Source organism: Stenotrophomonas geniculata ATCC 19374 = JCM 13324, from assembly GCF_001431625.1.
In the GTDB taxonomy this organism is placed as follows: Bacteria; Pseudomonadota; Gammaproteobacteria; order Xanthomonadales; family Xanthomonadaceae; genus Stenotrophomonas; species Stenotrophomonas geniculata.
This window is the reverse complement of the sequence record NZ_LLXT01000087.1, coordinates 1-48782: the sequence shown is the minus strand read 5'-3', so window position 1 is coordinate 48782 and position 48782 is coordinate 1. Positions and strand designations below refer to the sequence as shown.

Sequence of the window (48782 nt, the reverse complement as noted above, 5' to 3'; positions counted from 1 at the left end):
GGGCTGCAAGCCCTGCCGACCCCCACTACGGTAGGGTGGGCCGATGCCGCGCTGCAGCTTGGCGCCGCCGCAGATTTGATTACACTTGAAACTTGTTTGCCCACGACTCCGGACACCCACCCATGAAGCTTGGTTCTTTGAAGGAAGGCGGCCGCGACGGCACCCTGATCGTCGTCTCGCGCGACCTGCGCCACGGCGTGCGCGCCACCGGCATTGCCGCCACCCTGCAGCAGGCCCTGGAAGACTGGAGCCACATCGCGCCGCGCCTGAACGCCCTGTATGAATCGCTCAACGCCGGCGACGCCGATGGCGTGTTCGACCTTGACCCGCAGGCACTGGCCGCGCCGATGCCGCGCGCCTATGAGTTCGTCGATGGCAGCGCGTACCTGCCGCACGTCGAACGCGTGCGCCGTGCCCGTGGCGCCGAGGTGCCGGAGAGCTTCTACACCGATCCGCTGATGTACCAGGCCACCAGTGCCGGCTTCCACGGCCCGCGCGATGCGGTCAAGGTGGTCAGCGAGGACTACGGCATCGACCTGGAAGCGGAGATCGTGGTGATCACCGACGACGTGCCGATGGCCGCCACCCCGGAACAGGCGGCGGGCCATATCCAGCTGGTCGGCCTGGTCAACGATGTCTCGCTGCGCAACCTGATCCCGGGCGAGCTGGCCAAGGGCTTCGGCTTCCTGCAGTCCAAGCCGCGTTCGGCGCTGTCGCCGGTGTTCGTCACCCCGGATGAGCTGGGTGCGGCCTGGCAGGACAGCAAGGTGCACCTGCCGCTGCTGACCCACATCAACGGTAAGTGGTTCGGTGCGCCGGAAGCGGGCGTGGACATGCAGTTCAACTTCGCCGAACTGGTCGCGCATGCGGCCAAGACCCGTCCGCTGGGCGCCGGCACCATCGTCGGCTCGGGCACCATCGCCAACGAAGACACCAGCAAGGGTGCATCGTGCTTCGCCGAGCAGCGCGTGGTGGAGACCCTGCGCGACGGCAAGCCGAGCACACCGTTCATGTCCTTCGGCGACGTGGTCCGCATCGAGATGCTTGATGCCGCGGGCAACAGCATCTTCGGCGCGATCGAGCAGCGCATCGAACAGGCGGCCAAGCCCTGAGCATGGAGGCGGCGATGGACATCCTGGTTGACGACGGCCCGGTCGGCGACGGCATCGTGCTGTACACCTACTGGCGATCCAGCGCCGCCTACCGCGTGCGCATCGGCCTGGAGCTGAAGGGCCTGGCCTGGGAGGCGCGGCCGGTGCACCTGGTGCGCGAGGGTGGCGAGCAGCACCTGGACGCCTATCGCACGCTCAATCCGCAGCAGCTGGTGCCGACGCTGCTGCATGAGGGTCAAGTGCTGACCCAGTCACTGGCGATCGTGGAATATCTGGATGAGCGCTTCCCGCAGGTACCGCTGCTGCCGGCCGACGCCGCCGGCCGCGCGCGGGTGCGGGCGCTGGCCCAGCTGGTGGCCTGCGATATCCATCCGATCAACAACCTGCGGGTGATGCAGTACCTGGAGCGCGACCTGCAGCTGCCGGCCGACGCCCGCGCGCAGTGGACCCTGCACTGGATGGCCGAAGGCTTCCAGGCCATGGAAACGCTGCTGGCCAACAGCGGTGACACAGGCACGTTCTGCCACGGCGATCGTCCGGGCCTGGCCGACCTCTGCCTGCTGCCGCAACTCTACAACGCACACCGCTTCGGCCTGGACCTGACGCCGTACCCGACCCTGCGCCGCATCGAAGCGGCCTGCCAGGCGCTGGACGCGTTCGACCGCGCCCGCCCGGAAAACCAGCCCGACGCCGCCTGAACCCAAAAAAAGGGGACGGAGGGGATTACGTCGTAAATGCATATACGACTTAATCCCCTCCGTCCCCTTCTTGCAGCAGTTGCGCGAGATCATCGCGGAACAGCGCATAGGCCTGTTCGCGGCGGGCGCCATCGCCCTGCCGCAGCACCCACGCCGGATGCACGGTGGCGTAGCCGCGGGTGCCGTCCTCCAGCGTGTGCCAGCGTCCACGGTCGCGTGACAGATTGACATCACGGCCAAATACCGAGGCTGCCGCGGTTGCGCCGAGGCAGACGATGACCTGCGGCCGCACCCGCGCGATCTCGCCCATCAGCCATGGCCGGCAGGCCTGGATGTGGCGGCTTTCCGGACGCTTGTGCAGCCGGATCTTGCCGCGGCGCTCATGGTGGAAGTGCTTCACCGCATTGGTCAGGTACAGTGCCGCGCGATCGATTCCCAGTTCAGCCAGCGCACGGTCCAGCAACTGGCCGGCCGGGCCGGCGAATGGCTGGCCGCGCAGATCCTCGACGTCGCCCGGCTGCTCGCCGACCACCATGATCCGGGCATCGACCGGGCCTTCACCGAACACCCCCTGCGTGGCCGCTTCCCACAGCGGGCACTGGCGGCAGGCCAGCGCCTGTTGGCGCAGTGTCTGCAATCCCTTGGCGTCGGCGGCGGGCATTGGCGCCAGCGCCCGCGCAGGTATCTTCCGTTGCGGTGCCTGCGCGGGCCGGTCATGCATTTCCTGCACGCGATCGCCCGCATCGCGCACCAGGCGCGGCAGCAGCTGCGCCTCGGGCAGGTGGCGCCAGTACTTGGCAGGCATCTCCTGCATCATCATCCGGGTATTGAGCCGGGCCGGATTGAAGATGCTGGCGTAATAGGTCTGCCACAACGCCTCCCGTGCATCCTCTGCCGGGGCGTCCTCGCGCCGTGCGCCGGGGCCGAAGGCCAGCGCTTGTCCATCCCATGCCACGCTGCGTGACGGCGTCAGTATGGCCCAGTGCATGCCGGTGAAGCGGCGCGCGAAAAACGGCGCCACCCGATCGACGATGTGGTGCTCTGGCTCGAACCACGCGATGAACGCCTCGGGTTGGCCGCGCACCTCCCGGAAGCGCACGAACGCTTTCATCTTGTGGGTATCGCGGCGAACGGCCTGGGCGAGGGCGGTTGCGCGCAGCACGTCGGCATCGGCGGGATTGGTCAGCACCGAGCGCTCGCCATGGGTGATGCGCCACAGCAACCGGTACAGCAGGGCCATGCGTTGCACATCGCGATGGCACAGGCAGGTGGCCGCCAGTTCAAGGAAGTCGCGCGGTACGTTCGGCACGCCGGCATCGGCCAGGACGGGCGCGGAGCTGACCGCCGGCGCATCCAGCAGTGATGCCTCGCTGCCCTCCAGCCAGTCGAGCTGTTCCGGTGCGATGCCGCGCAACAGGGCATCGCGCGCACCGTTGCGCCAGGCCTCCAGCGACCACGGCGGGTCCACCCGCAGCGACCAGCGCTGTGCGTCAGGCTGACGGTGGGGCATCGAACAGCGATCCCTGACGGGGCGGTGGGGCCAATTGGGCGCGCAGCGCCGCCGGATCGTCCAGCGCCCTGCGCGGGTGGTGGTCGGCCAGCAGCACGAATGGCAGCAGTTTGCTCATCGGCGCCTTCAGGCGTGCCACATCGGCAACCCGCAGGCGACCGTGGCGGCGCGCCATCAGCACCCGCTTCACATTGCGCACGCCCAGCCCGGGTACGCGCAGCAGCATTTCCTTCGGCGCGCGGTTGAGATCCACGGGGAAGCGTTCGGGGTGGCGGATCGCCCAGGCCATCTTCGGGTCGATGTCCAGATCGAGCATGCCGGCCTGGGTGGTATCGGTGATTTCATCCACGCCATAGCCGTAGAAGCGCAGCAGCCAGTCGGCCTGGTAGAGGCGGTGCTCGCGCTGCAGGGGCGGCGGCTGCAGCGGCAGCTGGCGGCTGGCATCCGGAATCGGGCTGAAGGCGGAGTAGTACACCCGGCGCATGCGGTAGTTGCCGTACAACGCATCGGCGCTGGCGAGGATCTGCCGGTCGTTGGCGCCGTCGGCGCCGACGATCATCTGCGTGCTCTGCCCGGCCGGTGCGAAACGGGGAGGGCGCGGGCGTGCGCTGCGGGTGGACACCGGCCCGACCACCGCTGGCACCTTACGCGCTTCCTTCGCTTCCTCGATGCGCCAGCGCAGCTCGCCCATCGCACCGCGGATGGACTGTACGGTCTTCTCCGGTGCCAGCGCGCTCAGCCCGGCTTCGGTGGGCAGCTCCACGTTGATCGACAGCCGGTCGGCGTAACGCCCGGCGCTGGCCAGCAGTTCCGGCGACGCTTCGGGAATGGTCTTGAGGTGGATGTAACCGGCGTAGCGGTGTTCCTCGCGCAGTTGCCGTGCTACTTCCACCATCTGCTCCATGGTGTAGTCCGCATTGCGGATGATGCCGCTGGAAAGGAACAGGCCCTCGATGTAGTTGCGCTTGTAGAAGTCCAGCGTCAGCGCGACCACCTCGTCCACGCTGAAGCGCGCGCGGGGCACGTTGCTGGACACGCGGTTCACGCAGTACGCGCAGTCGTAGACGCAGAAGTTGGTCAGCAGGATCTTCAGCAACGAAACGCAACGGCCATCCGGCGTATAGCTGTGGCAGATGCCCATGCCTTCGGTGCTGCCGATGCCGCCGCTGGCGCGTGAGTCGCGCTTGCCCGAGCCGCTGGAGGCGCAGGAGGCATCGTATTTGGCGGCGTCAGCCAGGATGGCAAGCTTGCGGATGGTTTCCATTGCGGAAACCTACGGATCGGCGGTCTCATTGGATGAGACCGCCCCTGAACCCTTCAGGTCAGAACCCGTGGGTGATGCTCGGCGCGCCGGCCGAGAAATCCGCGTAAGGGTCGTGTTCGCCGCTGCTACCTTCGGACAGGCGGAACTTCAGCGCCAGGCCATCGCGCGAGTCGGCCGCGCGCAGGGCCTCCTCCTGCTCGATGGTGCCAGCCTTGGCCAACCGGAACAGGCACTGGTCGAAGCTCTCCATGCCTTCCTCCAGCGAGCCTTCCATCGCCGCCTTGATCTCGTGCACCTGGCCACGACGCAGCAGGTCGCGGATCATCGGCGTGTTGATCAGCACCTCGGTGGCCGGCAGGCGACGGCCTTCCTTGTTCTTCACCAGGCGCTGGCTGATCACTGCACGCAGGTTCAGCGCGAGGTTCATCAGCACGTTCTTGTGCGCGCTTTCCGGGAAGAAGTTGAGGATGCGCTCGATGGTCTGGTCGGCGTTGTTGGAGTGCAGGGTGGCCAGGCACAGGTGGCCGGTCTCGGCGAAAGCGATGGCGGCCTCCATCGTTTCCGCGTCCAGAATCTCGCCGATCAGGATCACGTCCGGCGCTTCACGCATCGCGTTCTTCAGCGCGTTGTGGAAGGCATGGGTGTCCAGCCCGACCTCGCGCTGGTTGACGATCGACATCTTGTGCTTGTGCAGGTACTCGATCGGGTCCTCGATGGTGAGGATGTGGCCGGTGGTGGTGCTGTTGCGGTGGTCGATCATCGACGCCAGCGAGGTGGACTTGCCGGAACCGGTGGACCCCACCACCAGCACCAGCCCGCGCGGGGTCATGATGACGTCCTTCAGCACCTGCGGCAGGTTCAGCTCCTCGATGCTCGGGATGCGGCTGCGGATGGCGCGGATGACCATGCCGACCTCGCCCCGCTGCTTGAACACGTTGACGCGGAAGCGCCCGGCATCGGGCAGGGCGATGGCCATGTTGAGCTCCAGCTCGCGCTCGAACTGCGGCACCTGGCCTTCGTCCATCAGCGAGTAGGCGATCTTCTTGACCATGCCCGGCGGCAGGCCGGTGTTGCCCAGCGGATAAAGCTTCCCCTCGATCTTGATGTAGACCGGTGCTCCGGTGGTCAGGAACATGTCCGAAGCGTTCTTTTCGGTCATCAGCTTCAGGAAGTAGCCGATATCCATTGCGAATTTTCCCCAACGAAACGGCCGACGCCCGTTGCCAGCACGGTGTCGGCTTGACGACAATGGCCGTGAACCGACAACCGGTACGGCCTCCCCAATGAAACGACTTAGCTTCGCACGAATGCGCCATGGCCTGTATGTGATGGCGTTTGCATTCGCACTGTCTGCCCCCGCCTGGGCGCAGGACGGCGCACTGGAACTGGCCCAGGCCCGGCAGGCGGTCGACAAGGCCACCCAGGCCGACGCCGACCAGTACGCCCCGGACCTGATCGGGCTGGCCCGGCAGGGGCTGGGGCAGGCCCAGCGTGCTGCCGGCGACCGCCGCGAGCGCAAGAACGCCCCGGCGATCGCCCTGCGCGCCGCCGCCGATGCCGACCTGGCCCGCGTCCGCAGCGAGGAAGCCACCGTGACTGCCCAGCTGCAGCTGCGCCGCAACGAGGTCAACCAGCTGCAACGCCAGCTGTCGACCGGGGAGGACCGCCGGTGAAGCCGATGACTGCCGCAACCCTGGCCGCGCTGCTGGCGCTGCCGCCCCTGGCCGTGGCCGCCGACAACCCGATGGTGGCGCAGCTGAGCCAGCGCCTGATGGCCATCCAGGCCAATCCCGACACCGCTGAGCTGGGCGCCTTCGAGCGCATGCAGGCCCAGCAGGCCATCGCCACCCTGGACAAGGCCAAGCGCCGCGACCAGGAGCTGGCCACCTACCTGGCCGAGCGCCGGGTGGAGATTGCCGAGACCGCCGTGCGTACCGCCCTGGCCGCGCGCGAGGTCGACCGCCTGGAGCGGACCCGCAGCGACCTGCTGATCGAGGCCAGCCGCCGCGACGCCGCCCGCGCCCGCCAGGAAGCCGAGCAGCTGCGCATGCAGGCGCAGATGCAGGCGGAGGAGGCCGAGCGCCTGCGCCAGGCCGCCGAGGCCGAAACCCTGGCCCGCCAGGACGCCGAGAACGCCCTGACCAGCGTGGCCGGCAAGCAGCAGCAGCGCCTCAGCGCCGCCCAGCAGAACGCCGCCAAGCTGGCCCGCGAGGAAGCCGAGCTGGTGTCCGGTCAGAAACTGCCGGCCTCGAAGTTCGATGGTCGCGGCGAAGTCTTCACCTTCCGTGGTGACGCGTTCACCGCCGGCGCCTCCAGCCTGTCCGGCGGGGCCCGCAACCAGGCCAAGGCACTGGCCGAGTACCTGAACATCGGCAAGAAGGGCCGCCTGCGCATCGAGGCCTACGACAACGCAAATGGCGTAGGCCAGAAGCGTGCCGAGGCCCTGCGCGATGCCCTGGTCGCGGCCGGTGTCGCGAGCAACCGGATCCAGCTCGCCGGCAAGAAGGCGGCCTCCACCCAGGCGCGCTCGGCCGAGGTCATCATCGCCCCGTAATTGCTTGATATCGTTTGTTTTTCGTTGCGATGAGCATTCAGCCTGAACCCCGCCCCGGCGGGGTTCGGTCTTTTTGCCGCAGGGGTCTTGTTCCCCGCCTTGAGCAGGCGTAGGGTCAATCGTCCGGGACGCAATGCCGCGGACCGGACGATGGGAGGGCCGGGCCGATGCAAACAGGGCGCGAACCGCAGCGAATCGACGTGCGCAGGCCAGTGCCGCAGGTCGTTGCAGGCGTCCAGGTGGCCATCGACCGGCGCTCCTCCATGAACAACGCCCCGTGCCTTGCGGCCGGGGCGTTCGTGTATCTGTCGAAGGAGGTCCATCATGTTTGAAGATCAGCCCCAGAGCGAGATCGACGCCCGTCGCGCGCGTGATCCGGAGTTCAGGGCACTCCATGACCAGCACCGCAAGTTGAACAAGAAGTGCATGGACGCGGAGTTGGGTGTACTCCCGATCGATGATGTCACCCTGGGTCGCATGAAGCGCGAAAAGCTGCTGGCCAAGCAACGACTTCTGCGAATGTACGAAACACCGCTCCCAACGACGTCCCCCACGCTTTGACGCACCCCGTCACGCCCGGAACGGCGTGACCCGGCCATCGATGGCCCCGCCGGGCGCTTCTGCCCCGGCATCGCGGCACCGCCGATGAGGCGGCCGCGCCAAGGCACCACAAGCGGTGGTGCCTTGGCCTGCAGGCACGACTCACCGATGCGGGCGGTACCGGTCTCCTCGTCGATCCGGGGCCGTCCGCATCTCTTTTTTACGGCGGGCACGCCGCTGCCGCAGCGACCTGACTTTCATCGCCATCCGTCGGATAATCATCGGTCCGGCCCTGCGTGGCGCGAACCGAAAGTCCTCCGAATGCCCATCCATTCTTCCGTCCTCGAACTCATCGGCCAGACCCCGATCGTCAAGGCCCAGCGCCTGGACACCGGCGTCTGCGAGCTCTACCTGAAGCTGGAGAGCGCCAACCCGGGCGGATCGATCAAGGATCGCATCGGCCTGTCGATGATCGAAGCGGCGGAGAAGCGCGGCGACCTGAAACCTGGCGCGACCCTGGTCGAGGGCACCGCTGGCAACACCGGCCTGGGCCTGGCCCTGGTGGCCCAGCAGAAGGGCTACAAGCTCATTCTGGTCGTTCCCGACAAGATGAGTCGGGAAAAGATCTTCAACCTGAAGGCGATGGGCGCTGAAGTGCGTCTGACCCGCTCGGACGTGGCCAAGGGCCACCCTGAGTACTACCAGGATCTGGCCAAGACCATTGCCGAGCAGACCCCGGGCGCGTACTTCATCAACCAGTTCGGCAACCCGGACAATCCGGCCGCGCATGAATTCGGTACCGGCCCGGAGATCCTCGAGCAGATGGGCGGCGACCTCGATGCCATCGTGTTCGGCTGTGGCAGCTCCGGCACCATGACCGGCCTGTCGCGCGCCTTCGCCAAGCTGTCGCCGAAGACCGAGCTGGTGCTGGCCGACCCGGTTGGCTCGATCCTGGCCGAGTACATCAACGACGGCAATCTGAACGACAAGTCGGGCAGCTGGCTGGTGGAGGGCATCGGCGAGGACTTCCTGCCGTCGATTTCCGATTTCAGTCGGGTGAAGAAGGCCTATGCCATCACCGATGCGGAGAGCTTCCACACCGCGCGCGAGCTGCTGGGCAAGGAAGGCATCCTGGGCGGCTCGTCCACCGGCACCCTGCTGGCCGCGGCACTGAAGTACTGCAAGGAGCAGACCACGCCGAAGAGGGTGCTGGTACTGGTCTGCGACACCGGCAACAAGTACCTGTCGAAGATGTACAACGACTACTGGATGCTGGACAACGGCTTCCTGCAGCGCCCGCAGCACGGCGACCTGCGCGACCTGATCCTGCGCCCGTACGGCCAGCGCGACACTGTCGTGATCGGACCGAACGACCTGCTGACCACCGCCTACCAGCGCATGAAGCTGTACGACGTGTCGCAGCTGCCGGTGATGGACGGCGACCAGCTGGTCGGCATCGTCGACGAAAGCGACGTGCTGTTGCATGTGTATGGCGATGAGGCACGTTTCCGCGACACCGTCGCCACCGCCATGGTCAGCAAGCTGGACCGGCTGGACGTGAAGTCGCCGATCGAGGCGCTGTTGCCGGTGTTCGACCGCGGCCAGGTGGCGATCGTGATGGACGGCGACACTTTCCTGGGCCTGATCACCCGTATCGACCTGCTGAACTATCTGCGCCGTCGCGTGCAATAAGCCGCTGATCGCAGACGTTCGCTGCTGAATCCCGGTTTATCCGCGTCAAAGGTCGTTAAGGCCGCGCTGGTAGACTTCCGCACCTTCGATGGCGCCGCGTGTCGGCGCCCCTCAGGAAAGAACATGTCCAACGCTACTTCCCAGGATCGCGCCCTGGCCCTGGCCACGCTGGCCATCCACGGCGGTCAGTCGCCCGATCCCAGCACCGGCGCGGTGATGCCACCGATCTACGCCACCTCGACCTATGCCCAGTCCAGCCCGGGCGAGCATCAGGGCTTCGAGTACTCGCGTACCCACAACCCGACCCGCTTCGCCTATGAGCGGTGCGTGGCGTCGCTGGAAGGCGGTACCCGTGGCTTCGCCTTCGCTTCGGGCATGGCGGCCAGCTCGACCGTGATCGAGCTGCTGGACGCCGGCAGCCACGTGGTGGCGATGGACGACATCTACGGCGGCAGCTTCCGCCTGTTCGAGCGCGTGCGTCGCCGCACCGCCGGGCTGGACTTCAGCTTCGTCGACCTGACCGACTTGGCCGCGTTCGAGGCAGCCATCACGCCAAAGACGAAGATGGTCTGGATCGAGACCCCGACCAATCCGATGCTGAAGATCGTCGACATCGCTGCGGTGGCCGCCATCGCCAAGCGCCACGGCCTGATCGTGGTGGTCGACAACACCTTCGCCTCGCCGATGCTGCAGCGCCCGCTGGAGCTGGGCGCGGACCTGGTGCTGCACTCGGCCACCAAGTACCTCAATGGCCACTCGGACATGGTCGGTGGCATGGTCGTGGTCGGCGACAACGCCGAACTGGCCGAGCAGATGGCCTTCCTGCAGAACTCGGTGGGTGGCGTGCAGGGCCCGTTCGACAGCTTCCTGGCCCTGCGTGGCCTGAAGACCCTGCCGCTGCGCATGAAGGCGCACTGCGCCAACGCGCTGGCCCTGGCCCAGTGGCTGGAAAAGCATCCGGCGGTGGAAAAGGTGATCTACCCGGGCCTGCCGTCGCACCCGCAGCATGAGCTGGCGACCCGCCAGATGGGCGGCTACGGCGGCATCGTCTCGATCGTCCTCAAGGGCGGTTTCGAGGCGGCCAAGCGCTTCTGCGAGAAGACCGAGCTGTTCACCCTGGCCGAGTCGCTGGGTGGCGTGGAAAGCCTGGTCAACCATCCGGCGGTGATGACGCACGCCTCGATCCCGGTCGCGCGGCGGGAACAGCTGGGCATCAGCGATGCGCTGGTGCGGCTGAGCGTGGGTGTGGAGGATCTGGGGGATCTGCAGGTGGATCTGGAACGGGCGCTGGTGCAGCAGGCCGGCTGATGGGAATCCTCTCGGTTTTCGGCAAGCATCGTTCGCTGACGTTCGAACTGAGCCAGCGCGAAGTGCTGGGCCGCTATCGTGGCGCCAGCTTTGGCCTGTTGTGGTCATTGATCAGCCCCTTCCTGATGCTGCTGGTCTACACCCTGGCCTTCGGCTTCGTGATGAAAGGCCGCTGGCCGGGATCGACCGGATCGACCACCGACTTTGCACTGATCCTGTTCGCGGGCCTGACCGTGCACGGGTTCTTTGCTGAGTGCTTCACCCGCGCTCCGCAGTTGATCGTAGCCAACACCGGCTACGTGAAGCGTGTGGTGTTCCCGCTGGACATCCTGGTGTGGAGCATGACCTTCTCGGCGCTGTTCCACCTGTTGATGAACATGGTGGTGCTGCTGCTGCTGCAGCTGGCGATCAAGGGCAGTATCCCGGCTACGGCCATCCTGCTGCCGGTGGTAGTCATCCCGCTTGTGATCCTCACCGCTGGCGTGGGCTGGATCGTCTCGTCGCTGGGCGTATACCTGCGTGACATCGGCCAGTTCGCCGGGGTGATGGCGGCGGCGATGCTGTTCCTGTCTTCGGCCATCGTGCCGGTCGAATCGGTGCCGGAAAGCTATCGCATCGTGTTCGAGCTGAACCCGCTGACCTTCATCATCGACCAGGTACGCGAAGTGGTGATCTGGGGCCGCCTGCCCGACTGGGCCGGCCTCGGTGTCTACACCCTGATCGCCTGCGCGGTGGCTCTGCTGGGCCATCGCATGTTCAACAAGCTGCGCGTGGGGTTTGCCGATGTCCTCTGAGCTGACCGACGGCGACATCGTCATCGATGTGCAGGGCGTGGGCAAGGCGTACCACATGTACGAACGCCCCTCGCACCGCCTGTTGCAGGCCCTGGCCGGCAAGCGCAAATCCTTCTACAAGGATTTCTGGGCGCTGCGTGGCGTCAGTTTCTCGATCCGCCGCGGGCAGACGGTGGGTATTGTCGGCCGCAACGGCTCGGGCAAGTCCACCCTGCTGCAGATGATCGCCGGCACCCTCAACCCGACCGAGGGCCGCATCACAGTCAAAGGGCGGGTCGCGGCCCTGCTTGAGCTGGGTAGCGGCTTCAATCCCGAATTCACCGGGCGTGAGAATGTCTATCTCAACGCCACGATTCTCGGCCTGACCCGGCCGCAGATTGAAGCGCGCATGGACAGCATCCTGGCCTTCGCCGACATCGGTGAATTCATCGACCAGCCAGTGCGCAGCTATTCCAGCGGCATGTCGGTACGCCTGGCCTTTGCCGTGATTGCTCATGTCGATGCCGACATCCTGATCATCGACGAGGCGCTGGCCGTAGGTGACGCCTTCTTCTCGCAGAAATGCATGCGCTTCCTGCGCGAGTTCCAGAAGAACGGAACGCTGCTGTTCGTCAGCCATGACGCGGCCGCGGTAACCAACCTGTGCGAAAGCGCGGTGTGGCTGCAGCACGGCCAGATGCGCCTTTCGGGCACGTCGCAGGAAGTGATCGAAGCGTACATGACCGAGCAGCACGTGGTAGGCCGTCGCGAGACGGGCGTGGACGACGTGGTGGTCGAAAAGAAACAAAAACGCGTGGCCACAGATGCGCCGGACTTCCGCCTGGAGGCGCTGCAGGCCGCTGGCGCCAGCAACCGCATCGCGTTGTTCCAGTTCGATCCGGACAATGTAGGGCAGGAATTTGGTGCCCAGGGTGCGCGCATCGTTGATGTGGCGCTGAACGATGAGGCGGGGGCGCCGCTGGGCATGGCCGAGGGCGGCGAGCTGGTCCGGCTGCGCATCCGTGTCGAACTGGTGCAGGCGCTGGACAGCGTGATCGTCGGCTTCTACGTCAAGGATCGCCTGGGGCAGCGCCTGTTCGGCGACAACAGCTACTTCGCCTGCAAGGACAGCCCCGTGGGCGGCCAGGCGGGTGAAAGCATCGTCGCCTCGTTCCTGTTCCGCATGCCGGTGATGCCATCCGGCTCCTACATGATCGATGCTGCGGTGGCCTCCGGCGACCAGCACGATCACACCCAGCAGCACTGGATCCACGACGCGCTGGAGTTCCGCGCGATCGACGAGACGATGCGCTTCGGCCTGGTGGGCCTGCCCATGCTGGCCATCGATGTCACCAAGGAATCCTGATGATCGAGTTCACCGGCGAACGTTTCGTCCCCACCGAACAGGGTGTCATCCGCCAGGAGCACCTGCACCGGTATGCGTGGTGCCTGCCCCTGGTGGAAGGCAAGGACGTGCTGGATGTGGCCAGCGGCGAAGGCTATGGCAGCGCGATGCTGGCCAGCCGCGCGCGTTCGGTCAGGGGCGTGGACATTTCCCATGACGCCGTTGCGCACGCTGCGGAGCGCTACGCCGACCGCACCAACCTGCAGTACCTGCAGGGGTCGGCTGCAGCGATTCCGCTGCCGGACGCCAGTGTTGACGTCGTGATCTCGTTCGAGACGATCGAACACCTGTACGAGCAGGAAGAGATGATGGCCGAGATCCGCCGCGTGCTGCGGCCGGATGGTGTGATGATCATGTCCTCCCCGAACAAGGAGGTTTACTCCGACCGCGCTGGCTACCACAACGAGTACCACGTGAAGGAGCTGTACCTGGGTGAGTTCCAGGCATTGGTCTCGCGGCATTTTCCTGCCTCGCGCCTGTGCGGGCACCGCATGTCGGTCTGTTCGACCATCACCCTGCTCGATGATGGTCCGGCACAGCCGGTGTACCAGGCGTTGACCGATACCGGCGAGGGTGTGCAGGAGCGCGCCGCGGTGATTCCCGATGCGGTGTACTTCGTCGTCGTGGCCGCAGCCGATGCCTCGCTGCTACCGCAGTTGCCCGCGTCCATCCTGTATACCGAAGCCGAAGACCTCTACGCCCACCACCATGAAGTAGCGCGTTGGGCGCAGGCGCAGGACGCCGAAATCGGTGAGCTGCGCGGCCATGTGGTACGCGAGCAGGGTGTGGTGGCTCAACTGCATGGCCAGCTCGATGCGGCGCGTGAGCAGCAACAAGCGCAGCAGGATGCACTGGCTGCCGAGAAGGCCAGGGCCGACCGCCTGGAAAAGGCGATGGCCGAAATCTGGGATGCGCGCGCGCACCTGCAGCAGCAGATCAACACCATCTCCGGTCTGACCGATGCCGCGCGCAGCGCCCTGCAGCAGCAGCATGCGCAGATCGAGCAGCTGATCCAGCGTTCCGGGGTCACCCAGCCGGCGGCGGCAGGAGGGCTGGCTGCGGGAGGAGAGTCGCAGGACGTCTCAGCGGTACTGGAGTCGTATCGTGCCGAGCTCGAGTCACTGCAGGCCCTGACTGCCTCGCTGATCGCCTCCCGCTCCTGGCGCATCACCAAGCCGATCCGCTTGGTAGGCCGCGTGCTGCGAGGCGAGTGGCACGCGGTGTTGCAGTCATTACGCAACTCCGGGTTGGCTCGCCATCCCTTGATGAAGCCCTTCGTTCCGATGGCCAAGCGCATGCTGCTGAGCCAGGCAGCAGCGGTTCCTGCTCCGCTGGATGGGCTGCTGCTGGAAGAAGTACACCGCGACCCGCAGTCGGTGCAACAGAGCCTGCGTTTTGCCGATGTCGTGGATCCGGTCGTCAGCATCGTCATTCCTACCTACGGCAACTACGAGCAGAGCCTGGCCTGCGTGGCCTCGATCGCGCGCGTGGGTGCACGCGTATCGTTCGAGGTACTGGTACTGGAGGACGCTTCCGGTGATGCGCGGATCGATGCGCTGGGCAGCATTCCGGGCCTGCGCTATCACGTCAATCCGAAGAACCTCGGTTTCCTGCGCTCCTGCAACCAGGCGTTGACCTTGGCCAAGGGCCATTACGTCTACCTGCTCAACAACGACACCGAAGTGCGACCGGGCTGGCTGGATACATTGGTGGACGTTTTCCAGTCGCATCCGGATGCCGGCCTGGTGGGCTCCAAACTGGTCTACCCGGATGGCCGCCTGCAGGAAGCCGGTGGCATCGTCTGGTCAGATGGCAGCGCGTGGAATTTCGGGCGCCTGCAGGATCCATCCCTGCCGGCCTATGGCTATCTGAAGGAAGCAGACTACATCTCCGGTGCCTCGATCATGCTGCCGCTGCAGCTGTTCCAGGAGCTCGGTGGCTTCGACGAGCATTTTGCGCCTGCCTACTACGAAGACACCGACATCGCCTTCCGTGTGCGCGAGCGTGGGTTGAAGGTCTACATGCAGCCGGCATCGGTCGTGGTGCATTACGAAGGCGTGTCCAGCGGCACCGATGAGGGCAGTGGGGTCAAGGCATGGCAGGCGGTCAACCGTGACAAGTTCCTCGCACGCTGGATGCCGACCCTGGAGCAGGGCCAGTTCGCCAATGGCGAGCATGTGTTCCTGGCGCGGGACCGTTCGCGCAACAAGCGCCACGTGCTGGTGGTGGACCACTATATTCCGCAGCCTGACCGCGATGCCGGCTCGCGTGCGACCTGCCAGGTGCTGCATACCCTGCTGGAAGAGGGATGCCAGGTAACCTTCTGGCCCGCCAATGCCTACTACGATGACCAGTACGCGCCGCCACTGCAGCGCAAGGGCATCGAAGTGATGCATGGGGTCGGCTGTGTTGGCGCGGCTGGGTTCGAGGCCTGGATGACCGCTAATGGCCAGTATCTGGACGTGGTGATTCTCAACCGGCCACATGTGTCGGCTGAGCTGGTAGCCAGCGTACGCCGCCATAGCAGGGCCACCCTCGTCTATTACGGACACGACATCCATCACCTGCGCATGCAGCAGCAGCTGCAGCTGCAGCCGGATGAGGACCTGGCACGTGAGGCCGCGCGCTTCCGTGATTTCGAGTACGCCCTCTGGCAGCAGGCAGATGTGGTGTTGTATCCGTCCACGGACGAAACCGCCCATGTACGTGCGTGGCTGGCCAGCCATGCGCCATCGGCCGGGACCCGCGCCGAGACCATTCCGCTGTACGCCTATGAGCCTGTTGCCGATGCCGATGTGCCGGGCCCGGAGCAACGCCATGACATCCTGTTCGTCGCCGGCTTCGCGCATGCGCCCAATGTCGACGCGGCACAGTGGTTTGTCAGCGAAGTGCTGCCCCGAGTGCAGGCACAGGTACCGTCGGTCCGGTTGAGCCTGGTTGGCTCCAACCCGCGTCCGGAAATCCAGGCGATGGCGTCTGAACGCATCGATGTGACCGGATACGTCAGTGACGAAGTCCTGGCCGGTTGGTACCGGCGTGCGCGCGTGGCGGTTGCGCCGTTGCGTTTCGGCGGGGGGGTGAAGGGCAAGGTGCTGGAAAGCCTGCGCAATGGCCTGCCGTGCGTGACTACCTCGATTGGCATGCAGGGCTTGGGCAATGCGTCGGCATTCATGCCCACCGCTGAGGACGCTGAAGGCATGGCTGCGCAGATTGTGTCGCTGCTGGGCGATGATGCGCGGTGGCAGCAGGTGTCTGATGGCGGCCGAGCATTCATTGCACAGCACTACTCCGATGACGCACTGCGCCGGATTCTGACCGCCGCTGTTGCGGCACGCTGAGGCACCGTTTCGTCCCCGCCCGCACTGACGCTGGCGGGGACGAGGCCAATCGCCGGGGCTGCGGGGGACGTGAACGCGGGCTTTACGCTGTGGTGCGCATGGGTAAGAATGCCTCGTTTCCGCCGCCCTCCGGTGGCGATGGGTAGGGAGCACTGCATGGGGATTCAATCGCGCGCGCTGCTGGCATGCGTGCTGGCGCTGGCCCTGACGGCCTGTTGTGACGAGGCTGGCCGCCGTCGCGCAGGAGCTGTCGGAACCACGTCCGAGGCGCCCGGCATGCAGGCTGCTGTGACTGACGCGTCCGTTGCCGGCCTGAACCTGGTCCATGCCAGTGTTGCAGGCATGATGGTCGAACCTACAGTACTCAAGCTGGATTGCAGCGGCGCGGCCGGTGCGTCAGCCGAGGTGCAGGTGGTATGGAAGTCCGAGGTTCCGAACGCCGCCTTCGTGCAGATCACGGTTGGCAGCCTCACGCAGACACCCAAGGTCTGGGTGGAAGGTGCGGCTGCTGGCACGGAGGTCACCGGACCATGGATCAATGACGGTTCGGTATTGACCTTCAGTGACGGCAACGGCAATACCCTTGCCACTGTTCGCGCGGTAGCCACCGCATGCCCGTCCCGTTGACGGCATGCCGACCCTGCGTCCTCGTTTCCTGCCCATTGGAGCAGTTCCTTGAAAATGCCTGTGTTTGGATTCGGCGCAAGCCGGTTCGTCCTCGCGTCATTGGTCGCGGCGTCCCACTTGTGGTCGAACATGCCGCATGGATATGCCGCCTACGCGGTATGGGCATTCTTCGTGCTCAGCGGCTTCCTGATGACGCTGGTGTTGACCACCAAGTACGGCTTTGATCGCACCGGCCTGAAGGCATATGCGTTCAACCGCTTCATGCGGATCTTCCCGCTGTATTGGCTGGCCGCGATCATGGGCCTGCTGACGCTCTGGTACTATGGCAGCGTCGGCATTGACCTGCGCCCGATCAATGGCGAGTTCCACATGCCTCGTGGCCTGCAGGATTGGGCCTACGTTGTCACGCTGTTCCCGGGCATTACCCGCGGAGGCCTGCCGGTTCCGGTGGCGAATGCGCTGGCCATTGAAGTGGGCTTCTATCTGTTGATGCCGATGATGGCAACCTCACGTGGTGCAGCCGCACTTGGTGTGGTCATCGGCGCCCTTATCAATCTCAAGCTTGGCATCCATCAGGACAGCTTCGGTGAGCGCTACGCCACCTTCCTGCCTTGCCTGCTGCCGTTCGCGACGGGCGCCCTGGTCTGCCATTACCGTGAATCCCTGGCGCGAATCCGCATGCCGGCCATCAGCTGCGCGGCCTGGTTACTGCATGGAGCGGTCTGGTTCTTCGTGCCGAGCTGGCCGTGGGATTGGGGCCTGTATGCGTCCTTGCTGCTTTCGGCGTGGATGGTGGTGTCACTGCATCAGCAACGTGGCGGCAAGCTGGACAAAATGCTGGGCGACCTGAGCTATCCGATCTATCTGATCCACACCACGGTGGCAGCCTGGTTCGTCTGTGCCTGCGGATTCACTCGTCCGTTCACAACCTTTTTCCTCCCAGCGTTCGCGGCCACGGTCGCGCTTTCGTGGCTGATCGTCGTGTTGATCGATCGCCCCTTGTCGCGGCTGAAGCGCAAGCCGCCCACGCACGTGGTTGAAGCGCGCTGAGAAAGGGCAGCGCCAGGAAGGCTTAAGAAAGCCGGTGCGCTGAAGTCCGCACCGGCTTTTTTTTTTGGCCGGGGTGTTGTGGCTCAGCGTCAGCGTGCTGTGGAGTTGCTTGTGCAAAGAGGCAGATCGAGCTGCTGCTGGGCCAGGACCCCTTGGCTGTCCGAGCGGACCAATGACAGTACCGAGTGATCGGGGAGCGCATGCTCCACGGTCAGCGCTGGCTCCGCCGGAGCAGTGCTTGCCAGCAGCGTGCGTTGCGCACCGACCGAATCGACCCACAGCTGGGCGCCGAATGGTGCCAGGTCACGGGTGTCCAGGTGGATGCGCACCGGCTGTACAGCGGAGGTGTCATCGGCGCAGGATCCGGAAAGCGGCTCCGCAAGCAGCGATGCCTTGACCGGCGCGCCAGCGATTCGATGATCGAAGCGCTGCTCCTGTACCGCCCCGGGGCCAAAACCCGGCACCGTTGCCAGTGACGGATACAGGCGGTTCCGGATCTGGAAACGGTTGGAGAAGATATTCAGCTGCTTGTCCACCAGCAGCGAAATCAACTTGACCCGCTCTTCCTCGGGGTAACCGCACACCGTCATGATGTCGGGGCAGGCGGTCGGCGGCGTGCGCGGATCGGTGGCCAGGCGTTGCATGGCCAGGGCGGTGTTCTGCCAGTAGGGGATCAGGTAATGCGGCAGCTTCCAGTTGTAGCGCGATGCCTGCCACTGCACGGCCAGCAGGCCGGCGATCAGCAGCAGGATGCCGCCCTGCTCGACGAAGCGGGCCTTGGGTGATGTGTGCGCCGAAGCCGGCGCCGATGCACCGGAACGTGTCAGCCGGTAGTGGAACATCACAGCGATGGCGACCAGATTGATCTGATAGGACATCACATAGCGGGGCTGATGCAGGTAGTTCCAATCGAATGCCGGCACGCGGCTGAGGATGATGCCAGCGGTCAGTGCATACGCAACCAGCATCAGGAACGTGGCCATCGCCAGTGTCCGGTTGTAGGTACGCCTCCGCCAGGCACCGAATACGGTCACCCAGAAGAACACCTGCAGGGCCAGTACGGCTCCGGCGCAGACCAGGACCGCTGCCTGCGTGGCCTTGGGGAATCGAGCCGACAACAGTTCCAGATGGATCAGGCCGTCCGAGAACGGAATCAGCAATCCTTTCAATGCATCGGCGGTCAACAGTGATTCGGCAAGGCTTCGGCTGGGCAGCATGGTTGCACCCGTGCCTGCCCGCATGGCGACCCACCACAGGAAACCCCGGACCAGCATCAAGGCGACCACCGCAGCAACGAGGGCGGTTGCCTTGTCGCGCCGCGAGGCGGTGAGCAGGGGCACGCAGGCGAGCGCGGTTGCGATCACCATTACCAGCGCGATCTCGTCGGTACACAGCCCCAGCAGCAGCGTGGCAGCAAACACGAGCCACGGGCGGGCCTGCTGCAGCTGGGTCATCACCAGCGAGAAATACAACGCGCCCAGTAGCAGTGGGATGTATCCAAGCGTTGCCAGCGGCCAGGTGAAGATGTTGGAGCTGTTGAGCGACAGGCCCAGCGCGAAGACCAGGCCGATGCACAACCAGGCGTACGCATTGCGCATCGGACTGGCCAGTGCGTGGCGTGGCATTTCACGTGCCACGGCACAGCACCAGGCGATACCGACGAGGATTCCGATCAGGCCTTCAACGCGGAAGTCCATGTCGAAGTACTTGGTGTGGAACAGCAGTACCAGTTTCTGCAGCGGTTGAGCATGGTCGCCCACGCCGCGCTGCATGAACAGGTCCAGGAAAGTCAGCGAGCCGTCGAAGTAGCGCGGCAGAAAACTTTCCAGGAAATACCAGGCATCGGACTGCACCAGCGGTGTAGCGACAGCATCACTGAACAACAACGCGTTGCAGGAGGCGGCGATTGCAAGCAGCACGCCGAACGCGCGCAGCATGAACGCGAGCGACCCGATGCCAGGCCGGGTCAGCAGCCTGGCGGGTGCCTTGTGGGCCTCACTCATGCGTACTGCCTCAGTGCCGCGTCGGCTGCCTCCATGACCGCGTCCAGTTGCGGTTCCACGCCAATCCATAGCGGCATGCGCACCAGCCGCTGGCTGATGTCATCGGTCACGGTCATCGGCGAGCCGGTGCGACCGTAGGTCGTGCCCGCCGGAGAGGAGTGCAGGGGGATGTAGTGGAATACGGTCTGCACGCCCCGCGCCTTCATCTCCTGGATGAACTGGCTGCGAGCTTCCAATGACGGCAGCAGCATGTAGTACATGTGCGCATTGTGGCTGCAGTGCGCTGGAACTGTCGGACGGGTCAGACGTCCTTCTGCTTCGTGCGCGGCCGCCCATCGGTGGTAGCGCTCCCAGATGGCAAGGCGGCGCTGGGTGATGTCCTCGGCCGAGTCCATCTGCGCGGCCAGGAATGCAGCGGTGATCTCACCGGGCAGGAAGGAAGAGCCCAGGTCCACCCAGGTGTACTTGTCGACCTGGCCGCGGAAGAAGCGGCTGCGGTTGGTGCCCTTCTCGCGGATGATCTCGGCGCGCTCGGCATGCTGGCGGTCGCGGCACAGCAGCGCCCCACCTTCGCCGGAAATGATGTTCTTGGTCTCGTGGAAGCTCAGTGCGCCCAGATCGCCGATGGTGCCCAGCGGGCGCCCCTTGTAGGTGGACATGATGCCTTGCGCGGCGTCTTCCACCACTGCCAGGCCATGCCGTGCCGCAATGTCCAGGATTGCATCCATTTCGCATGAGACGCCGGCGTAGTGCACTACGCAGATGGCCTTGGTGCGTGACGTGATGGCCGCTTCGATGAGCGTCTCATCGATGTTCAGGGTATCGGCGCGGACATCGACGAAGACCGGTACCGCACCGCGCAGCACGAATGCGTTGGAGGTGGAAACGAACGTGTAGGACGGCATGATCACTTCGTCGCCCGGAACCAGGTCCAGCAGCAGGGCCGCCATTTCCAGCGCAGCAGTGCACGAGTGCGTCAGCAGCGAAGCCTGCGCGCCGGTACGCTCGTTCAACCAGGCGTGGCACTGCTTGGTGAACGGGCCGTCGCCACTGAGATGACCATTGGCATGGGCGTGGGTGATGTTGACCAGCTCCTGGCCAGTCATGTACGGCTTGTTGAACGGAATCACTGCTGCTCCTGAACGTGACTGGGCCGCAGCTCAGCGCACGCATTCCATGATGTAGTGGGTGTAGGGTACGTAAAGCATATCGCCCCTGACCCGGCCCGATACCGCCGAGAATTCGGCTTCGGCCAGGGCCCGATAGGCGTCGGGGGTGCGGATGCTCTGCCCGCGGTCACGGGCGATCAACGCGTGTGCGATGGCTGATTGGCCTTCGACATAGGCACCGTCAAGCGAGATGAAGCGGCCGCCTGGCTTGAGCGCCGCGCGCGCGGTACGCATCAGCGCACGGGCGCGGTCGTCGTCGAGGTGGTGGAGGATGCCGATGGCCAGTACCAGATCGGCCTGCTGCTGCTCGCCACCGGTCAGCTGGTAGTCGGCCACGTCCATGCACTCGAAGCGTGCACGCCCATCAAAGCGCTGGCGGGCCGCCTGGATGTAGGCTTCGGAGAGATCGAAGCCGACGTAGTGCAGGCCATCGGGCATCTGGCTGAAAAGCTCACCCGTGCCGCAGCCGATGTCCAGAACCCGGTCACCGGCACGCGGCCTTATGTGATCGCGGATCAGCCGGGCGCGGGAGCGTCGGGCCCCCAACAGGTTCTGCAGCAGGTCGTAGACCGCTGGGTGTGATAGCACTGCGTGCAACCCATCGGTCTTCTGCGACATGGTTCAGGCTCCGGAGCGAGACAGGACGATGACGCCCAGGATGATCAAGGCGGTGCCGGCGATCTTATGCGAGTCGAAGGACTCGCGGAAGAGCCATACGGCAAGGGTTGCCACCAGTGGGAAACTCAACGCGGTGAAGGGATAGGCCTTGCTCAGCGGCATCCGGCCGATGGCCGCCATCCAGCACAGTGAAGCGCCGAAAGCCGCCGCGAAGGCACTGATCACCCAGGGATTGAGCAGCAGGGTGATGACCGCGCGCGGGTTCAGGCCGTCGATGGTCGCCCCGGGATTGAGGCTGACCTGCCACTTCAGCATGAGCTGGCCGTAGACGGTCAGCAGGATGGTCAGGGCAATGAAAACATAGCTCATCGGATCAGGTCGCAGGCAGGGTGATCTTGCGGGTAAGGACATCGAGCAGGTCGGTGCCGTCCCAGACCGGATGGAAGTCCAGGGCGCGGCCGAATGGTACGACGCGGTCGATGGCACGATTGCGGAGGCCGCACAGGAAGCCGCGCAGGTCGGACGCCGTGAAACCATGCTGGACAAGCGTCTGGTCACGGTCGTCGAGTTGTGGCGCCAACGCATCCAGCGTGGGCAGCTCGATCTCCACCACCAGGCCGTGGCCAGACTGGATCTCGCGGATCCCGCCATCGGCACGCGAGGCTTCCAGGCGCAGCGGATACAGGCCGATGGCATCGGCGGAATGCACGCCATGCCCGGTGGCCGCCAGCAGGTTGGCATCGGTCACCCGGGCCATCAGTGCTGCGGGCTCGTCGTCCAGGCTGGCGGCCTGGGTGCGTACCGCCGGCCAGAAACGTGCCTTGGCCGCTGCGGTCTCTGCCTCGTCGCCAACCCAGTACAGGGTGCGCGGCGAAGAGCAGGCCTGCTGGCCGAACCAGAGCACGTCGTTGCAGAAGCGATGGGCGAGTTCCTGCAGATCGGCATCGTTGGCTTCGATCAGCGTGCCTGCGCGCATGACCGCCACGCCGAACCGGTCCGGGAAGGCCAGCTCGAGAGCCTGTGGCGCGATCGGCAATGAGCGGATCTTGGCGACCGTGGCGTCACCGCCCCAGATGATGCGCGCATGGCAGTGACGGGAGATCGCCGTGGTGATCGCATCGTCATGCGGATACGTCAACAGTACCGCACGTTCCAGTACCTGTGGATGCAGGCCTTCATGCTGCATGTCATGCAGGATCGAGACCAGCGCATCGCGCTGGGTGCTCTGCTTCTGCGACAGGCGGGCCACATTGGTGTTGCCTGACAGCACCGACATCAGCCAAGCGTACGCGAACAGGACGTCCACGTTGGCCGGAGCAAGATGGAAGACCAGTCCTCGGGCCAGATCCAGCTCGGTCGGGCGCGTTCCGATGCGCTGCGAAAGCTGATTGACCGCGGCGCCGCGGAACCAGTGGGCAAGGGTGGCCAACTCGGGATGCTGGCGCAGCTGCGGCAGTGTGAATACGCGACGGGAGAAGTCCGCAACGAACTCGCGCAGTGGCGCGCTGAACGGCAGCAGCGGTGGCAGTACCGACAGGCGTGCCAGTTCCGCATCCAGCGTGGCGTCCGGGTGGATCGAGAAGAGCAGTCTGGTCATGCGTTGGGTACCGTGCGGGTATCGCTGCAGCCGCGGATTTCCACGTTCTTGATACGGCCAAGCACGGCGAAGTGCTTGCCCGGGCGGCCGCAGGCGCAGTCGTCCTCGCCATGAATCACGCCAAGGTCTTCGGTCAGCAGGCTGTGGCCGGGATAGCTTTCGGGCAGCAGGCTCAGCACCTGGATCGCACCGGTGGTGCCATGTGGCGCCGGATGCAGGTCCTGCAGGTCGCGAACGATCACGTCGGCGTAGGCCGGCGCGTGCAGGTGGCCATGCTCACATTCGAAGAAGATCGAGCCGACCTGTTCAACCATGCCGTAGTAGTTGTGAACGCGTTCGATGCCAAAGGTCTGCGACAGCGCGGCCTTGTAGGCAACGTTGTCGACCTTCTGCTCGTCCATTTTCTTCCAGCCGCCGCCGTGCACCAGCATGCTGCCGGCCGGGAAGCGGATCTGCCGGCCATCACGGCGTGCTGCCTGCACGAACGATTGCCAGACGATGAACGTGAAGCCGAACAACAGCACGGGCTCATCCGGATGTGCCTGCAGCCATTGCTCCAGTGCAGTCCAGTCCGGTTGCAGGTCTTCGTCCAGCAGATACAGATGGTCACGGCCGAAGTTGGAGAAGCCGAGGATGCCTGCGGCGCGCGCGTTGAAGCGGCTGCGATCACGCAGGAAGCTGGAATCGTCGACCACCAGCATGCGCAGGCGCCTGTTGCCCGCGAAATGGGAGAAGATGCGGGTCAGTGCGCGGGTCTGCGCGCGCGCGGTGTCGGCATCGAGGAAGATGCGGGAAACCGCGGCGCCCGTGGTGCCACTGGACACCAGTGTGCGCGACACCTTGTCGTCGTCGATGCTCTTGAGGTCCAGCAGCTTGAACATGCGGACCGGTAACCACGGCACCTGCTCCAGACTGGCCGCATCGTCGGCCGGCCATAGGCCGTCGAGTATGCGTGCATACGGCGCGCACTGCGCTTGATGGTGGCGGGTCAGTCGATTGAGGCCTTCCAGCAGCCAGGTACGTTTCTGGCTGCGGTCCAGGCCGAAGACGTCGACTTCCAGGGCAGCGGCCGCGTTGGCAGCCGGCGCGGCGGGCAGGGTCACCTTGCAGCTCCTTGTCCGGCCATCTGCCGGAGACTCTGGTAATCCACCTTGCCGCTGGCCATCAGGGGCAGCGCATCCAGATGGAGGGTACGGACGTGGCCACCGAACAGCTTGTAGCGTTCCTGCACCAGCTGGCGTACCTGCGCCTGCTCGGCGACCTGGGCACCGTGACTGAATGCCACCAGGTCGTCGTCGTCGCCCGAGCAGACGATCTGCTGGCGCAGCGCTGCCGACAGCATGGCCTCGACTTCGTCGAGGTTGACCCGGTTGCCGGAGATCTTCAGGAAGCGCTTGGCGCGTCCGGTGATGTAATGGAAGCCGTCCTCGTCAACGCGGGCCAGGTCACCGGTGCGCAGCACTCCCTGCAGCTCGTCACCCTTGGCCAGATCGGCACGCGTGGTGGCATAGCCCATCATCACATTGGGGCCGGAATAGACCAGTTCGCCAGTCGCTGCATCCACTTCCATGCGGCCTCCAGGAACCGGTACACCGATGCTGCCGACCTTGTCGATGATGCGTGCAGCCGGAACATAGCTGATGCGTGGAGAAGCCTCTGTCTGTCCGTACATCACGAAGAACTCCAGGCCATGGGCCTGGCTGGATTCGGCGAAATGCGCGACCAGTTCATCGCGCAGGCGGCCGCCGGCCTGGGTCAGCATGCGCAGGCTGGGCAGCTGCAGGCGGGCCAGACCCATGCGCCGCAGGATCTCGAAGGTGGCCGGAACGCCGGACAACGAGGTGATGCCGTGGCGACGGGCGCTGTCCCAGAACTCCCGGGTCATCAGGCTGTCCTCGCTCAGCACCACCGAGCCGCCAGCGGCAAGGTGGCTGTTGAGGATGGACATGCCGAACGAGTAAGCCAGCGGTAGCGTAGTGATCGCACGATCATCGGCACGCAGGCCCAGGTACTGGACAATGGCGTTGGCATTGGTGTCCAGACCCGCCGCGGACAATCGCACCAGCTTTGACGAGCCGGTACTGCCGGACGTGCTCAGCAGTAGCGCCAGATCGGCGTGTGGTACTTCGTTGACCGGGCCCGCGACGCGCAGATGCAAGGCCAGCGCCTGGCCCTGATGCACGGTCTGGTAGCCATCCGGCGCGGGACCCGTGGCGGCGACCCAGTCAGGCTGGTAACGCATCACCAGCGCTGCCAGCAGTTCCGGATCGGTGTCGGGTTGCAGCAGTAGTGGAACCTGGCGCCCGCTGCGCAGAGCGCCCAGGTAAAGCGCCACGGCCTCGGTATGGCTGGGCATGCACAGCAGGCCCATGCCGCGTCCTTCGGGCAGCCGCGCGGCGTGCTGGTCGGAAAGGCGGGCCAGCGACGCGAAGTCCAGCGTCTGCCCGCCATCGATCAGCGCGATTCGCGACCCGTGTTGTTCAAGGTTCCAGAACGGCATTCAGACCACCATTTGTCCGTCGATGCCAATTACCTGCCCGGTGACATAGGCGGAGGCATCACTGAGCAGGAAGCCGACCAGTTCGGCCACCTCTGCAGGGGTGCCGGCGCGCCCCATCGCAATCGAAGCGACACGCTTGGCGTGCGCGGCCTCCGGCATGCTGCGCGTCATGTCGGTATCGATGAAGCCCGGTGAGACCGCGTTGACGCGGATGCCACGTGGGGCCAGTTCCTTGGAGGCCGAGCGGGTGGCGCCGACCAGTGCGGCCTTGCTGGCAGCGTACAGGCTGAGCCCGGCGGCACCGTTGACGCCCATGATCGACACCAGATTGACGATGCTGCCTGCGCCACTGCGCGCCATCAGGCGCGAGGCGTACTGCATCGCCATCAGCGGTGCCTTGACATTGACCGCCAGCACCTTGTCGATGTCCTCGGCACGGATCATGCCGAGCAGGCCTTCGTGCAGCACACCTGCATTGTTGACCAGCCCATCCAGCCGGCCGAAGCGGGCGAAGATCTGCTTGAACAGGCCCGCGAGGGCATCGGCATCGGTCAGGTCGAGCGCGGCACAGAGCCCAGCCGGTGCACCCAGCGCCTGAATCTGTGCATCCAGCCCGGCCAGTGCCTCTTCATCGCGGGCTACCAGTACCAGCTGCGCATGCCGGGAGGCCTGCTGCAGGGCGATCTCGCGACCGATGCCGCGCGATGCACCGGTGACCAGGATGACGGGTGCGGCGCCGGCCATGCTCAAACGGCTGCGCCGTGCTTGCGCAGGATTTCGCGCGCTTTGCCCACCGAGCTCATGTCGATCACTTCATCCATATCGATCATCACACCGAAGGCTTCTTCCAGTGCGGCGACCACCGACATATGGGCGATTGAATCCCACTGCGGGATGGTGTTGTAACGCAGATCGTCGCTCACGCTGTCGGCTGCGATGCCCAGCACACGGGCGAACACGGCAACGACCTGATCTTCGGTAACGGTATCGTTCATAGGAATTTCCTGAACCCAAACAGGGTGCTGTTGAAGTGGAAGCCAAGGCGGGCATACAGATTGATGATGCCCGTATTCGCGGCGGAAACGAGGGTCGTGCAGTGCGGGATGCCACGCGCGCCCAACGATTCGAGCGCGGTGATCCACAACGGGAGGGCAAGCATGGCGTAGGGACCTGAAGCGCCGGTCAACAGCAGTTCGCAGTTGCTGCGGTCTGCAGCAATGCGTTCGGCATGGAAGCCGATGACGCGGCCGCGCGATTCGGCCACGTAGGCCAGTCCCCCGGTGACCATGTCTTCGATCCAGTTGGCGGTGCGCAACGCGGCCCGCTGGGGGTCGATGGCGGGATCTTCCAGGAAGCGGCCGTGCGCGAAGTCGGTGGCGGCAATCTGCCGCAGCTCGGCCACATCGCCAGCGACTGCGGGACGTAGCGTCGGCAGCATGCCGCGCGGAACCTGGGGCAGGTTGGCGAAGCCGCTGCGCGAAACGGTCAATGAGGTCTCCACGAAGGCGAAGCCGTGCTGGAGCAGGGCCGCCTTGGCCACCGGTTGTGTGGCGTCGATGCGGCCGAAGAGGTAGTGCACCGAGTGGTTGGCGCACCAACGCTCGAGTTCGACCAGCAATGGCGCTGCATGTGCCGCGGTGGCGACGTCCAGTGCGGTCACCTCTGCGGTAACGAAGCCGAGGGCGCGCTCGTCCCAGGGGGTCAGGCGCGCGGCGATCCGTCCTTCGCCGTTGTCGATGAGCAGGTTCATCGGGCTTCCTGTGCATCGTTCACCGCGTCGGCGACGATGTAGTACGGGCGCTTCTGCACATTGCGGAACACTTGGCCGACATACAGGCCGACGACGCCCAGGCAGAACATCACCAGGCCGCCGATCAGCCAGACCGAGCCGATGATGGAGGTGTAACCGGCCACTTCGATATCGCCATCCCACCAGCGCAGCAGGCTTAGCGCCACCAGCACGAAGGCGACCAGCGAACAGGCGATCCCGGTGCCGGCCACCATGCGCAGTGGCTTTTCCGAGTAGCCCAGCGCAATGTTGGTCGACAAAGTAAGCAGCTTGCGCAGGGTGTAGGAGGTTTCGCCCACGGTACGGGCCTGGTGCTGGACCGGCAGCTTGCCAGTACGGAAGCCGGCCCATTTGACCATCAACGGGAACGAACGGTCTCGTTCGGGCATCCTGCATACCGCATTGATGACCTTGCGATGGTAGATGCCGAAGTTGGCCGTGCTGGGGTCCTGCGGTACGCCGGTGAGCCAGCCCAGCAGGCCGAAAAAGGCCCACGAAGACAGTCGCTTGAGCGCTTTGTCCTGACGTTCCAGGCGTTGTGCGAACACAACATCGAGTTGTTCTTCGTTGGCCTTGCGGTACAACGCGGGAATTTCGCGGGGAACGTCCTGCAGATCGCAGTCCATCACTACCGTCCAACGACCACGTGCGTGTTCTATCCCGGCCGAAATGGCCGAATGCTGGCCAAAGTTGCGCGACAGGCGCAGGCCACGCAGCCAGGGCCGGGTAGCGGCCAGTTCGGCGATCCGGGCCCAGGCGCCGTCGGGGCTGGCGTCGTCGACCAGGATCATCTCGAAGCTGACGCCCAGGGTTGCGATCGCGGCCTCGACCTGGTCCACGAGGTCTTCCAGGCATCCCTGGCAGCCATAGACAGGTGCCACGACCGAGATTTCCAGTGGGTGTTCTCCACCATACGGCGGAGAGGGCGTCGCTTCTGTCATGGCGTAGTGGACCCTTGCGCGCCCTGCCTCGGCACGTGAATGACACCGCGATGGTGTGCGAGGAGGCAACAGGGAGTCTCCCGGCCTTCCGCCGCGCGCCACGATCAGTGTCGGCAGTCGTCGATTATAGCTTTACCGGCTGCGTGCACAGCGGCCCATCGCCATTCATGGGCCCTGCGCGGGGCAGCGCCCTACGGCTCCATCGCGTGGCCTGCTCGTAGGCCGAAGCGGACCCGCAGGCAGGTCCAACCGGCTGCCACATCACGGGTTTCGGGAGCGAGCATCGAGCTCACTCTTCCATTCATCTACATGATTGCGGCATGACGCGCCAGGCGTTTCCAGCTGCAGCAGGAAGCTTCCGGGACGTGGATGCCGGAAGACGGCCGAACGTACCAAGAGACAGCAAAAACCCCCGGCGGAACGGATGCTCCAACCGGGGGCAGGGCCTGCGGCTGCAGGGATCGGGCCTGCGTCAGCCCAGCGCGGCTTCCAGCTCCGGCAGGATCGCAAACAGATCCCCCACCAGGCCGATATCGGCGATCTCGAAGATCGGCGCGTCGCCGTCCTTGTTGATCGCGACAATCGTGCCCGCATCCTTGATGCCGGTCAGGTGCTGGATGGCACCGCTGATACCCACGGCCACGTACAGCTCCGGCGCGATGATCTTGCCGGTCTGGCCGACCTGCAGGTCGCTGGGCACGTAGCCGGCGTCGACCGCGGCACGCGAGGCACCCACGGCGGCACCGAGCTTGTCGGCCAGCTGGAAGATGACCTTGAAGTTCTCTTCCGAACCGACACCACGGCCGCCGGAGACCACGCGCTTGGCGCTCTGGAGGTCCGGGCGGTCGCTGGCACCGGCGGCCAGGCCGACGAAGCGGGTATGGGTCGGCAGGGCAGCGTCAACGCTGGCTGCTTCGATGGCGGCGCTGCCGCCCTGGGCAGCTTCCGGCCAGGACGCGGCGCGCACGGTGGCGACTACGATCTGGTCGGCCGGTGCTTCCACGGTGATGATCGCGTTGCCGGCATAGATCGGGCGCTTGAAGGTGTGGCTGCCTTCGACGCTCATCAGGTCGGAGACCTGGTTGACGCCGAGCAGGGCGGCCACGCACGGCATGAGGTCCTTGCCGAAGGTGGTCGACGGGCCGAACACATGGGTATAGCCCTTGGCCAGCTGCGCGATCTGCGGTGCCAGTACCTGGGCGATGGCCTGCGCGTTGGCGGCATTGGCCACGGTCAGGACCTTGGCGACGCCAGCGATCTTCGCGGCTTCGGCGGCGACGGCGGCCGGGTCGGCGGCCAGCACCAGCACGTCGATGCTGGCACCGCTGATGGCGGCGGCGGCACTGACGGTCTTGGCGGTGGCGGCGTTGAGCTTGCCGTCGTGGTGCTCGGCGATGACGAGAATCTTGCTCATTACAGCAGCCCCTTCTGCTTGAGTGCGGCAACCAGTTCGGCCGCGTCCTTGACCATCACACCCTTGCTGCGCTTGGACGGCGCGGCGTACTGGATGGTCTTGAAGGTGTCGGCGGCTTCAACGCCGAGGTCGGCCAGCTGCAGGGTTTCCAGCGGCTTGGCCTTGGCCTTCATGATGTCCGGCAGCTTGATGAAGCGCGGCTCGTTCAGGCGCAGGTCGGTGGTGACCACGGCCGGCAGATCCACTTCCAGTGTTTCCAGGCCGGCGTCGACTTCACGGGTCACCGTGGCCTTGCCGTCGGCAATCTCCAGCTTGCTGGCGAAGGTCGCCTGCGGGCGGCCCCACAGCGTGGCCAGCATCTGGCCGGTCTGGTTGGCGTCGTCGTCAATGGCCTGCTTGCCGAGGATCACCAGGTCCGGCTGTTCCTTCTCGATCAGCTTGAGCAGGGTGCGCGACGCGGTCAGCGGCTGGATGGCCTGGTCGGTGACGACATGGATGGCGCGGTTGGCGCCCATGGCCAAGCCGTTGCGCAGGTGCGCCTGGGCGTCGGCCGGGGCGATGGTGGCAACCACGACTTCGCTGGCGATGCCCTTGTCGCGCAGGCGCAAGGCTTCTTCCAGGGCGATTTCATCGAAGGGGTTGGGGGACAGCTTGACGCCGTCGGTGACCACGCCGGAACCGTCCGGCTTGACCTGAATGCGGACGTTGTAGTCCACCACGCGCTTGTACGCGACGAGGATTTTCATCTGGTACGGGGTCCTTCAGTAACAGGGAGAACGTCCGGTCCTGGAACAGCAACCGGTTCGGGGGTGGGACCCCGATTCTAGCTGGCTTGGGGTGACCATGCGAATGCGTATGGTTATGTTGCGGCGCGGCAAAAATGCACCTCCGCGAGCGCGTGTTCACGTCACGCAGGCGGTCGTGAAGGCCATCGGGATGTATCCTGTCACGCTGCGCTGGGGCGCCCGTGGGCGCTCCTTGGATGAATTTCGATCAGGAGAACAGGTAGTGCCCACATGGCTTGTCACCGGCGGCGCCGGATTCATTGGCGGTAACTTCGTTCTCGAGGCCGTCGCGCGCGGCGTCAAGGTCATCAACCTCGATGTGCTGACCTACGCCGGCAACCTGAAGACCCTGTCCAGCCTGGACGGCAACCCCAACCACCTGTTCGTGCAGGGCGATATCGGCGACCAGGCCCTGGTCGCGAACCTGCTGGCCGAACACCGGCCGGATGCCGTGGTGAACTTCGCCGCCGAAAGCCACGTTGACCGCTCCATCGACGGTCCCGGTGCCTTCATCCAGACCAATGTGGTGGGCACCCTGGGCCTGCTGGAAGCGGTCCGTGACTACTGGAAGGCGCTGCCGGACGAACAGGGCGCGGCCTTCCGCTTCCTGCACGTGTCCACCGACGAGGTGTACGGCACCCTGGGCGAGACCGGCAAGTTCAGCGAAACCACCCCGTACGCCCCGAATTCGCCGTACTCGGCGTCGAAGGCCGCTTCGGACCACCTGGTCCGTGCCTTCCACCACACCTACGGGCTGCCGGTACTGACCACCAACTGCTCCAACAACTATGGCCCGTACCACTTCCCCGAGAAGCTGATCCCGCTGGTGATCGCCAAGGCGCTGGCTGGCGAGCCGCTGCCGGTGTACGGCGATGGCAAGCAGGTGCGCGACTGGCTGTTCGTGTCCGACCACTGCGAAGCGATCCGCACCGTGCTGGCCAAGGGCCAGGTCGGCGAGACCTACAACGTCGGCGGCAACTCGGAAAAGCAGAACATCGAAGTGGTGCAGGCCATCTGTGCGCTGCTGGACCAGCGCCGCCCGCGCGCGGATGGACAGCCGCGCAGCAGCCAGATCACCTACGTTACCGACCGCCCCGGACATGACCGCCGCTATGCGATCGATGCCTCCAAGCTGAAGAACGACCTGGGCTGGGAACCGGCCTACACCTTCGAGCAGGGCATCACGTTCACCGTCGACTGGTACCTGGACAACCAGGCATGGGTCAACGGCGTGCTGGATGGCAGCTACCGCCTGCAGCGCATCGGCACTGCCGCCTGAGGCCGGGAGATAACATGACGCAACGCAAGGGCATCATCCTGGCCGGCGGTTCCGGCACCCGGCTGTATCCGATCACCAAGGGCGTCAGCAAGCAGCTGTTGCCGGTGTACGACAAGCCGATGATCTACTACCCGCTCAGCGTGCTGATGCTGGCGGGCATCCGCGAAGTGTTGATCATCAATACTCCGCACGAACAGGCGCTGTTCCAGCAGCTGCTGGGCGACGGTTCGCAATGGGGCATGGACATCCAGTACGCGGTGCAGCCGAGTCCGGATGGCCTGGCCCAGGCCTACCTGATCGGCCGCGACTTCGTCGCCGGCAAGCCGAGCTGCCTGGTGCTGGGCGACAACATCTTCCACGGCCACGGCCTGCGCGAGGTGCTCAAGCGTGCAGACGAACGCGTGCACGGCTCGACCGTGTTCGGCTACTGGGTGAATGATCCGGAGCGCTACGGCGTGGCCGAGTTCGATCAGAGCGGCAAGGTGATCGATCTGGTGGAGAAGCCGGAAAAACCGCGCTCCAACTATGCGGTGACCGGCCTGTACTTCTATGACGGCAAGGCCAGCGATTACGCGGCCGAACTGAAGCCGTCGCCGCGTGGTGAGCTGGAGATCACCGATCTCAACAAGCGCTACCTGGAAGAAGGCAATCTTCACCTGGAAGCGCTCGGCCGTGGCTATGCCTGGCTGGATACCGGCACTCACCAATCGCTGCTGGAAGCCTCCAACTTCATCGAGACCATCCAGACCCGCCAGGGCCTGCAGGTCTGCTGCCCGGAAGAAATCGCGTTCGGCCAAGGCTGGATCAATGCCGAGCAGCTGGAGGCGTTGGCTGCGCCGTTGATCAAGAATGGCTACGGCCAGTACCTGCACACGCTCGCCCAGCGTGGAGTCGTTCCGTGAAAGTAATTGAAACCAAGTTGCCCGGCTGCGTGGTGATCGAGCCGGCCGTGTTCGGCGATGCCCGCGGTTATTTCTTTGAAACCTGGAATGCCGAGCGTTTTGCCGCGCTGGGCCTGCCGGATCGTTTCGTGCAGAGCAACGTGTCCACCTCGGCGCAGGGCGTGCTGCGTGGCCTGCATTACCAGTGGCCGCGCCCGCAGGGCAAGCTGGTCAGCGTGCTGGAAGGCGAGGTCTATGACGTGGCCGTGGACATCCGCCGCGGCTCGCCGACCTTCGGCCAGTGGGAGGCGGTGGTGCTGAGCGCTGAAAACAGGAAGCAGTTCTGGATTCCGGAAGGCTTCGCGCACGGGTTTGCCGTGCTCTCCGAACGTGCACTGTTCAGCTATCTGTGCACGGACGTCTACGTCAAGGAAGCGGATGCAGGTATCCGCTGGAATGACGCCGATATTGCGGTGGACTGGCCGGTGAGTGCACCGACCCTGTCGGCCAAGGACGAGACCGCGCCCTTCCTGAAGGACATTGCCGAAGACCGCCTGCCGGTCTACGTGCCATGACCGTTCTGGTGTTCGGCGGCAATGGCCAGGTCGGCCAGGAACTGCTGCGCGCGCTGGCGCCACTGGGCAAAGTAGTCGCGACCACCCGCAGCGGGCAACTGCCCGACGGAAGTGCCTGCGAGATGGCTGATTTCGGCCAGCCCGACAGCCTGCCGGCGCTGCTGGATCGCCTGCAGCCATCGGTGGTGGTCAACGCGGCCGCCTACACGGCGGTGGACCGTGCCGAGCAGGAGGTCGATTCGGCCTTCGCCGCCAACGCGCAGGCGCCGGGCGTGATCGCGCGCTGGTGCGCGGCCCATGGCGTGCCCTTGGTGCATTACTCCACCGACTACGTGTTCGACGGCCAGGGCCGTGCGCCCTACCGCGAAGACGAGCCGACCGCGCCGTTGGGCGTCTATGGCACCAGCAAGCGCGATGGTGAGGATGCAGTGCGTCTGGCCGGTGGCCGCCACCTGATCTTCCGCACGGCGTGGGTCTATGCCTCACATGGCGCCAATTTCCTGCGCACCATGCTGCGGGTGGGATCAGAACGCGAACAGTTGCGGGTAGTGGCCGACCAGATCGGTACGCCCACTCCGGCTGCGCTGATCGCCGATGTCACCGCGCAGGCGCTGCAGCATCCGGGCCACTTGTCCGGAACCTGGCATCTGACGGCCAGTGGCCAGACCAGCTGGCATGGGTTTGCCGAGGCGATCTTCGCCGAAGCGCTGGCTACCGGGGTGGTGGTGAAAGTGCCGGCCGTCGAGGCGATTCCCAGTTCCGAGTATCCGACGCCGGCCAAGCGCCCGGCCTGGTCGGTGCTGGACAACCGCAAGCTGCAGCAGGATTTCGGCATCGTGCTGCCAGCGTGGCAGGACGGGTTGAAGCGGGTGATGGCTGAAATTGCCTGACCCGGCAGGTGACGTGCCGACCAACGGTCGGCACCCACCCCGACCAACGGTCGGCACTCGCTGCAGGGCGTCGGCTCAACTGCGCCCGTACGTGTCCTCGAACCGCACGATGTCATCCTCGCCCAGGTAGCTGCCCGACTGTACTTCGATCAGTTCCAGCGGCAGTTTTCCGGGGTTGCGCAGGCGGTGGGTCACGCCCAGCGGGATGTAGGTGCTCTGGTTCTCGCTGAGCAGGATCACTTCGTCGCCGCGGGTCACTTCAGCGGTGCCGCTGACCACGATCCAGTGCTCGGCGCGGTGATGATGCATCTGCAGGCTGAGTGTGCCGCCGGGCTTGACCGTGATGCGCTTGACCTGGAAGCGTGCACCATTGTCGACTGAATCGTACGCGCCCCACGGGCGGTAGACCTTGCGATGCCACGTGGCCTCGCTGCGGCCTTCGGACTTCAGCTGACCAACAACGGTCTTGACCTCCTGCATGCGATCGGCCTTGCCGACCAGCACCGCGTCGTCGGTCTCGACGACGATCACGTCATCCAGGCCGACCAGTGCCACCAGGCGCTGTGCATAGGCATAGGTGTTGCGGCAGTCGATGGCGATCACATCGCCCTGGTGGGCGTTGCCATCGCCGTCCTGCTGCGAGACATCGCGCAGCGCCGTCCACGAGCCGACATCGTTCCAGCCGGCGTCCAGCGGAATCACCACGGCGTCTGCGGTTTTTTCCATCACCGCGTAGTCGATGGAGTCGGAAGGAACCGCAGCGAAGGCGTCCTTGTCCAGACGGGTGAAATCCGAATCGCGACGGGCCTGCTGCCAGGCCTGGCGGCTGCCGGCCAGCATGTCGGGCTGGAAGTGCTCAAGTTCCTGCAGGTAGCGCGAGGCCTTGAACAGGAACATGCCGCTGTTCCAGTAATACTGGCCGCTGCTGACGTAACCGGTGGCGGTCTCAAGGTCGGGCTTTTCGACAAAGCGCTCGACCGCACGCAGGCCCTGCCCATCGGCGGCCTTGATATAGCCGTAGCCGGTTTCCGGACCGCTCGGCACGATGCCGAAGGTCACCAGCTTGCCGGCCTCGGCAGCGCTGGCTGCAGCCTGCACGACTGCGCGGAATGCGGCCTCATCGGTGATCACATGGTCCGAGGGCAGCACCAGCAGCAGCGCATCGGCGCCGTCGCGGGTGGCCTCTAGGGCTGCGACCGCGATCGCCGGCGCCGTATTGCGGCCCACCGGCTCCAGGATGATGCCAGCCGGCTCGGCGCCGACCTGCTGCAGCTGCTCGGCAGCGACGAAGCGGTGCTCCTCGTTGGCGATCACCAGCGGGCCATGCGCGGCGATGGGAGCGACGCGCTGCCAGGTGGCCTGCAGCATCGTCAGCTCGCTGGCCAACGGCAGGAACTGCTTGGGGTAGGACTCGCGCGACAGCGGCCACAGGCGGGTGCCGGAGCCACCGGACAGAATGACGGGCTGGATGATGCTCATGGTCGTCCTTGGTTACTGCTGAAGGAGGTGGGAAATTTCATCAGTGCGGGCCTGCATCAGCCCTGCGTCGCCGCGGGCTTCAACGTTCAGGCGCAGCAGCGGCTCGGTGTTGGAGCTGCGCAGGTTGAAGCGCCAGTCGCCGAAGTCGGCACTGATGCCGTCGGTGTGGTCCAGTACCGGCGCTTGCGCCGCGAAGTGCGCCATGACGCGGGCCACAGCGGCCTTGGCATCGGCCACCTTGAAGTTGATCTCGCCACTGCACGGATAGGCCGCCATGCGGTCTTCGACCCAGTCGGCCAGCGAGCGGCCGCTTTCGGAAATCAGCTGGGCGATCAGCAGCCACGGGATCATGCCGGAGTCGGCATAGGCGAATTCGCGGAAGTAGTGGTGGGCGCTCATCTCACCGCCATACACCGCATCCTCGGCGCGCATCTTTTCCTTGATGAAGGCATGGCCGCTCTTGCACAGCACCGGTACGCCGCCCGCCTGCTCCACCATCTCCACGGTGTTCCAGACCAGGCGAGGGTCATGCACGACCTTGCCGCCGGGATTGCGCGCGAGGATAGCCTTGGCCAGCAGGCCGACCAGGTAATAGCCCTCGATGAAGCGGCCGGTGTGATCGAAGAAGAAGCAGCGGTCGAAGTCGCCGTCCCAGGCGATGCCGAAGTCAGCACCATGCTCGCGCACGGCGTCGGCAGTGGCGGCACGGTTTTCCGGCAGCAGCGGGTTGGGAATGCCGTTGGGGAAGTTGCCGTCGGGTTCGTGGCAGATGCGGATGAACTCGAACGGCAGGTGCGGGGCCAGCAGGTCGACGATGGCGCCCGCGCCGCCATTGCCGGCATTCACCACCAGCTTCAGCGGCGTGAGCTTGCTGGCATCGACATAGCTGAGCAGGTGCTGGATGTAGGCGCTCTTGTCATGCTGGGCGGTCTGCCCGGCACGCGGCGGCTGGGCCTCGGACATATCGACGGCGACCGCATCGGAGATCGCGAACAGGCCGGTATCGGAGCTGATCGGACGGGCATTCTCCTTGACCAGCTTCATGCCGTTGTAATCCATCGGGTTGTGGCTGGCGGTCACCATCACGCCGCCGGCCGCGCCGAGGTGATCGGTCTGGAAGTAGACCTCTTCGGTACCGCACAGGCCGATGTCGATCACCTCGCGGCCGGTACCACGCAGGCCTGCGGCCAGCGCATCCTGCAGCGCCGGGCTGGTCAGGCGCACATCGTGGCCGAGGACCACCGGACCGGGAGCGAGCTGTGCGGCCAGGGCAACGCCGATGCGGCGGGCCAGGTCTTCGTTCAGTTCTTCCGGCACACGGCCGCGGATATCGTAGGCCTTGAAGGCGGGCAGGGGCATCGATCAGATCCTTTGTGAGCTCAGCCCCCAATTGTAGTCCCAGTCCCGTATGGGAATCGTTTCCATCGGGGAACGCCACCTGACTGGCGTTCGGGGGTCAGGCTCGCGTCGACCGTTTGCCCGCTTTACGGGAACGTTTGCCGGGCAGGCCCGGCAACGGCGCCAGCAGCGCCTGCACGTCTTCCTCGCTGAAGCGTGGCCCCGTAGCACCGCCGCCTTCGAGAATCGAGTCGGCCAGCGTGGCCTTGCGTTCCTGCAGCTCGGCGATCCGTTCTTCAATGCTGCCTGCGGCGATCAGCCGGTAAACGAACACCGGCTGCTGCTGGCCGATGCGATGGGCGCGGTCACTGGCCTGGTTTTCGGCCGCCGGGTTCCACCAGGGGTCGAAGTGGATGACGGTGTCGGCGGCGGTCAGGTTCAACCCGACGCCACCTGCCTTCAGGCTGATCAGGAACACCGGCACCTCGCCCTGCATGAAGCGCTGCACCGGCGTAGCCCGGTCCTGGGTGTCGCCGGTCAGGGTCACATAGGCCAGCCCGAGCTCCTCCAGCGCCTGCGCGATCAGTGCCAGCATGCCGGTGAACTGCGAGAACACCAGGACCCGCCGGCCTTCCTCGACCATCGACGGCAGCATGTCGCGCAGCAGCTCCAGCTTGGCCGAGCCGGCATTGCGTGCCGGGGCGTCGCCCGGCAGCAGGCGCGGATCGCAGCAGACCTGGCGCAGCTTCAGCAGGGCATCCAGCACCACGATATGGCTGCGCGCCAGCCCGCTGCCGCTGATGGCCTCGCGCACCTGCTTTTCCATCGCTGCACGCACGGTTTCATAGAGATCACGCTGGCCGCCCTCCATGTCCACCGCGCGGGTAATGAGGGTCTTGGGCGGAAGCTCTGACGCGACCTGGTCCTTGCGCCGGCGCAGGATGAAGGGACGCAGGCGCTGCGCCAGCAACGTGGCGCGACGGTGGTCGCTGGCACGTTCGATCGGATGGCGCCAATGCTGGTTGAACTGCTTCTCGCTGCCGAGCAGGCCGGGCAGCAGGAAGTCGAACTGCGTCCACAGCTCGCCCAGATGGTTCTCCAGTGGCGTGCCGGTCAGGCACAGGCGATGGCGGGCCTGCAGCGTGCGCAGGGTGATGGCCGCGCGTGACTTCGGGTTCTTCACCTGCTGGGCTTCATCCAGAATCAGCAGATGGTAGGCATGTGCCTGCAGCGCCTGCTCGTCGCGCCACAGCAGGGGATACGTGGTCAGCACAAGATCATGCTCGGGAATCGCCTCGAACAGTGCTTCGCGCGTCGGTCCGTGCAGGGTCAGCACCCGCAGGCCAGGGGTGAAGCGTGCGGCTTCGCTCTGCCAGTTGTGCAGCAGCGAGGTCGGCACCACCAGCAGCGCCGGCTGGTCCAGGCGGCCACTTTCCTTTTCGACCAGCAGATGCGCCAGCGTCTGCAGGGTCTTGCCCAGCCCCATGTCATCGGCCAGCACGCCGCCCAGACCCTGCTGGCGCAGGTACTGCAGCCACGACAGGCCTTCACGCTGATAGGGACGCAGCGTCGCCACCAGTCCCGCCGGTGGCGGCACTTCACCCAGTGCGGGTGCCTGCATCAGGCGCTGCACCAGCGCCTGGGTGTCCTTGCGCCCCCGGAACTGCAGGCGCGCCGTATCCCGCAGCGCCTGCAGGCGGCCACGGTCAAGCGCTGACAAGCGCAGCGGCGCGCCACGCTGGGCGAACAGGTCCGCCAACAGCGCCATGATCGGCTTCAATCGAGCGGCCCGCAGTGCCAGGCGGGTGCTGTCGCCTGCCATCAACAGGATGTTCTCGTCATCGCCGATGGCGTCCAGCTGGCCACGCATCCAGCGGGGATCGGACTGCAGCACCTGCTGCAGCAGCGGAACCATCGACACGTTGCGGCCTTCCACCTGGATGTCCAGGCCCAGGTTGAACCAGCCCGCATCCGCCGGGTCGGCCTGGATGTCCAGGCCGATCTCATCCACCCGGGTGATGCGATGGCGGAAATCGTCGTCCGTCTCCACCTTCCAGCCCAGGGCTTCCAGGCGCGGCACGTCGTCCAGCAGGAACCGTGTCCAGTCATGGGTGCGCAGCTGGAACTGCGGGCCTGCGCCGTCCAATGGCGCCCGTGGTTCCACGTCGCGATGCAGTCCCACCGTGCGCAGCTCGGCCTCGCGCCGTGACTCCTCAACCAGGTCGCGGGGCAGCAGGGCGAGCTGGCCCTCCGGATCGTGTGCGAACAGGCTCGGATCATCCAGGAACCGCACGTGTTCGTCGTATTCGAAGGCCACGGTCGCGATATCGGCCCATTGCGAAGGGTCGCGGGGGCCGAGCCACGGCGGACGGAACTCGACCGTGTGCAGGCGCAGGACGGGCGTCATCGAACGGATCAACAGCGTTGGCAGCGTGCTGCTGTCGTCGGGCATGGGGGGCGTATGGTCGATCTGCTGCAGCATCTGCGCCAGCACAGCCGCCACGTGCATGCAGTCGTGGCCGAGCAGGCAGGAACACCGGTTGCGCAGCAGGCTGCGCGGATGGCGAAGGCTGGCGGCCAGGTCGATCTCCACCCGGTAGGAGTACTTGGCCGGGATCTTTACCTCAGCGACCAGAATGTCACCGAACAGACGCATGCTGTGGACTTCCGACAGGCCATGGTCGCTCATCTCCAGCGTCCGGCCTTCCATCCAGCGGAGCAGGTCTTCTTCGGTGTAGGTATGGGCCATCAACGAGGGTGGGGCGGGCACGGGGCCGACCATTGGCAGGGGAACCCGGCATTCTACGGAACCCTGTGCGATGCCCGTGCAATGCTGCGGCGCATCCAGGCCCTCCGCCGCCCTCCAGCTAGAATGCGGTCATCCTCAACGTGCAGGGTAGTACAGCAATGCAGCAATCGACTTCCACCGGCAAGCGCGGCAAGCGCTTCGCCAGTGCGGCGGAGGCCCTGCAAGGGGTGGTCGCCGATGGCCAGACGCTGGCCGTGGGCGGCTTCGGCCTGTGTGGCATTCCCGAGGCCCTGATCGCCGCGCTGCGCGACAGCGGTGCCAAGGGCCTGACCGTGATCTCCAACAATGCCGGCGTCGATGGTTTCGGACTGGGCCAGCTGCTGGAAACCCGGCAGATCAAGAAGATGATTTCGTCCTATGTGGGCGAGAACAAAGAGTTCGAGCGGCAGTTCCTGGCCGGCGAGCTCGAGCTGGAGTTCAACCCACAGGGCACCCTGGCCGAGCGCCTGCGTGCCGGCGGCGCGGGCATTCCGGCGTTCTTCACCGCCACCGGCTACGGCACGGTGGTGGCTGAAGGAAAGGAAACCCGCGAGTTCGACGGCAAGCACTACGTAATGGAAACCGCGCTGCGCGCCGACGTGGCGCTGGTCAAGGCGTGGAAGGCTGATGAAGCGGGCAACCTGGTGTTCCGCAAGACCGCGCGCAACTTCAATCCGGCCTGCGCGATGGCCGGCAAGGTCTGCATCGTGGAAGTGGAAGAGGTAGTGCCGGTTGGCGCCATCGACCCGGACCAGGTGCACCTGCCAGGCATCTATGTACACCGCATCGTGCACAACGCGCATCCTGAAAAGCGTATCGAACAGCGCACCATCCGCGCGGAGGGCAACTGACATGGCGTGGACCCGCGATGAGATGGCGGCACGTGCCGCCCGCGAACTGACCGATGGTGCGTACGTGAACCTGGGCATCGGCCTGCCGACCCTGGTTGCCAACCACATCCCCGAAGGGGTGGACGTGTGGCTGCAGTCGGAAAACGGCCTGCTCGGCATCGGTCCGTTTCCGACCGACGCCGAAGTGGACGCCGACCTGATCAATGCCGGCAAGCAGACCGTCACCGCGCGTGCCGGTGCCAGCTATTTCGGCAGCCACGACAGCTTCGCGATGATCCGCGGTGGCCATGTGAACCTGGCTATCCTCGGCGCCATGCAGGTCACCGACAAGGGTGACCTGGCCAACTGGATGGTGCCGGGCAAGATGGTCAAGGGCATGGGCGGTGCGATGGACCTGGTGGCCGGCGTGCAGCGCGTGGTGGTGCTGATGGAGCACACCGCCAAGAACGGCGAGCACAAGATCCTGACCGAATGCACGCTGCCGCTGACCGGTGTCGGCGTGGTCGACCGCATCATCACCGACCTGGCCGTGTTCGATGTCACCGACAAGGGGGTGCTGCTGGTGGAAGCCGCACCCGGTGTCAGCGATGACGAGTTGAAGGAAAAGACCGGCGTTGCGTTCCAGCGCGCTTGATGTCCCGGGGAGGCTGCAGGCCGCCCCTTTCCGGAAGGCACGCGATGCTGTTCCCCGACGATCTTCCTGATGCTGACGTCCAGCACCTGCGGGGTTGGCTGGCCCCGGCCGACGCGGACGCGCTGATGTCCGTGCTGCAGGCTGATGTGCCTTGGGAGGTCCATCGCATCCGCATGTTCGGCAACTGGGTGGATTCGCCGCGGCTGAGTTGCTGGATCGGCGATCCGCTGGCGCGCTACCGCTATTCCGGGGCTGAATTCGTGCCGCACCCCTGGCCACCCGCGTTGCAGGCCATGCGCGGGCGCCTGCAGGCGGAGGGCATCGGCCGCTTCAACAGCGTGCTGCTGAACCGCTATCGCGGCGGTGGCGACTACATGGGCTGGCACAGCGATGACGAGCCAGAGCTGGGGCCGACCCCGGTGATTGCTTCGCTGAGCCTGGGCGCGGCGCGCCGCTTCCTGCTGCGCCGGCGCGATGACCCGGCGCGGAAGGCCGAGTACCTGCTCGGCCATGGCGATCTGCTGGTGATGGCGGGGCAGACACAGCGGTTCTACCAGCACGCGCTGCCGAAGATGGCACGGGTGCAGGGCGAACGGATCAACCTGACGTTCCGCTGGATTACGCCACGCTGACCGGTCAGCGCGCGACGGTCGGCTGGTCGGCCTGCCCGCTTGTCAGCGTCCAGCCCACCATCTCCTGTGCCAGCTGCTGCAGGCCGCGCTCGAACGCGGCGGCAACCGCCGGCACGTCGGTACTGCCGACCGGCTGTGCCTGGCGGAAGGTACGGTCGGCGACCACGCGCTGGTCGGCCACATGGATCAGCTTGGCGTTGACCTCGATCACCACGGTCGGCGTGGCCTGGCCCAGGTAGTCCGATTCAAAGCGGCGCACATCGGTGGACAGCTTGTAGTCGGCACGGATGCCGGCACTGCTGCGCGCCACGCCACGGATGCGGCCGGAGTCCTCAAAGCCACGCAGCAAGGTGTCCTCGATCATGTCGGTGGCCGGCTGTGCCCAGCTGGCCCCCTTGTAGATCTCCATCTGCGACGGCGTCGGCCGCACGTTGATACGCGGGCTGTCGACCATGCGCGCGGCGCTGGGCTTGGCCAGCACCAGCTGCCAGCCCACCTGTGGCCACGCCGGGTCGGCCTTCACCTGCACGGACGGCGAGTACAGCGTCACTGCGGTTTTCTCGCTGCTGCCAAGGATGGAGCAGCCGCCCAGCAGGGTGACCATCGAAGCGGCCAGCAGCAGGCGCGGAAGGGCGGTCGGGCTCATTTGGGTTCGAACTCCTTCGGTGCGTCGCGGCCCAGCAGGTAGCGCGCGGGGTTGTTCTCGAGGCGGTCGCTGACCCGGCGCAGATCGCGGATCAGGCCGCGCAGTTCGGTCAGCGTCGGGCCGAGCTGGCCGAGGCCATCGTTGGCGAAGCTGTTGATCGCGGCACGGTTCTCGCCAAGGATCGAGTCGGCGTTGCCAGCGGCCGAATCAAGCTTGGCCAGGGTGGCGTCGAGCTTGTCGATGATGCCCGGCAGCTGCTGCACCAGGTTCTTGTCCAGGCGCTCGATGGTGCCATTGGTGGTCTTCAGCGTGGTGTCCAGGCTGCGGGCGGCATCGCGCGCGCTGAGCAGCAGCGCCTGCGTGCCCTGGTCGCGGTCGGCCAGGCCGCCGCTGATCGTTTCCAGGTTGGCCAGCGTCGCGTTGATCGAGGCCACGTTGCGGTCGCTGAGGATCTGGTCCATGCGCTCGACGATGCGGTTGGCAACGTCGGTGATGTTCTGCAGCGCCGACGGCGTGGTTGGAATGATCGGCGCCGGGTCCTTATTGACCGTGGTCAGTGCCGGCGACTGCGGCGTACCACCGCTGAGCTGGATGATCGACGGGCCGGTCAGGCTGGTGATCGCCAGCTTTGCACGGGTATCGGTCTTGACCGGGGTGGTCGAGTTCAGGCGGATGCGTGCGACCACCTGGCGCGGGTCGTCCGGAACCAGGTTCAGTTCGATGATCGAACCCACCGCGATGCCGTTGTACTGTACCGGGCTGCCCACCGACAGGCCAGTTACTGCCTCGCGGAACACCACGCGGTATTCCTGCCAGGTACGGTCGGAGGAGTACTTGGCCGCCCACAGGCCGAAGGCCAGCAGGGCCAGGCCGGTGATCAGGGTGAACGCGCCGATCAGCACGTAGTTGGCTTTGGTTTCCATGGCTCAGGCACTCTCGATCTGTTCGCCGCGCGCGGCACGCGCACGCGGTCCGTGGAAGTATTCCTGGATCCACGGATGATCCAGTTTCTCGATGTCCGGCAGTGGCGCGTTGGCCACCACTTTGCGGTCGGCGATCACTGCCACCCGGTCGCAGATCGCATACAGCGTGTCCAGGTCGTGGGTGATCAGGAATACGGTCAGCCCCAGCGCTTCCTGCAGGGTCTTGATCAGGCGGTCGAATGCAGCCGCACCGATCGGGTCGAGGCCGGCGGTGGGTTCGTCCAGGAACAGCAGCGGCGGGTCCAGCGCCAGTGCACGGGCCAGGCCGGCACGCTTGCGCATGCCACCGGACAGCTGCGACGGCAGCTTGTTGATCGCATCGGCAGGCAGGCCGGCCAGCTTCACCTTCAGCAGTGCCAGCTCGTAATGCCAGCGCTCGGGCAGCTCGCGATGATGCTCCTGCAGGGGGACCTGTACGTTCTCGCCCACGGTAAGCGAGGAGAACAGGGCACCGTCCTGGAACAGCACGCCGGTGTTGCGCTCGATGTGCAGCCGGCTCTCGGCATCATCGGCGCGCGCGTCGCGGCCGAGGACTTCGATCTGCCCGGCATCGGGCGTACGCAGGCCCAGGATCGAGCGCATCAGTACCGACTTGCCGGTACCGGAGCCGCCCACCACGCCGAGAATTTCGCCGCGGCGCACGTCCAGGTCCAGGTCCTCGTGCACGGTCTGGCTGCCGAAGCGGTTGACCAGCCCGCGCACGCGGATGGCCAGGTCGTGGCCATCGTCGTCCTGCATGGGAATGTCGTCGGGCGTCGGATGCGTGCTCATGTCACCAGTCCATGTGCATGAACCACAACGCCGCGAAGGCGTCGATGATGATCACCAGCGAGATGGTCTGCACCACGCTGGAGGTGGTGCGTTCGCCCACCGACTGCGCCGTGCCTTCCACCTTCAGGCCTTCCAGGCAGCCGATCAGGCCGATCACCAGCGCGAACACCGGCGCCTTCGACAGGCCGACCAGCATGTGCCGCACTTCCATCGTCTCGTGCATGCGCGCGATGTACATCTGCGGCGGGATGTCGAGGTCGAACGCACCGACGGTGATGCCGCCAGCCAGGCCGGCCACCATCGCAATGAAGGTCAGCAGCGGCAGGGTGACCAGCAGCGCCAGCAGCCGTGGCAGCACCAGCAGGTCGATCGGATCCAGGCCCAGGGTGCGCATCGCATCGATTTCCTCGCGCGCTTTCATCGCACCGATCTGTGCGGTGAAGGCGCTGGCGGTGCGGCCGGCCAGCACGATGGCGGTCAGCAGCACCGCGAACTCGCGCAGGAAGGCGATGTTGACCAGCTCGACCACGTAGATCTCGGCGCCGAAGTCGCGAAGGATGGTCGAGCCGAGGAAGGCGATCACCGCGCCCACCAGGTAGGACAGCAGCGCCACCAGCGGTACCGCGTCCAGCCCGACCTGCTCCATCTGGTGCACGGTGGCGGTCAGGCGGAAGCGACGGGGTTCCTTGACCAGGCGAGCTCCCTTGACCAGGTTCTCGCCGAGGAAACTGCACAGCGCCTTGATGTTGTGGCCGGTGGCATGGACGCTGACACCCAGCCGTTCCAGCGCCGCCAGCACGCCGAAGTCGCGCTTGGGCTTGGGCCGGTCGTCGGCCACTTCCTCGATGGTGCACACCAGCGCCTGGTGATCCGGGCGGAACTTCAGTGCGTCCTCGCCGAGGTCGGCGCGATGGGCTACGCGCAGCACCTGCAGCACGCCGGCCGAATCCATTTTCTCGATGGCGGTGGCATCGATGCCGGTCAGCGTGTCGGGAACGCCGCGCAGGACTTCGGCCGCGGCCAGCGCGGTCTTCAAGGTCCAGGTGCCGGACAGGCGGATCACGCCCGGGTCATGGGCATCCTGTTCGAGCTGGGGGGCGTGGTTCGGGGTCACTTGGGCCATTCGGGTCGCAGCATAACCGTTCTGTATTGGGCTTCGCGTCGAACTCGGATGAATTTCTCCGGTAAGGCCCAGCCTAGGTAATACTACGGCGCATGTCCGCAGACGCTCACACGATCCCCACGCCCCAGGCCAGCTACGCACAGCGCGTGGCCTTCGTTTCCGAGATCGCCGGACGCCTGCACAGCTATGGCACAACGGCCCAGCGCCTGGAAACAGCGGTGGTGGCACTGGCCCGCCAGCTCGATCTGGATTGTGAACCGTGGTCGAATCCCACCGGTATCATCCTCAGCTTCAGCGACCCGGCGCAGGCGATCGGCTCCAGTGACATCACCCGCGTGATCCGCTTGGCGCCCGGCGAGAACGACCTGCACAAGCTCAGCGTCGCCGACCATATCGCCGAGGAAGTGGCCAATGGGCGGATGAGCATCGCCCAGGGCCACACCGCATTGCGCCAGCTGGACAAGGATCCGGGCCGGCGCGGCAAGCTGCGCACCATCCTTTCGTTCACCCTCGGCGCGGCCGGCGTGGCCGGCATGTGGAAGCTGCCGTGGCTGGACATCGCCACCGCCGGTGTCATCGGCCTGATGATCGGCCTGCTCGGCATGGTCACCGACCGTCGCCCGGCCACCCGCGAAGCCGCCGAGGCACTGGCCGCGCTGCTGGCCGGCCTGGTCGCCACGCTGGTCGCGTCCTTCATCGGCGCGCTCAACCTCAACACAGTGATCATCGCCTCGCTGGTGGTGCTGCTGCCGGGCATGTCGCTGACCAATGCGGTCAATGAACTGGCCAGCCAGCACTGGGTGTCGGGGACCGCGCGCTTCGCCGGTGCGCTGACCACCATCATGAAACTCAGTGTGGGCGCGATGATCGCGGTGACCCTGGCCGACGTGCTCGGCCTCGACCCGGTGATCCGCGCGGCGCGGCCGCAGGGGCCCTGGGTGGAGTGGGGCTCGCTGCTGACCGCGGCGTTCGCCTTCGCGATGCTGTTCAAGGCCAACCGCCGCGATTACCCGTGGGTGATCGCCGCCTCGGTGGCCGGCTATGCGATCTCCAAGTTCGGTGGCCACGCCTGGGGCGCGCCGGCCGGCATCTTCCTATCGGCGATGCTGCTGACCGCCGGTGGCAATCTGTTCGGCCGTCTCGTTGGCCGCCCAGGTGCGATCATCCGCCTGCCTGGCATCATCATGATGGTGCCAGGCAGCACCAGCCTGCGCGGCGTGCTGACCCTGGTCCAGCAGCAGGACGTGGGTGCCGGCCAGAGCGTGTTCCTCACCGTGCTCAACGTGGTGATGGCCCTGGTCGCCGGCCTGCTGTTCGGCAACCTGCTGATGCCCGCTCGCAAAACCCTGTAATGATGTCGGTGGGTGTGGACCGTTGGTCCACACGCCGGGAGGGCTGCTTGCTGTGGGTGTGGACCTCGGTCCACACACCGAAGAATGAAAAACGCCGGCTTTCGCCGGCGTTTTTCATCGCATTCCAATCCGGCCTCAGGCCTTCTTGATCAGGAAATCTTCCGGCTTCTTGTTGCCCTTGGCGGTCAGCTCGGCCATCCAGCGCGGCTGCTTGCCACGACCGGTCCAGGTTTCCTTGGGGTTGGCCGGGTTGCGGTACTTCGGAGCAACCTTGCCCAGCTTGCGGCCAGCGGTCTTCGACGGTGCCTTGGCGGCCTTGGCCACCTTGCGCGCGCGCGGGGCCGGGGCGTCGCCGAACAGTTCCTCGATGGTGTAACCCTCGGTCTTGGCCAGCTTGGTCAGCTGTGCCCGGACCTTGGTGATCGGCCGGCGCTTGGCGACGATGGTCTGCTGTTTCTTGGCGGTACGGATCAGGGCGCCCAGCTCGCGTGCCGACAGGCCGGTCAGGTCAATGCTCATTTACGGTTACTCCGGAAACTAATAAGTGGACGGGACGAGCCAGTCCATGGCGTCGCGGGACAGAATAAAGATGAATTAATCCCAGCACAAATGCAGGCGGGTCATGGCCTGGCAGCATCCCGGCTGCATTGCGTCTGTTTTGACCGGATTATGTCCGCTGCAATATTGCTCAAATGGGCGTCAGCTAGAAAAAGACCGGGGCATGCCCCGGTCTTTTCCTGATCAGTCCTGCAGACGCTGCAGCAGGGTGGCCTTGTCCAGGTTCTCGGCTTCGCTGGCGCGGCGCGAGCGGTACTCGTAGGTACCGGCGGCCAGGCCACGTTCGCTGACCACCACGCGGTGCGGGATGCCGATCAGTTCCATGTCGGCAAACATCGCGCCCGGGCGCAGGCCACGGTCGTCCAGCGCGGTATCGAGGCCGGCGTCGCGAAGTTCCTGCAGCAGGTTGGACGCTGCATCGGCGACGGCAGCGTCGCCCTTCGGGTTGATCACGCACACCACCACCTGCCACGGCGCCATCGCGTCCGGCCAGATGATGCCGGCATCGTCATGGTTCTGTTCGATCGCGGCAGCCACCACGCGCGAGATGCCGATGCCATAGCAGCCCATCGCCATCACCGCCGCCTTGCCGTTCTCGTCCAGCACCGTGGCATCCAGCGCTTCGGCGTACTTGCGGCCCAGCTGGAACACGTGGCCGACTTCGATGCCACGGGCGATCTTCAGTTCGCCGCCGTCCAGCGCGCGGTCACCGGCACGCACGTTGCGGATGTCGGCCACTTCCGGTTCCGGCAGGTCGCGGCCCCAGTTGACGCCGGCCAGGTGGAAACCGGCTTCGTTGGCGCCGACGACGAAGTCGGACATCGCCGCCACTTCGCGATCAGCCACCACGCGGATGGCCTTGGCCGGGGCGACCGGGCCGAGGAAGCCCGGCACGCTGCCCAGGTACTCGGCGATTTCCGCCTCGCTGGCAAAGCGCTGTTCGTCCAGGCCGGCAACCTTGGCCAGCTTGATCTCGTTGACCTCATGGTCGCCGCGCACCAGCACCAGGACGAACTGCTGTGCCTTGCCTTCGCCCGCGATCAGCGCCACCGACTTCACCGTGCGCTGCAGGTCGATGCCGAGCAGGGCCGCGACGTCCTCGCAGGTCTTCTGGGTGGGGGTGTCGACCTTGCGCATGGCTTCGCTGGCGGCGGCACGCGGTGCCGGATCGGCGGCGATCGCCGCTTCCATGTTGGCCGCGTAGTCCGAACCGGTGGAGAACACCAGCGCGTCCTCGCCGGAATCGGCGATCACGTGGAATTCCTGCGACGCATCGCCGCCGATCGCACCGGAGTCGGCCTGCACCATGCGGAAG

At 65.7% G+C, this 48782-nt stretch carries 45 protein-coding genes; 20 read left to right on the top strand and 25 right to left on the bottom strand.

What is annotated here, in order from left to right:
• Positions 1 to 122 precede the first annotated feature (122 nt).
• Positions 123 to 1112: a fumarylacetoacetate hydrolase family protein gene (locus ARC63_RS06880; RefSeq protein ID WP_043398812.1), complete on the top strand. Its 990-nt coding sequence runs from the start codon at positions 123 to 125 to the stop codon at positions 1110 to 1112.
• A gap of 14 nt (positions 1113 to 1126) precedes the next feature.
• Positions 1127 to 1810 (top strand): maleylacetoacetate isomerase, encoded by a 684-nt coding sequence (maiA, locus tag ARC63_RS06875; RefSeq protein WP_057502877.1) that lies wholly within the window; start codon positions 1127 to 1129, stop codon positions 1808 to 1810.
• Between the two features lie 49 nt (positions 1811 to 1859).
• Here maiA and ARC63_RS06870 read toward each other — a convergent pair whose 3' ends face one another.
• Genes ARC63_RS06870 through ARC63_RS06860 form a run of 3 tightly spaced genes read right to left on the bottom strand, consistent with a single transcriptional unit; the run spans position 1860 to position 5770 of the window.
• On the bottom strand, positions 1860 to 3320 hold the full coding sequence (locus ARC63_RS06870; RefSeq protein WP_057502875.1) for a UdgX family uracil-DNA binding protein: 1461 nt from the start codon (positions 3318 to 3320) through the stop codon (positions 1860 to 1862).
• A complete protein-coding gene (locus ARC63_RS06865; RefSeq protein WP_057502874.1) occupies positions 3301 to 4584 on the bottom strand; it encodes a putative DNA modification/repair radical SAM protein in 1284 nt (427 codons plus the stop codon). The genes ARC63_RS06870 and ARC63_RS06865 overlap by 20 nt, the downstream gene beginning before the upstream one ends.
• A gap of 58 nt (positions 4585 to 4642) precedes the next feature.
• Entirely contained in the window at positions 4643 to 5770 is a 1128-nt protein-coding gene (locus tag ARC63_RS06860) for a PilT/PilU family type 4a pilus ATPase (protein WP_043398800.1), read from the bottom strand.
• Positions 5771 to 5891: 121 nt separating this feature from the next.
• Between ARC63_RS06860 and ARC63_RS06855 the strand changes: the two genes are divergently transcribed.
• The 10 genes from ARC63_RS06855 (at position 5892) to ARC63_RS06810 (ending at position 17871) form a co-directional block, all read left to right on the top strand.
• A complete protein-coding gene (locus tag ARC63_RS06855) occupies positions 5892 to 6257 on the top strand; it encodes a DUF4398 domain-containing protein (RefSeq protein ID WP_057502873.1) in 366 nt (121 codons plus the stop codon).
• A complete protein-coding gene (locus ARC63_RS06850) occupies positions 6254 to 7138 on the top strand; it encodes an OmpA family protein (RefSeq protein WP_010480632.1) in 885 nt (294 codons plus the stop codon). The genes ARC63_RS06855 and ARC63_RS06850 overlap by 4 nt, the downstream gene beginning before the upstream one ends.
• 324 nt (positions 7139 to 7462) lie before the next feature.
• Positions 7463 to 7699 carry an HP1242/YdcH family protein gene (locus ARC63_RS06845; RefSeq protein WP_005407964.1) on the top strand — a complete coding sequence of 79 codons (237 nt, stop codon included), beginning with the start codon at positions 7463 to 7465 and terminating at the stop codon, positions 7697 to 7699.
• Between the two features lie 300 nt (positions 7700 to 7999).
• The gene (locus ARC63_RS06840; RefSeq protein WP_010480640.1) at positions 8000 to 9370 is read left to right on the top strand and encodes a pyridoxal-phosphate dependent enzyme; all 1371 of its coding nucleotides are present in this window, start codon (positions 8000 to 8002) and stop codon (positions 9368 to 9370) included.
• A 123-nt stretch (positions 9371 to 9493) separates the two neighbouring features.
• Complete coding sequence (locus tag ARC63_RS06835) at positions 9494 to 10678, top strand: cystathionine gamma-synthase (protein WP_057502872.1); 1185 nt, start codon at positions 9494 to 9496, stop codon at positions 10676 to 10678.
• Positions 10678 to 11472, top strand: a complete 795-nt coding sequence (locus ARC63_RS06830; RefSeq protein ID WP_010480643.1) for an ABC transporter permease — start codon at positions 10678 to 10680, stop codon at positions 11470 to 11472. The genes ARC63_RS06835 and ARC63_RS06830 overlap by 1 nt, the downstream gene beginning before the upstream one ends.
• Complete coding sequence (locus tag ARC63_RS06825; protein WP_057502871.1) at positions 11462 to 12817, top strand: ABC transporter ATP-binding protein; 1356 nt, start codon at positions 11462 to 11464, stop codon at positions 12815 to 12817. Before ARC63_RS06830 ends, ARC63_RS06825 begins: the two co-directional genes overlap by 11 nt.
• Positions 12817 to 16194: a glycosyltransferase gene (locus ARC63_RS06820; RefSeq protein WP_057502870.1), complete on the top strand. Its 3378-nt coding sequence runs from the start codon at positions 12817 to 12819 to the stop codon at positions 16192 to 16194. The genes ARC63_RS06825 and ARC63_RS06820 overlap by 1 nt, the downstream gene beginning before the upstream one ends.
• A gap of 276 nt (positions 16195 to 16470) precedes the next feature.
• Entirely contained in the window at positions 16471 to 16821 is a 351-nt protein-coding gene (locus ARC63_RS06815; RefSeq protein ID WP_057502869.1) for a hypothetical protein, read from the top strand.
• A gap of 54 nt (positions 16822 to 16875) precedes the next feature.
• A complete protein-coding gene (locus tag ARC63_RS06810; RefSeq protein ID WP_231298599.1) occupies positions 16876 to 17871 on the top strand; it encodes an acyltransferase family protein in 996 nt (331 codons plus the stop codon).
• Positions 17872 to 17960: 89 nt separating this feature from the next.
• On the opposite strand, the gene ARC63_RS06805 is transcribed toward ARC63_RS06810, so the two are convergent.
• From ARC63_RS06805 to ARC63_RS06745, 13 genes are all read right to left on the bottom strand, one after another.
• Positions 17961 to 19874: a hypothetical protein gene (locus tag ARC63_RS06805; RefSeq protein ID WP_057502867.1), complete on the bottom strand. Its 1914-nt coding sequence runs from the start codon at positions 19872 to 19874 to the stop codon at positions 17961 to 17963.
• Positions 19871 to 21004, bottom strand: coding sequence for a dTDP-4-amino-4,6-dideoxygalactose transaminase (gene rffA, locus ARC63_RS06800; RefSeq protein ID WP_082587823.1), 1134 nt, complete (start codon positions 21002 to 21004; stop codon positions 19871 to 19873). The genes ARC63_RS06805 and rffA overlap by 4 nt, the downstream gene beginning before the upstream one ends.
• Positions 21005 to 21034: 30 nt before the next feature.
• The gene (locus ARC63_RS06795; RefSeq protein ID WP_057502866.1) at positions 21035 to 21661 is read right to left on the bottom strand and encodes a class I SAM-dependent methyltransferase; all 627 of its coding nucleotides are present in this window, start codon (positions 21659 to 21661) and stop codon (positions 21035 to 21037) included.
• Between the two features lie 3 nt (positions 21662 to 21664).
• Positions 21665 to 22030: an EamA family transporter gene (locus ARC63_RS06790; protein ID WP_010480655.1), complete on the bottom strand. Its 366-nt coding sequence runs from the start codon at positions 22028 to 22030 to the stop codon at positions 21665 to 21667.
• A 4-nt stretch (positions 22031 to 22034) separates the two neighbouring features.
• On the bottom strand, positions 22035 to 23258 hold the full coding sequence (locus ARC63_RS06785; RefSeq protein WP_057502865.1) for an acyl-CoA reductase: 1224 nt from the start codon (positions 23256 to 23258) through the stop codon (positions 22035 to 22037).
• Complete coding sequence (locus tag ARC63_RS06780) at positions 23255 to 24361, bottom strand: LuxE/PaaK family acyltransferase (RefSeq protein WP_057502864.1); 1107 nt, start codon at positions 24359 to 24361, stop codon at positions 23255 to 23257. Before ARC63_RS06780 ends, ARC63_RS06785 begins: the two co-directional genes overlap by 4 nt.
• Positions 24358 to 25758 carry an AMP-binding protein gene (locus ARC63_RS06775; protein ID WP_010480660.1) on the bottom strand — a complete coding sequence of 467 codons (1401 nt, stop codon included), beginning with the start codon at positions 25756 to 25758 and terminating at the stop codon, positions 24358 to 24360. Before ARC63_RS06775 ends, ARC63_RS06780 begins: the two co-directional genes overlap by 4 nt.
• The gene (locus ARC63_RS06770) at positions 25759 to 26502 is read right to left on the bottom strand and encodes an SDR family NAD(P)-dependent oxidoreductase (RefSeq protein ID WP_057502863.1); all 744 of its coding nucleotides are present in this window, start codon (positions 26500 to 26502) and stop codon (positions 25759 to 25761) included.
• Positions 26503 to 26504: 2 nt separating this feature from the next.
• The gene (locus ARC63_RS06765; RefSeq protein WP_010480664.1) at positions 26505 to 26753 is read right to left on the bottom strand and encodes an acyl carrier protein; all 249 of its coding nucleotides are present in this window, start codon (positions 26751 to 26753) and stop codon (positions 26505 to 26507) included.
• On the bottom strand, positions 26750 to 27508 hold the full coding sequence (locus ARC63_RS06760; RefSeq protein ID WP_010480665.1) for a GNAT family N-acetyltransferase: 759 nt from the start codon (positions 27506 to 27508) through the stop codon (positions 26750 to 26752). The genes ARC63_RS06765 and ARC63_RS06760 overlap by 4 nt, the downstream gene beginning before the upstream one ends.
• Positions 27505 to 28428: a glycosyltransferase family 2 protein gene (locus tag ARC63_RS06755; protein ID WP_010480666.1), complete on the bottom strand. Its 924-nt coding sequence runs from the start codon at positions 28426 to 28428 to the stop codon at positions 27505 to 27507. Before ARC63_RS06755 ends, ARC63_RS06760 begins: the two co-directional genes overlap by 4 nt.
• A gap of 532 nt (positions 28429 to 28960) precedes the next feature.
• Complete coding sequence (locus ARC63_RS06750) at positions 28961 to 29902, bottom strand: electron transfer flavoprotein subunit alpha/FixB family protein (protein ID WP_010480667.1); 942 nt, start codon at positions 29900 to 29902, stop codon at positions 28961 to 28963.
• Positions 29902 to 30648, bottom strand: coding sequence for an electron transfer flavoprotein subunit beta/FixA family protein (locus tag ARC63_RS06745; RefSeq protein ID WP_057502862.1), 747 nt, complete (start codon positions 30646 to 30648; stop codon positions 29902 to 29904). Before ARC63_RS06745 ends, ARC63_RS06750 begins: the two co-directional genes overlap by 1 nt.
• A gap of 262 nt (positions 30649 to 30910) precedes the next feature.
• Here ARC63_RS06745 and rfbB point away from each other — a divergent pair, with 262 nt between their 5' ends.
• Genes rfbB through rfbD form a run of 4 tightly spaced genes read left to right on the top strand, consistent with a single transcriptional unit; the run spans position 30911 to position 34312 of the window.
• Positions 30911 to 31966: a dTDP-glucose 4,6-dehydratase gene (gene rfbB / locus ARC63_RS06740; RefSeq protein ID WP_057502861.1), complete on the top strand. Its 1056-nt coding sequence runs from the start codon at positions 30911 to 30913 to the stop codon at positions 31964 to 31966.
• A 14-nt stretch (positions 31967 to 31980) separates the two neighbouring features.
• Positions 31981 to 32868, top strand: a complete 888-nt coding sequence (rfbA, locus tag ARC63_RS06735) for a glucose-1-phosphate thymidylyltransferase RfbA (protein WP_057502860.1) — start codon at positions 31981 to 31983, stop codon at positions 32866 to 32868.
• Positions 32865 to 33422, top strand: a complete 558-nt coding sequence (gene rfbC / locus ARC63_RS06730; RefSeq protein ID WP_010480673.1) for a dTDP-4-dehydrorhamnose 3,5-epimerase — start codon at positions 32865 to 32867, stop codon at positions 33420 to 33422. Before rfbA ends, rfbC begins: the two co-directional genes overlap by 4 nt.
• Positions 33419 to 34312, top strand: a complete 894-nt coding sequence (rfbD, locus tag ARC63_RS06725) for a dTDP-4-dehydrorhamnose reductase (RefSeq protein WP_057502859.1) — start codon at positions 33419 to 33421, stop codon at positions 34310 to 34312. The genes rfbC and rfbD overlap by 4 nt, the downstream gene beginning before the upstream one ends.
• 75 nt (positions 34313 to 34387) lie before the next feature.
• On the opposite strand, the gene ARC63_RS06720 is transcribed toward rfbD, so the two are convergent.
• The 3 genes from ARC63_RS06720 to ARC63_RS06710 all read right to left on the bottom strand — a co-directional run bounded on the left by ARC63_RS06720 (position 34388) and on the right by ARC63_RS06710 (position 39878).
• On the bottom strand, positions 34388 to 35791 hold the full coding sequence (locus ARC63_RS06720) for a mannose-1-phosphate guanylyltransferase/mannose-6-phosphate isomerase (protein ID WP_057502858.1): 1404 nt from the start codon (positions 35789 to 35791) through the stop codon (positions 34388 to 34390).
• Between the two features lie 12 nt (positions 35792 to 35803).
• Positions 35804 to 37150: a phosphohexomutase domain-containing protein gene (locus tag ARC63_RS06715; protein WP_057502857.1), complete on the bottom strand. Its 1347-nt coding sequence runs from the start codon at positions 37148 to 37150 to the stop codon at positions 35804 to 35806.
• A 97-nt stretch (positions 37151 to 37247) separates the two neighbouring features.
• Positions 37248 to 39878 carry a DEAD/DEAH box helicase gene (locus ARC63_RS06710; protein ID WP_057502856.1) on the bottom strand — a complete coding sequence of 877 codons (2631 nt, stop codon included), beginning with the start codon at positions 39876 to 39878 and terminating at the stop codon, positions 37248 to 37250.
• 158 nt (positions 39879 to 40036) lie between these two features.
• On the opposite strand from ARC63_RS06710, the gene ARC63_RS06705 reads away from it, so the two are divergent.
• Genes ARC63_RS06705 through ARC63_RS06695 form a run of 3 tightly spaced genes read left to right on the top strand, consistent with a single transcriptional unit; the run spans position 40037 to position 42034 of the window.
• Positions 40037 to 40768, top strand: coding sequence for a CoA transferase subunit A (locus tag ARC63_RS06705; protein WP_057502855.1), 732 nt, complete (start codon positions 40037 to 40039; stop codon positions 40766 to 40768).
• A 1-nt stretch (position 40769) separates the two neighbouring features.
• The gene (locus tag ARC63_RS06700) at positions 40770 to 41402 is read left to right on the top strand and encodes a CoA transferase subunit B (RefSeq protein WP_057502854.1); all 633 of its coding nucleotides are present in this window, start codon (positions 40770 to 40772) and stop codon (positions 41400 to 41402) included.
• Between the two features lie 44 nt (positions 41403 to 41446).
• Positions 41447 to 42034, top strand: coding sequence for an alpha-ketoglutarate-dependent dioxygenase AlkB family protein (locus ARC63_RS06695; RefSeq protein WP_057502853.1), 588 nt, complete (start codon positions 41447 to 41449; stop codon positions 42032 to 42034).
• Positions 42035 to 42038: 4 nt separating this feature from the next.
• Here the strand turns inward: ARC63_RS06695 and ARC63_RS06690 are convergent, their stop codons facing one another.
• Genes ARC63_RS06690 through ARC63_RS06675 form a run of 4 tightly spaced genes read right to left on the bottom strand, consistent with a single transcriptional unit; the run spans position 42039 to position 45557 of the window.
• Entirely contained in the window at positions 42039 to 42680 is a 642-nt protein-coding gene (locus ARC63_RS06690; protein ID WP_049455356.1) for an ABC-type transport auxiliary lipoprotein family protein, read from the bottom strand.
• Positions 42677 to 43603: an MlaD family protein gene (locus ARC63_RS06685; protein WP_010480691.1), complete on the bottom strand. Its 927-nt coding sequence runs from the start codon at positions 43601 to 43603 to the stop codon at positions 42677 to 42679. The genes ARC63_RS06690 and ARC63_RS06685 overlap by 4 nt, the downstream gene beginning before the upstream one ends.
• Positions 43604 to 43606: 3 nt before the next feature.
• Positions 43607 to 44434 carry an ABC transporter ATP-binding protein gene (locus tag ARC63_RS06680; RefSeq protein WP_057502852.1) on the bottom strand — a complete coding sequence of 276 codons (828 nt, stop codon included), beginning with the start codon at positions 44432 to 44434 and terminating at the stop codon, positions 43607 to 43609.
• Between the two features lies 1 nt (position 44435).
• Positions 44436 to 45557: an ABC transporter permease gene (locus ARC63_RS06675; RefSeq protein WP_010480695.1), complete on the bottom strand. Its 1122-nt coding sequence runs from the start codon at positions 45555 to 45557 to the stop codon at positions 44436 to 44438.
• Positions 45558 to 45649: 92 nt separating this feature from the next.
• Here ARC63_RS06675 and ARC63_RS06670 point away from each other — a divergent pair, with 92 nt between their 5' ends.
• Complete coding sequence (locus ARC63_RS06670; protein ID WP_010480697.1) at positions 45650 to 46909, top strand: threonine/serine exporter family protein; 1260 nt, start codon at positions 45650 to 45652, stop codon at positions 46907 to 46909.
• A 135-nt stretch (positions 46910 to 47044) separates the two neighbouring features.
• On the opposite strand, the gene ARC63_RS06665 is transcribed toward ARC63_RS06670, so the two are convergent.
• Positions 47045 to 47428 (bottom strand): H-NS histone family protein, encoded by a 384-nt coding sequence (locus tag ARC63_RS06665; protein ID WP_049398421.1) that lies wholly within the window; start codon positions 47426 to 47428, stop codon positions 47045 to 47047.
• 222 nt (positions 47429 to 47650) lie between these two features.
• Positions 47651 to 48782, bottom strand: a 1132-nt coding sequence (proS, locus tag ARC63_RS06660) for a proline--tRNA ligase (RefSeq protein ID WP_057502851.1), incomplete at its 5' end; no start/stop codon positions are given.

Bases quoted from the DNA above. Each gene is read 5' to 3' on its own strand.
- ARC63_RS06710 (WP_057502856.1), bottom strand. From the start codon at position 39,878: ATGGCCCATACCTACACCGAAGAAGACCTGCTCCGCTGGATGGAAGGC.
- ARC63_RS06865 (WP_057502874.1), bottom strand. From the start codon at position 4,584: ATGGAAACCATCCGCAAGCTTGCCATCCTGGCTGACGCCGCCAAATAC.
- ARC63_RS06835 (WP_057502872.1), top strand. From the start codon at position 9,494: ATGTCCAACGCTACTTCCCAGGATCGCGCCCTGGCCCTGGCCACGCTG.
- ARC63_RS06855 (WP_057502873.1), top strand. From the start codon at position 5,892: ATGCGCCATGGCCTGTATGTGATGGCGTTTGCATTCGCACTGTCTGCC.
- ARC63_RS06805 (WP_057502867.1), bottom strand. From the start codon at position 19,874: ATGAGTGAGGCCCACAAGGCACCCGCCAGGCTGCTGACCCGGCCTGGC.
- rfbD (WP_057502859.1), top strand. From the start codon at position 33,419: ATGACCGTTCTGGTGTTCGGCGGCAATGGCCAGGTCGGCCAGGAACTG.
- ARC63_RS06670 (WP_010480697.1), top strand. From the start codon at position 45,650: ATGTCCGCAGACGCTCACACGATCCCCACGCCCCAGGCCAGCTACGCA.
- ARC63_RS06840 (WP_010480640.1), top strand. From the start codon at position 8,000: ATGCCCATCCATTCTTCCGTCCTCGAACTCATCGGCCAGACCCCGATC.
- ARC63_RS06815 (WP_057502869.1), top strand. From the start codon at position 16,471: ATGCAGGCTGCTGTGACTGACGCGTCCGTTGCCGGCCTGAACCTGGTC.
- ARC63_RS06750 (WP_010480667.1), bottom strand. From the start codon at position 29,902: ATGAGCAAGATTCTCGTCATCGCCGAGCACCACGACGGCAAGCTCAAC.
- ARC63_RS06775 (WP_010480660.1), bottom strand. From the start codon at position 25,758: ATGCCGTTCTGGAACCTTGAACAACACGGGTCGCGAATCGCGCTGATC.
- ARC63_RS06700 (WP_057502854.1), top strand. From the start codon at position 40,770: ATGGCGTGGACCCGCGATGAGATGGCGGCACGTGCCGCCCGCGAACTG.
- ARC63_RS06715 (WP_057502857.1), bottom strand. From the start codon at position 37,150: ATGCCCCTGCCCGCCTTCAAGGCCTACGATATCCGCGGCCGTGTGCCG.
- ARC63_RS06860 (WP_043398800.1), bottom strand. From the start codon at position 5,770: ATGGATATCGGCTACTTCCTGAAGCTGATGACCGAAAAGAACGCTTCG.
- ARC63_RS06665 (WP_049398421.1), bottom strand. From the start codon at position 47,428: ATGAGCATTGACCTGACCGGCCTGTCGGCACGCGAGCTGGGCGCCCTG.
- ARC63_RS06820 (WP_057502870.1), top strand. From the start codon at position 12,817: ATGATCGAGTTCACCGGCGAACGTTTCGTCCCCACCGAACAGGGTGTC.
- ARC63_RS06760 (WP_010480665.1), bottom strand. From the start codon at position 27,508: ATGAACCTGCTCATCGACAACGGCGAAGGACGGATCGCCGCGCGCCTG.
- ARC63_RS06720 (WP_057502858.1), bottom strand. From the start codon at position 35,791: ATGAGCATCATCCAGCCCGTCATTCTGTCCGGTGGCTCCGGCACCCGC.
- ARC63_RS06680 (WP_057502852.1), bottom strand. From the start codon at position 44,434: ATGAGCACGCATCCGACGCCCGACGACATTCCCATGCAGGACGACGAT.
- ARC63_RS06830 (WP_010480643.1), top strand. From the start codon at position 10,678: ATGGGAATCCTCTCGGTTTTCGGCAAGCATCGTTCGCTGACGTTCGAA.
- ARC63_RS06765 (WP_010480664.1), bottom strand. From the start codon at position 26,753: ATGAACGATACCGTTACCGAAGATCAGGTCGTTGCCGTGTTCGCCCGT.
- ARC63_RS06825 (WP_057502871.1), top strand. From the start codon at position 11,462: ATGTCCTCTGAGCTGACCGACGGCGACATCGTCATCGATGTGCAGGGC.
- ARC63_RS06785 (WP_057502865.1), bottom strand. From the start codon at position 23,258: ATGACCAGACTGCTCTTCTCGATCCACCCGGACGCCACGCTGGATGCG.
- maiA (WP_057502877.1), top strand. From the start codon at position 1,127: ATGGACATCCTGGTTGACGACGGCCCGGTCGGCGACGGCATCGTGCTG.
- ARC63_RS06770 (WP_057502863.1), bottom strand. From the start codon at position 26,502: ATGGCCGGCGCCGCACCCGTCATCCTGGTCACCGGTGCATCGCGCGGC.
- ARC63_RS06705 (WP_057502855.1), top strand. From the start codon at position 40,037: ATGCAGCAATCGACTTCCACCGGCAAGCGCGGCAAGCGCTTCGCCAGT.
- ARC63_RS06880 (WP_043398812.1), top strand. From the start codon at position 123: ATGAAGCTTGGTTCTTTGAAGGAAGGCGGCCGCGACGGCACCCTGATC.
- ARC63_RS06790 (WP_010480655.1), bottom strand. From the start codon at position 22,030: ATGAGCTATGTTTTCATTGCCCTGACCATCCTGCTGACCGTCTACGGC.
- ARC63_RS06795 (WP_057502866.1), bottom strand. From the start codon at position 21,661: ATGTCGCAGAAGACCGATGGGTTGCACGCAGTGCTATCACACCCAGCG.
- ARC63_RS06845 (WP_005407964.1), top strand. From the start codon at position 7,463: ATGTTTGAAGATCAGCCCCAGAGCGAGATCGACGCCCGTCGCGCGCGT.
- ARC63_RS06685 (WP_010480691.1), bottom strand. From the start codon at position 43,603: ATGGAAACCAAAGCCAACTACGTGCTGATCGGCGCGTTCACCCTGATC.
- ARC63_RS06690 (WP_049455356.1), bottom strand. From the start codon at position 42,680: ATGAGCCCGACCGCCCTTCCGCGCCTGCTGCTGGCCGCTTCGATGGTC.
- ARC63_RS06870 (WP_057502875.1), bottom strand. From the start codon at position 3,320: ATGCCCCACCGTCAGCCTGACGCACAGCGCTGGTCGCTGCGGGTGGAC.
- ARC63_RS06695 (WP_057502853.1), top strand. From the start codon at position 41,447: ATGCTGTTCCCCGACGATCTTCCTGATGCTGACGTCCAGCACCTGCGG.
- ARC63_RS06810 (WP_231298599.1), top strand. From the start codon at position 16,876: ATGCCTGTGTTTGGATTCGGCGCAAGCCGGTTCGTCCTCGCGTCATTG.
- ARC63_RS06745 (WP_057502862.1), bottom strand. From the start codon at position 30,648: ATGAAAATCCTCGTCGCGTACAAGCGCGTGGTGGACTACAACGTCCGC.
- rfbA (WP_057502860.1), top strand. From the start codon at position 31,981: ATGACGCAACGCAAGGGCATCATCCTGGCCGGCGGTTCCGGCACCCGG.
- ARC63_RS06675 (WP_010480695.1), bottom strand. From the start codon at position 45,557: ATGGCCCAAGTGACCCCGAACCACGCCCCCCAGCTCGAACAGGATGCC.